This window comes from Plantibacter sp. ME-Dv--P-122b (genome assembly GCF_030209375.1).
GTDB lineage: Bacteria > Actinomycetota > Actinomycetes > Actinomycetales > Microbacteriaceae > Plantibacter.
The window spans coordinates 57,672-114,014 of sequence record NZ_JARVSC010000011.1 but is presented as its reverse complement, the minus strand read 5'-3'; the positions used below and the strand labels follow the sequence as shown (position 1 = coordinate 114,014).

The window sequence follows — 56,343 nt, the reverse complement described above, 5'->3', positions numbered from 1 at the left end:
ATCACCGGTCAATGCGTCGATCTCGGCGACGTCGCCGCGCCCTACGCACCGGTCCTCGGCCTCATGAAGGACCTCATCGCGCAGCGCGGGCGCGACGCGGTGCTGGAGGCCGCCGGCCCGGGCAAGGCATCCCTCGCGACGCTGCTGCCGGCGCTCGGTCCCGACGCGGAGGATCAGCGGGAGGGCGGCGTCGGGCGGCTCCACGAGACCGTCGCCGTGCTGTTCGAGGCGCTCTCCCGCGACCGGCCGGTCGTCGTCGCGATCGAGGACGTCCACTGGGCCGACGGTGCGACGCTCAGCCTGCTCGCCTTCCTCGTGCGCGTCCTCACCGATGCCCGCGTGATGATCGTGCTCACCTTCCGAAGCGAGGACGTCTCCCGCGGGCACCCCCTGCGCGGGTTCCTCGCCGAGCTCGATCGCACGAGGCGCGTCGAGCGGCACAGCCTCGAACGGTTGAGCCGCAGCGACGTGCTCCGCCAGGCGATCGCCATCCGTGGCACGTCGCTCGACACGGTCTCGATCGACAGCGTGTTCGCGCGGAGCGAGGGCGTCCCGTTCTTCGTCGAGGAGTTGCTCGGTCTCGACCAGGACCGCGACGGCGAGGGCGACGAGCTCCCGGACACCCTCCGCGAACTCCTGCTCGCGCGCTACGAGCGCCTCGCGCCCGCAACCCAACAGCTGCTGCGCGTGATCTCGGCCGGCGGGGTCTGCGTCGAGCACGCCCTCCTGGAACGGGTGTTCACCGGGAACCCCGATTCCCTCGACACCGGTGTGCGGGAGGCGATCGGGTCGAACGTCCTCGTCGCGGACGCGACCACGTACGAGTTCCGTCATGCACTGGTGCGGGAGGCGATCCACGACGACCTGCTGCCCGGCGAACGGAGCCGGTTCCATGCGGGGTTCGCCGAGGCGCTGGAGGCAGGCTTCGGTGGCGAGCCGGTCGCTGCCGCAGTGTCGCACCACTGGATGCTCGCCCGCGACTTCGGACGCGCCTTCCCCGCGACCGTCCGCGCCATGGAGCAGGCGCACGCTGCCTTCGCGTACAGCACGGAGGCGCAGCTCGGCGAGCGTCTCCTGGAGATCTGGGATCAGGTCCCCCATGCCGCGGCGCTCGTCGGGCGCTCGCGTTCGGAACTCATGCGACGGACGGCGAGCGCGTTGCGGAATGCCGGCTGGACGGACCGTGCGATCGCCATGGTCGACGAGGTGCTCGCGACGCCGGAGGACCGCGACGACCTCGATCAGGCCAAGCTCCTCCGCGACAAGGCGTTCTACCTCGCCAACCTCGGCCGGCCGGGTGCGGTGGACCTCCTCGAGCAGGCACTCGACCGGGTTCCGCCAGGTACCCCCGGCGACCTGCGCGGGGTGCTGTTGACGAGTCTCGGCGCGCGGCACATGATCATCGGACGGCTGGAGCGGGCGATCGAGTACGCCGACGAGGCCGCCCGTGAAGCCGTCCGCACCGGTTCCGCGCGGAACGCTTCGGTCGCCGCGAACATCGGTGGGATCGCGCGCATCCACCACGGCGACCTGGAGAGCGGCAGACGGATGCTCGCGACCGCTGAGACGTTGGCTGACGGCGACGGCAGCGCCCTCCTCCGGTACCGGGTGAACGCGTCCGACATGGCGAACCTGCTCGGCTCGTACGAGGAGGCGCTCGCGTCGGCATTGGAAGGTGTCGCGCGGGCGAAGGAGCTGGGCGTCGAGCGCAGCTCGGGCCTCATCCTGTCGTCGAACGCGGTCGATCCGCTGGTGGCGCTCGGACGCTGGGACGAGGCGGAGGAACGGGTCCACCGGGCCCTGGCACTGCAGCCACCACTCGCGTTCTCGGTGTACCTGCGCCAGTCGCTGATCCTGCTCACCCTCTGGCGGGGAGACGCCGAGAGCGCGGCGACCATGTACCGCCGGTGGCGGAAGGGGATGCTCTCCCTGTCCGGCCTGGAGGTGCAGACGCGGTTCGGCGTCGCACGCGTCGTGATGCAGGTCGGGCTGGCGGCCGGCGACCTCGGCGGGGCATGGTCGTCGGCCGGCGTCGGCGTGTTCGATGCACCGGACCACCGACCGATGCCGGCGTACGACCTCCCGGCGCTGGCGGACGCGGCTCGCGTCCTGGCGCGGGTCCGTGTCGCGCTGGCCGCCGGCGCCCTCGACGTGGCGTCCGGCCCCTTCGCCGGCGTCGACGAGGATCAACTCCGGCAGCTGGAGGAGCGCTGGCGGGCGCTGCTCGCCGAAGAACGGTTCTGGCCGACCGCGCCGCTGTGGAGCGCACTGGTCGACGCCGAACTCGGCGGACCGGACGGCACCGGTGACGACGTCGGTGCGTGGGAGGCAGCCCGCGCGATGGCCGAGCGGCCGTTCGCACCGGCCGTACTCGCGCCCTACGCAGCCCTTCGACTGGCGGAGGCACGCGTGGCCGTCGGTGATCGTCCCGGCGCACAGGACACGCTCGTCGTCGCGGTCGCGGAGGCGACCAGGCTCGGTGCCGGCCTCGTACTCGATGGCGCGCGGGCGTTGGCGGAGCGAGCGTCGCTGAACCTCGACGGCCGCCCCCGAGCGCGCGGCACGAGCGGCTCCGTCGAGTTGACCGCCCGAGAGCGCCAGGTGCTGCAGCTCATCGCGGCAGGCTTGAGCAACCGACAGATCGGCGAGCGCCTGTTCATCAGCGCGAAGACCGCGAGCGTCCACGTCTCGGCCATCCTGCGGAAGCTCGGTGTGGCGACGCGGACCGAGGCCGCCATGGTCGCCGGAGCGAGCGGGTTGCTCGCGGCGAGCGCCGGACACGCCGACCGACCCTGACGTCCGCCTGGCGGTGAAGCGGGTCCCGGCCGGAATCGAAGGGAAGCCGGCCGGGAACCCCGACAGGGCGAACGGGTCCTCTCGGGCATCAGCGTCATCACGAGGGCGGACGCCGCGTAGCCCGTTGCGTTCTGTGGACAGCAGCATCCCTGTACACTCAATAAACCGACACTTGTGTCGGATTATTGGCACGCGACAGCAAGGGAGAGCACATGCGCATCGTCATCGTGGGTCGGGGCGTCATCGGGGTGACCTACGGGTGCGTCCTGCGCGAGGCCGGCCACGAGGTCCAACACCTCCTCCGCGACGCCGACCCGCAGGCCCGGACGGCGACCACCACGGTCGATCTCCTCGACGGACGCGAGCAGCCGCCCGTCGACCGCTCGTTCCACTATCCGCTCACCCCCGTGACGTTCGATCCGGAGACGGTCGACCTCGTCCTCGTCTCCGTTCCGGCCGAGGCGCTCCCCGGGGCGATCAAGTCACTCCGTCGCCGCGGACTCGATCGACGCCTCCTGCTCATGGGCGGATTCTGGGGGTCCCGCGATGAGCTGCAGGCGCTCGTGGGCCACGACGACCATCTCCTCGGCTACCCGATCGCCGGCGGACGACGTGACGCGGAACTCGTCGAGAGCGTCCTCTTCGACAGCGTCCGACTGGCGCCGGCGTCCGCTCGAACCACCGCACTCCATGCAGCGGCCTCGCGGGCGTTCCATGACGCCGGGCTGACGGTGGAGCGGACGCCCCGCATGCTCGAGTGGCTCTGGGTGCACCAGGCGGTCAACGCCGGGATCATCTCCGCGATCGCCTCCGGGTTCCGCCCGGGGGACGGGATCGGCGACGTCGTCTCACGAGCGTTGGCGAGCCCGCGAACCCTCGCTCGGGGCATCGGCAACATCCGTGAATGCCTCCGGGTCGTGCAGGCCCGCGGGGTCCGGCTCCGCCACCACCTGCGGGACATCGCGCCGTTCACGCTCCTGCCGAAGGCGCTCGCCGCGCGCGTCATGGTCCTCATGTTCCGGAAGGACGTCCTCAGTCGGCGCATCATGGAGCTGCATCACAACACGGACGATATCCTGGCGCTCATGTCGGAAGTCCACGTGTCAGCCGCCGAGTCGGCTGTCCCTGTCCCCCGGTTCACCCGCGACCTCGGTCGCGCGCGGGACGCCCTCGCCTCGTGAACGCGCTCAGCCCGACGTCGTCACGCGCCCGCGAACACCTGCGGCAGTCCGCTGTCGCCGAGTTCCGGGAACGCGGCTTCTGGCGGACGACGATGGATCACGTCCGACTGGCCGCGGACGTCTCACGCGGGGGCCTGTACTACCAGTACGCCAACACCGAGGAGATCCTCCTCGACGCGCTCGAGCACGAGCGCTCAGGGGACGACGTCAACGATCTCGAGGGCTTCCTCGCCGAACAGGCGACAGCGCTCCACGACATCGACGCGACCCTCCGCCCGATCGTCTATGAATACGTCCTCGGTCTGCCAGCCGACCATCGACGAGCACTCCTCGTGGAGCAGTTCAGGCAGGCCGAAGGAGTGGTGGTCGGGATGCTCGGCGACGTCTCCGACGCCGACGATCGGGCCTTCCTCGCCCGGCACATCGTCAGGCGCCTCGAAGGACTGTCGATCGCAGCCATGGCAGGAGCACTCGACGACGAGGACCTGGAACGCGAGCTCGCCGACCTCCGCGGCCTGACCGCGGGTTGAGCACGCGGCCCCCACATGACGATGCACCCTGTTGCGATACTGGACGGATGCCAGAAGTGACCATCCGACCAGTCGAGCGCCCGCGGGACGACGATGCGTTCGTCGAGTTCCTGAGCGCACACGAGTTCCCGTTCCACATGCAGCCGCGACCGAGCGCGGAGGAGGCTCGCAGACGGCTGACCTCCGGCATCGTCGACGGGCCCGGTGCCTTCGGATGCTGGGTGCTCGCAGACGGTGAGGTGGCGGGAATCGTCACGCTCGAGGACCTCGAGGACGACACGGCGTTGATCGACCTGCGCCTCGCCGAAGACGCACGAGGGCGCGGGATCGGCACGGCGGTCCTGCCGGTCATCGTCACCGAGGTGTTCGGCCGGTTCCCGTCGGTTCGCAAGCTCGAGGGGCAGACCCGCGAGGACAACGTCGCCATGCGTCGTGCCTTCCGCCGGGCCGGCTGGGTGAAGGAGGCCTACTACCGCGAGGGCTGGCCGGTGGCCGGAGGGGATCCGCTCGCCTCGGTCGCCTACGCGATCCTCCGGAGCGACTGGCAGTCGGGCACGACGACGCCGGTCCCCTGGGACGACGAGCCGTGAACCTGGCCTGCATCCATCGCCGGGTACGGGCGCCGAGGACGACCCTGACGCGGACCTTCCGCCGTCAGCCGGGGAGCTCCCACGAGGGATCGCGCAGCAGCGTGGTCGCGTACCCATCGCCGCGCGCTGCCGCGATCTCGTATGCCTGTCTTGCTGCGGCATCGTCGCCGAGTGTGTGGAGCAGGTTGCCGAGGCTGCGCGCCGAGCGGGCATCTCCGACAGCCATCGCACGAAGATAGGCCTCCTGCGCCCGTCCCACATCATCCTCCCACCGATAGATGTCCCCGAGCACGGCCAACGCGTCCGGGTGGTTCGCTCTCACCTGGTCCTGCAGCAGGGCGACCGCATCCTCCACATGACCGAGTTTCGCGAGAGCCAATGCACGCCAACACACCCAGATGTCCTCGCTGTCACCGACACGGTCGAGATAGGTGAGCGCCTCGTCCATGTGCTCCTCGTCGTCGTAATAGTCCGTGATGAGGCCGCCGAGGATGCCGAAAAGCCTCGGGTCCTCCCAGTCGGGGTAGCGGGATACGAAGTCGGGAGTGCTGCTTCGGCACGCGGATCGCCGATCCAATCCAGCGACTGCGCCAGGGCGAACCCGGCGAGGTCGAGCCCCGCGGCCGAGGACGCTTCGAAGGCGAGGACCGCCGCCTGCGGTTCGATGTCGTCCCGGTCCGACCAGGCGAGTTCCCACAGGGCGTAGCCGCAGTCGTACATCGCGTCGGCGAACGACTCCTCCGGGTCGAAGAACATCTCCCAGTTGTCATAAGCGAACGGGTGCCCGTGCGAGGCCAGGGCGGCCCGGACGAGGGCGCAGGCGCGTTCCTGCTCACCCTTCGCCCGGAGGTCGAGCAATGCGGCGATGAGCGCTTCCGGCGAGTCGGATCTCATCATCCTTGCCTGCCCTCCTATTCCGAGCCGTCGGCCACCACTGCACATCATCGCAGCACAGGCGACCGAGCCAGAGGTGAGGCCGGTCCCCGGGATGACCAGCTCCGCGGAGCTGTCTACGAAGACCCGATGGTGAACCGGCAGCTGCTCACCCGCGCCGCTGCTCGGCCTTCACCGGCCGAGATTGGCGATTGCTCGCTGGTAGGCGTCGAGGTTCGCACGCCGCCCGACGGCGACGGCCTCGACGGCGACGGCGTGGATCTCGTCCGGCGTGTAGCGGTAGACGAGTCGGTACCTGGGCTTCCCGGATCCATCCGGGTCGAAGTAGAGCTTGCGACAGTCACCCAGGTCCCCGGTGCCGACCCTCGAGTCGAGCTTCACGCCCGCGATCTTCCCGTCCCGAACGAGGACGAGCATGTCCAGCGCCATCTTCTTCGTGGCGAGGTCCGGGAGCGCGTCGAGGTCGTGCTGAAAGCCCGGAAGAAGAGCCGTCAGCTTGAGGGGCGCCGCCATCAGCGGTAGTCGTCAGGATCGAGGCCGAGACCGAGAGCGACATCAGCAAGGGACCCCGATCCACCGGCGGCAGCGCGCTCGCGCACCAAGTGTGCGATCTCGATGTCTTCGATCACGGGCAGCAACTCCGTGTAGAGCTCGAACGGAATGACGACGCCCTCGGCACGACGATGACCGCCGAACACCATTGGCTGCGCCATCACACCCTCGGAGCGGAACCTACGCAATGCGTTCGGCAACTCGGTGCGCGCTTCAGACGTGGGCAAGACCGGCTGGATGGGCATCGCTGACGAGGTCGACATCGTCCAAGTGTACCAACTTCTCGTTCTGAAAGTCGTACGAGTTTCAGGACGTCTGTCGGCTAGCGCCGGCCGTTCAGCGAGCGCTGGACGGCTCCGAACGCGATCGTCCCGACGATGAGGACGAGGCCGATGATCCCGAGCCAGAACAAGCCCTTCAACACGAACCCGACGATCGAGAGGACCGCCCAGAGGACGAGGAGGACGACGATGACGACGGCGAACTTCTGCACGAGAGTGGGGTTCCTGTTCCGATGGTGATGTCGACTGCCGGGATCGGATGACGATCAGGCAGGACCCTAGCAGGACGGCCTCCGCGCCGGCCGGAGACCGGTCACGGCAGGAGGAGCCGACGCAGTCCGACCCGAGTCGCCTCGTCGAGAGCCAGGGTGCGGAGGTCGACCACGGACCGTAAGCCCCACCGCGTCGCGGCGTCCCACCCGGCAGCGGTGAGCAGCTCGCGTCGGGGACCCCGCGCGACCCGCCCGCGCGCCGTCAGGCCGGTGGACGACCGTGGGGTCGGGAGGCCGCCGAGATCCCTGAGGTTGCGCAGGCCGTCCCAGTCCAGCTCACGCATGTCAGAGCGTTCTCGAACCGGCCCCTCGGCCTCAGCCCTGCAGCTTGCGCTTGCTGGCAGCGCGGCGGATGGCACCGAAGACGATCGTGCCGATGAGGAGGACGATGCCGATGATCCCGAGCCACAGCAGGCCCTTCAGCGCGAAGCCGACGATGGAGAGGATCGCCCAGATGACGAGGAGCACGATGATGATCTGCATGGCTTGGGTTCCTGATTCCGTGGGGTGACGGTGGTCGGTGAGGTGGCTCAGTGGATGCGGAGCTCGGCGACGAGCGGACACGCGAACGGGTCTCGGGCCCCGAGACCGACGCGGTTGAGATAACGGACGACGATCCCGTAGGAGCGTAGCAAGGTGGTCTCCGTATACGGGACGTCGAGTGCGGCGCAGTGGTCGCGGACCAGCCGTCGAGCCGCTTTGAGCGCGGGGCGCGGCATCGAGGGGAACAGGTGGTGCTCCACCTGGTAGTTCAGGCCGCCCATGAGGAACGACACCCACCATCCGCCGGCCACGTTCCGCGACGTCAGGACCTGCCGGGAGAAGAAGTCGACGTTCGCATCGTGGGCGATCGTCGGCATCCCCTTGTGGTTCGGGGCGAACGAGGCGCCCATCATGACGCCGAACACCGCGACCTGGACGCCGAGGAACGCGCACGCCATGCCGAACGGCAGGAACCGGAACACGACCGTGAGGATGATCCCGAAGCGTGCGACGAGCATCACGCCCTCGATCACCCGGTCGCGCACGCCGACCCGCGTCCCGACACCGCTGACGACGGAACGGATCGCGAGCCAATGGAGGTTGAGGCCTTCGAGGGTGAGGAGCGGGAAGAACAACCAGCCCTGATGACGGTAGAAGATCCTCGCCGCCCGGTTCCGCACGGTGTCGACGTCCTCCGGCAGGAAGCGGATCGTGTCGGGTTCGATGTCGGGGTCCTTGCCCACCGTGTTCGGGTTGCCGTGATGGCGGGTGTGCTTGTTCATCCACCACGAGTAGCTCAGTCCGACGAGGAAGGTGCCGAGGAAGCGACCCGCCCAGTCGTTCCACGCACGGGACTCGAACACCTGCCGATGCGCGGCCTCGTGCGACAGGAAGGCGAACTGCGTGAAGAGCACGCCCAGCGCCGCCGCGACCAACAGCTGCAGCCAGGAGTCACCGAGGAACGCGAAGGCGACCCAGCAGCCGGCGGTGGCGAGCACCAGGACGGCGAACAGGGTCCAGTAGAAGCCGCAGCGACGTCGGAGCAGACCGGCCGACTTCACCTCGGCGAGGATCACGGAGTAGCTCGAGGTCCCGCCGGTCCGGGGCCTCCCGCTGGGTCCGGTCTTCCGGAACCCGCTGCTGCGCTCGACCGTCATCGGACCGCACCTGCCTGCGAGGCGAACGGCATCGACGAGCGCGATGGTCTCCGATGGCGCGCGAGAAGGAGACCGAACCGGTGCGTGCGCATGATGCTCCCTGGGCATGGACAGACGAAGAGGACGTTCCGGCAACCAGGGTCTGGGGCAGCGCTCGCTCAGCGTAGAACGGTCTCGCGACCCCGCGCAAATCCGAGTGGGCGAGTGTCGACCACCGGCGGTCAAGGACGACCGTCGGCCTCGGTTTACGGTTGATCCGCCGATCAACAGATGAGGACTGACACCGCCATGGACGACACCCGCGAAGCACGGCTCATCGAGACGTTCGTGACCCTCACCGACAGCCTCGTCGCCGATTACGACGTCGTCGACGTGCTGCAGACGCTGGTCGACCGGGCGGTCGAATTGTTCGACGCCGCCGCCGGGGCCATCCACCTGGCCGACCGCGACGACGTCCTGCAGGTCGTCGCGTCCACGAGCGAGCGGAGCGAGTTCATCGGCCTGCTCCAGCTCAACGCGGGCGAGGGTCCGTGCATCGCGGCGGTGACGACGGGTCGACTGGTGACGGCGGAGAGCGCCGAGGAACTCCAGGAGCACTGGCCGAGGTTCGCGGAGGCCTCGAAGGAACGCGGATACGCGGGCGTCCACGCGATCCCCATGCGGCTCCGCGACACGACCGTCGGGTCACTGAACCTGTTCCGCGAGACCGAGGGCGCTCTCAACGGCGCCGACGCGCGCGCCGCCCAGGCGCTGGCCGATGTCGCGACGATCAGCCTCCTCCAGCAGCGGACGATCGAGAACGCGACGCTCGCCACCGAGCAACTCCAACGCGCACTCGACAGCCGGGTCGCCATCGAACAGGCGAAGGGGTATCTGGCCCGTGCGGCGGGTGTCGACATGGACACGGCCTTCGGGATGATCCGGCAGTACGCACGCACCCGCCAGCGGCGGCTCGGTGACGTCGCCGCTGCGGTCGCCCGTGAGGAGGTGCCGCTCGACGAGGTCACGGCGGCCGGCTCCCCCGGAGTGGACGGCGCCTGACGACCGCTGCCGCCGTGGGGGAGCTGGTCGATCCTCCACAACCCACTCCAAACTCAGCCGGAACAGGGCAGGATGGAGGTTCGAACATCACCGAGCACTCTCGAAGGAACACACCCATGGCAGGCCTCAGCCTCTCCAAAGGCAACAACCTCTCGCTCACGAAGACCAGCCCAGGGCTGACCATCGCCACGGTCGGTCTCGGGTGGGACCCGCGCACCACCGTCGGCGTCGCGTTCGACCTCGACGCCTCCGCCATCCTCGTCGCCGAGAACGGCAAGATCCGCAGCCCTGCGGACTTCATCTTCTACAACCAGATGTCGACGCCCGACGGCTCGGTCGTGCACCAGGGCGACAACCGCACCGGCGAGGGTGACGGCGACGACGAGCAGATCACGATCGACCTCCGCGCGGTGGAGCCGGATGTCTCGCGCATCGTCATCGCCGTTTCGATCCACGACGCCGACAACCGCCGCCAGAACTTCGGCCAGGTCCGCGACGCCTTCTGCCGGGTCATGGACCAGGACCAGCAGGAGATCGTCCGCTACGACCTCACCGAGGACGCCTCGCAGGAGACGGCGATGCTGTTCGCCGAGATCTACCGGTACAACTCGGAGTGGAAGTTCCGTGCCGTCGGCCAGGGCTACACCACTGGTTTGGCCGGCATCGCGGGCGACTTCGGCGTCCCGCTCGACTGAGCCGGACGCAGGCGCCGGCACGACCGGCGGTCAGTGACCGCCGGTCAGCTTGCCGGCCAGCCGGGTGTGGATCCGCGTACTCGCGTCGTTCATCCCCTCGATGACGACCCGCTTCCCGCGACGCTCGTACTTCGTGGTGATCGCGTCGAGGGCGGCGACGGTCGATGCGTCCCAGACGTGCGACTGCGAGAGGTCGATGACGATCCGCTCCGGGTCGTCGGCGTAGGCGAATTGCGTCGTCAGGTCGTTGCTGGAGGCGAAGAACAGCTCGCCGGTCACGGTGTACCGGGCGGTGGGCGTCGCGGCCGACAGGTCGACCGTGCGCTCGACGGAGGCGAGGTGGGCGACCCGCCTCGCGAACACGACCATCGCGGCGATCACACCGATCACGACACCGATCGCGAGGTTGTGCGTCAGGACCACCACGACGACCGTGGCGACCATGACGACGGTCTCGCCGAGGGGCATGGCGCGCAGGGTCCTCGGGTGGATGCTGTGCCAGTCGAAGGTCGCGACGGACACCATGATCATCACCGCGACGAGGGCGGCCATGGGGATGACCGCGACCACGTCGCCCAGCGCGACGACCAGGACCAGCAGGAACACGCCGGCGAGGAAGGTCGAGATCCGCGTCCGCGCGCCGGAGGCCTTCACGTTGATCATCGTCTGGCCGATCATCGCGCAGCCACCCATGCCGCCGAAGCACCCGGAGAGCACGTTCGCGATCCCCTGGCCCAGCGACTCGCGGGTCTTGCCCGACGGGGTGTCGGTGACGTCGTCGACGAGCTTGGCCGTCATGAGCGATTCGAGAAGCCCGACCAATGCCATCGCGGCAGCGTAGGGCGCGATGATCGCGAACGTCTCCAGCGTGAACGGCACGTTCGGGATGAACAGGGCCGGCAGGCTGCGCGGCAGTTCGCCCTGGTCGCCGACGGTCGGCACGTTCAGTCCGGTGACCACGGTCGCCGCGGTGATGAGCACGATCGCCACGAGCGGCGCCGGTACGACGCTCGTGAGGCGGGGCATGACGACCATGACCACGATGCCGACCGCGACGAGTGGGTACACGAGCCACGGCACGCCGATGAGGTTCGGGAGCTGGGCGGTGAAGATCAGGATCGCCAGGGCGTTGACGAATCCGACCATGACGCTGCGCGGGATGAAGCGCATGAGCTTCGCGACGCCGAGGAGACCGAGGATCACCTGGAAGACACCGCCGAGGATGACCGTGGCGATGAAGTAGTCGAGGCCGTGTTCGCGGGCGACCGGGGCGATGACCAGGGCGATCGCTCCCGTGGCCGCCGTGATCATCGCCGGGCGGCCACCGAGGAAGGCGATCGCCACGGCCATGACGAAGGAGGAGAACAGCCCGACCTGCGGGTCGACGCCCGCGATGATCGAGAAGGAGATCGCCTCCGGGATGAGTGCCATCGCGACGACGAGGCCCGCCAGCACCTCTCTGGTGAGGATGCGGGGGCTGCGGAGGGCGGAGAGGACGGTGGCGTCCGGTGCGGCGGATGTGAGGCCGGTGGCCATGAGTGCTCCTGTCGGAGTCGGGGTCCTCAGCGCGAGGACCGGATGGGAATGTCTGGGTCCGGCGCTGCGGTGCGCACGCCACCGACCGCGCGGGGACGTCACGCGCGGGAGAATGGTGGGGAGATGCGGCCCGATCGGCCGCCATCGATAACTCTACCCTAACGTAAGGGTTGATTTGAAGTGAGGCGACCGTGACGAGCGAACAGACCACCATGCACATCGGCGAACTGGCCGAGCGCACCGGACTCTCGCTCCGCACACTGCGGCACTACGACGACGTCGGCCTGGTCTCGGCCTCAGCGCGCACCGAGGGTGGCTTCCGGCTGTACACCCAGGACGACTACGACCGGCTCATCCTCATCCGGCGCATGAAACCCCTCGGCTTCTCGCTCGAGGAGATGGCCGAACTCCTCCGGGTCATCGACGCCATGGACACCGCACCCGACGACGACACCCGCGCGATCCTCGACGGCTTCATCACCGACGCGGCCGAGCGACGCACCAAGCTGCAGCAGCAGCTCGCGATGGCGGACGAGTTCGTGTCACTCCTCGAAGCCCGCCGCTGATCACAGCCGCGATCACGCCTTCCGACGACGTCCTGCCGAGCGTGGCGGAGCAGCCCGGAGGTGCTCGCTGACCCGCCCGAGGATGCGCGCGAGCTCGCCGACGTCGGCGTCGTCGAGCGTCGCGAAGAGCAGGTCCCTGACGGCCTGGATGTGGCCGGGGAAGACTGCGGCGAGCACGTCCCGGCCGGCCGTCGTGATCGCCACGACCGTGCTGCGCTCGTCGTCAGGTGACGGCGAGCGGGTGATGAGCCCACGCTGCTCGAGCAACTGCGCCTGGTAGGTGAGCCCGCTGCGACTGTAGACCACGCCGTCCGCGAGATCCGTCATGCGCTGATGACCGTCCGGCGCATCACCGAGGCGCGCCAGCAACTGGAACTGGACGTAGCTCAACTCGCCGGCCTCGCGGAGCTGCTGCTCGACCGCCGGCCGCAGGAGGCTGCTCACCTCGGTGAACGCGAAGTACGCGCCGAGCTGGGTCGGGGTGAGGGATTCAGGCGTTTCGGACATGCGTCCATTCTAGGTGTTGCTTCGAGTTCGAAGCAGTGTTACGGTCTGATCAGTTGCTTCGAGTTCGAAGCACTATGACCGAAGGAGAGCATCATGCAGGCAGTACAGTTCCACGAGGTCGGCGGGCCCGAGGTCCTCCACTACGGGGACATCGAGCAGCCGACTCCGGCCGCGGGGCAGGTGCGCGTCCGCGTCGCATCCTCGGCGTTCAACGCGGCGGACAACGGGATGCGGGCGGGTTTCCTGCCGATCCCGGTCCAGCTCCCCCATGTCCCCGGGTACGACGTGTCGGGCACGATCGACGCGCTCGGCGACGGCGTCGAGGGGCTCGCGGTCGGCGACGCGGTCATCGGATTCCTCCCGATGGAGCTCGACGGTGGCGCGGCGGAGTACGTCATCGCGCCGGCCGACGCCGTCGTCGCAGCGCCCACGACCATCCCGCTCGCGGACGCCGCAGCACTCCCCTCGGTCGCGCTGACCGCCTGGCAGGCGCTGTTCGACGACGGCGGGCTCGAGTCGGGTCAGCGAGTCCTCATCGTCGGCGCCGGTGGCGTCGTCGGCAAGTACGCGATCCAGCTCGCGAAGCGCGCCGGGGTACACGTCATCGCGACGGCCAGCCCGCGGAGCGAGGCGGCCGTCCGGGCCGCTGGAGCGGACGAGGTGGTGGATCACACGGCGTCCGACCTCCTCGGTGCGGTCTCCGAGCCGGTCGACGTGCTCCTCAACCTCGCTCCGATCGACCCGGCGCAGTTTGAGGCGCTCATCGCGCTCGTTCGCGACGGTGGCGCGGTGGTGAGCACCACCGCATGGATGCCGACGCCTGGCGACGACACACGTCGGGTCCGTTCGGCGACGGTCTTCGTCCTCCGGAACCGCGACCGTCTCGGGGCCCTGGTGTCCCTCGTGGATGACGGAGCGCTCACGGTCGAGGTGACGCGCCGGATCCCGCTCGCCGAGCTGCCCGCGCTCCACGCCGAGGCCGCCGCCGGGCGCATCTCCGGCAAGGTCATCGTCCTGCCCGCGTGATCCTGGGAGGAACCCGAGGTCCGGTGGGAAACCCCGGGGAGTCCGGCCCCGGGCCTGGGCGCGGGGTCACACCGCCCGTACGATGGTCGGAGCAGGGGGAGTACTCCTTCGCGACATGCTCGTCAGTACGGATCCGCCATCGGGTCCCGGGGTGTCGGCTCTCATCGAGAGTGGAGAAGACCGTGTTCCGACCATCGCGTCGGAGTCCCGTCCTCGAGCCCTTGGAGCCACAATGGCCGTCACCCCGCTGATCTGGATCATCACCATCGGTGTCACGATCCTCTTCTTCGTCTACGAGTTCTTCGCGCACGTGCGGAAGCCCCACGAACCGACCATCGCGGAGTCGGCACGCTGGTCGATCTTCTACGTCAGCCTCGCCCTGCTGTTCGGCGTCGGCATCGGCCTCGTCTCCGGCTGGACGTACGGCGGCGAGTACTTCGCCGGGTACCTGACCGAGAAGGCGCTCTCGATCGACAACCTGTTCGTCTTCCTCATCGTGATGGCCGGGTTCGCCGTCCCGAAGGCGTACCAGCAGAAGGTGCTGATGATCGGCATCATCATCGCGCTCATCATGCGCGGTGCGTTCATCGCCGTCGGCGCCGCACTCATCGAGAACTCCTCCTGGATCTTCTACCTGATGGGCGCGCTGCTGCTGTTCCTCGCGTACCGCCAGGCGTTCGGCAGCCACGAGAGCGACCCGGCCAACGGCAAGGTCGTGGGATTCGCCCGACGCATCCTCCCGATCACCGACACCTATCACGGTGACCGACTCTCGGTGAAGATCGACGGCAAGCGCTTCTTCACGCCGATGCTGCTGACGATCGTCGCGATCGGGTTCGTCGACCTCGTGTTCGCGGTCGACTCGATCCCCGCGATCTACGGCCTCACCGAGCAGGCGTACATCGTGTTCACCGCGAACGCCTTCGCGCTCATGGGCCTCCGCCAGCTGTTCTTCCTGATCGGCGGCCTGCTGGAACGTCTCGTCTACCTCGCCCAGGGCCTCGCCGTCATCCTCGCCTTCATCGGCCTGAAGCTCGTGTTCCACGCCCTCCACGTGAACGAGCTGCCGTTCATCAACGGCGGCGAGCACCTCGACTGGATCCCCGACATCCCGATCTGGTTCTCGCTGCTCTTCATCGCCGCGACCATCACCGTGGCGACGCTCGCCTCGCTCGCGAAGACCCGCCGGGACGCGCGGGCCGGCCTCGAGCGGTAGTCCACGACGGTCCTGCTCGCGGCGCCGGTGATCCGTTTTCCGCAAGAACCGCCGGCCTGAGGAGATCCTCTGTCACGATCTCCTCAGGCCGGCCGCCGTGGGGGCGGCCGCCGCGATGAGGAGTGACCATGGGTGTGCTTCGCGGCAGGGTGTCCGGTGCGCTGGCGATCGTCCTCGCCTGCGGTGCCGTCGGAGCCGGCGCGCTCCCGGTAGCGGCTGTCCCCGCCGCGACCGCGGCCGGCTGCCGCTCGCTCCCGGCACCTGCCGTCGAACTCCTGAACGCCGGCGACGCCGAGACGGGGTTCGGCGTCGACGGCACCGGCGTCCGGGTGGGGATCATCTCAGGATCCTTCGGCAACGCCGGAGCGGAGGCCGTCGCGGCCGACATCACCGCGGGGCTCCTCCCCGGGCCGGGGAATCCCTGTGGGTACGTGACGCCGGTCTCCATCCTGAACGACCCACCGGTCGACCAGGACGACGAAGGGCGGGCGATGGCCCAGCTCGTGCACGGGATCGCTCCCGGGGCCGAGATCCTCTTCGCGTCCGACAGCGCCGGGTACCCTGCCGCCGTGGACCTGCTCGTCGCCAACGGAGCCTCGGTCATCGTCGACGACGTGCAGGGTGGCGAGGACCGTCGCTACCGGACCGGCCCCGGCGAGGCTGCCATCCGGCGGGCGGTCGACGCCGGTGTGTTCGCCGTCACCGCGGCCGGCAACTTCGCCGTGCCGGGCGCACCCGGTTTCCCGAGTGCCGGATTCCCCATCGGCTCTTGGGCGACCGACCGCTACCGTCCCACCGATTGCCCGCAGAACGTCGCCGAGCTGTTCGACGCCGGTTCTGTCGACTGCCTCGACTTCGACCCCGGTGATGCGGTCGATGCGGCCATGGGGGTCACGCTGCCGGCCGGTTCGATCATGGTCGGCTCGCTCGATTGGGGCGAGCCCGACGGCGCGCTGTCCACGAGCTTCGAGTACGTGCTGTCGCTCGAGGACCGGACGATCCCCTTCCCAGCGGCAGACCCGCAGCTCGCCACGAGCACCGCGCCGCTGCAGAACCTCTCGGACGCCGAGCAAACAGCGGTGCAGGTCAGTGTCGTTCGGCACCTGACGCCCACCGCGGCGGCTCCGCCCCTGGCCCTCACCTGGACTCCGTTCCCAGGCCGACCGGAGCTGATCGCACAGGAGTACTTCCGCTCGACGGCGACGGACACCGTGGGCGGAGCCCTCTTCGGCCATCAGGCGACCCCGGAGGTGTTCAGCGTCGCCGCCGTCGACGCAGCGGACTCCACCCTGGAGACCTACTCCTCCCTCGGGCCGTCGACCATCCTCTTCGGCGTCCCCACCCCGGTGACGGTCCTCGGCCCGACCGCGGCCGGCATCGACGACCTCCCCGTCTCGACCACCGTCCTCACCGGCTCCGGCAACTTCCGAGGCACGTCGGCCGCCGCCCCCACCGTCGCTGCTGCGGCAGCGCTCGTCCGTCAGCTCCGGCCGGATCTGACTCCGGACCAGGTGCGAGCAGCACTCACCGACCATGCGCGTCTCGACACCATCACCATCCCCTGGGACCCCTCCATCCCGACCGAGCGTTCGGTCGGCGCGGGCCTGATCGACGTCGGCGCGAGCCTCGCCGCGCTCGCGGTGCCGACGCCGCCTGCGCCCACCGCCGACGCCGGGGCCGCGGCGATCGACGTCCTCCCGCCGACCGGCTTCTCGGCGACGACCCTGCTCAGCGCCGTCGTCCTCGCCGTGGCGCTCACCGGGAGCGGGGTCGTGCTGCTTCTCCGACGACGGCCGAGGCGCCCGGCCTGACCCGGTCCCAAGGCCCTGTCCAGGCCTCGACCTCGCGGTTCCCCGCTCCTAAGCTGAGCGCATGTGCGGTCGCTTCGTCGTCACCGATTCCACGTCCACCCTCCTCGCGGACCTCGTGGCCGAGTTCGAGGCGCCCGCGCCCGACTACAACGTCGCCCCCACCACCGAGGTGACCGTGGTCCGCACCCGGCACGAGGAACGGACCGCGACCAGCGCCCGTTGGGGCTTCGTCCCCGGCTGGGCCAAGGACTTCGCGAAGCAACGACCGCAGCCCATCAACGCGCGCATGGAGACGGTCGCTACCGCCTCCATGTTCCGCAAGGCCTTCGCATCAGCACGGTGCATCGTGCCGGCGACCGGTTACTACGAGTGGGTGGTCACCGAGACCGGCAAGCAGCCGCACTTCATCCACGACCCCGAGGCCGAGCTGGCGATGGCGGGCATCATCAGTGCCTGGCCCGACCCGGGCAAAGCCGAGGGCGACCCCGACAAGTGGCGACTGTCGATGGCGATCATCACCCGTGACGCGCACGTCTCCCCGGGCGAGGTCCACGACCGCATGCCGGCGTGCCTCACCCCCGACGGCTATGACGATTGGCTCGGCGACCACCTCGACACCGACCAACTGCTGCACCTGCTCGACCGGGAGTCCTTCGCGGTCGCCCACGATCTCACCCACTACGAGGTCACGCGGGACGTGAACAACGTCCGCAACACGGGGCCGCACCTCATCGAGCCGCTCCCGGCCTGAGTGACGGGCGCGGGTGATCGCGAGCGGGCGGTCGTCGCATCCCTCAGCTTCCTCACAGACGCTCGTCTAAGCTAGACGAGCGTCTGACTCAGACGATCGTCTAGCGGCCCGAGCCCCGGGCCCTCCACCTCGAAGGAGCGCTCGTGAGCGGTCTGCGCCAGTACGCGATGAGCCAGGTCCGCGACGAGATCATCGACGCCGCCGGACTCGAGTTCGGTCGGAACGGTTACGCCGGGACCTCGTTCTCCGGCATCGCGTCCGTCATGGGCAAGCCGAAGTCGGTCATCGGGTACCACCTGTTCCCGTCGAAACGGAGCCTCGCGCACGCGGTCATCGCGGAGCAGGACGAACGATGGCAGGCGGCGGACGCACGGATCGGCGCGCCCTACGGCGCGCTCCGCTGGGTGACGATGATCCTCGCCTCCGCCCAGGAGGCGCAGCGATCCCCCATCGCCATGGGCGCCATCCGGCTCCTGCACGAACTGCCACGGATGGACGACCCGGTCTACACGGTGTTCGACTGGCGGGCCTACACCCGCCTGAACCTCCGCATGGAGGCCGCAGCGCACGATCTCGACCTCCCGGACCTCGACGGCGTCGCAGACGTCCTGCTCGACGCATGCTTCGGACTCGTGACCACGACGGTGGGCGACGACGATGCGGCCGAGCTCAGCGAGCGACTGATCACCCTGATCCGGCCGATCCTCGCGACCGTCGACCCCGCCGGCGCCGCGGCCACGACGACCGCCGCAGCGGCCGCTCATGGGCTCGTCGCCGGACCTGCCGAGCACTGACCCCCCTCCCCCGAACCCCGTCTCCGCAATCGGAAGGACGCCCATGTCCCAGAGCGACCCCGCGCACCTCGACGCCGTGCCGAACGGCACCACCCGCAACACCACGGTCGCGGATCGGGTGCACCTCGTGCAGGGCCCGTCCGTCAACTGGATCATCGTCGAGGGCGACCTCGGGCCGGTCCTCATCGACACCGGCTACCCCGGCGACGGCGCGGCCGTCACCGCGACCCTCGGCGCGCTCGGCTACGCGGTCGAGGACGTGCAGGCGATCCTCCTCACCCACGGACACAGCGACCACATCGGCAATGCGACATTCATCGCCGGGTTGGCGGCGTGTGACATCCTCGCGTCCCGCGACGAGATCCCCAACGTCCGCCGGGAGGTGCTCGAGCAGGTCGGGCTCGCCGACGTCCAACCCCACCTCGAGCGTCCCGGGGTCGCCGCCTGGGTCAGCCATGCCGTCGAGGCCGGCGGACTCGAGGTCGTGCCGCCGACGTCGGTCACCGCGATCGAGGACGTGCCCGAGCTCCGGGCTGCTCTCGGGGTCGCGGTCCGCCCGCTCCCCCTCCCCGGCCACACGCGCGGCCACCTCGGATTCCTCCTCGTCGAGCACGGCGTCCTCGTCGCGGGCGACGCACTCGTCACCGCGCACCCCACCAGCCCCCACGACGGGCCGCAGCTGCTCCCCGAGATGTTCCACGGCGACCTGCAGCGCGCCCGCCAGTCGTTGACCACGCTGGCCGGGCTCCCGGCCTCCGTCGTGCTACCCGGACACGGCCCGGCGTTCTTCGGCTCGCCCGCGCAGGCGGCGGCGGAAGCCCTCGCCTTCGGGAGTGCGTTCTGAGCATCCGACCGCCCGCCGGACCGCTGCGATAGCGTTGGCCACGTCCCCGAACCCGGATCCCGAGCCACGAGGAAGTGACCATGAAGAACCCGTTCCGCCGCGATGACAGCCCGAACGATGACAGCCCGAACGATGAGCACGCCGACGCCCCAGCACAACCGAACCAGGGCCGCACCCTCGAACCCGCTCCCGAGGTCCTGGCCGAACTCGACGCATTGAACGAGGCCTGCCGGGCGGCGCCTGACGACATCGACGCACAGATCCGACTCTGGCGGGCGGTCGCCGCACTCGACCGGTGGGTCTTCATCAACCGTGGTCCGGAGGACAACCCGCGGCCGTACGCGATCGGCGCTGAGCCCGGCAACCTGCTCTGCATCTACAGCAGCGGGACACGAGCGCAGGAGGCCGCGTACGCGAACGGGCTCGTCCCGCCGGACGCCACGGTGTCGCTCCTCGCGATCCCGATGCCCGCGGCGATCGACTGGGTGATCTCCTTCGGCGAGCTCGGCGTCGCCGGCGTGACGATCGACTACCCGCGCCTGGGTGCCTGGTCTCCGCTGCCGAACCTGGCAAGGCTCCGTCCGGCACAGGACCAGAGCTGACGTCGACACCGAGGAGGATCACGATGCACGGCTCGGAGCTGCAGGAGCGGGCGGCACGCCGCGCCGTTGAACTCCCCGGCGCGGAGCTGACGCACCCGTTCGGCGAGGAGTGGGACGTCTACAAGGTTCGCGGCAAGGTCTTCATGCTGCAGACGGGGGCGACGGGCGAACCCATCGTCACCCTGAAGGCGAGGCCTGAGGACAGCCACAGCCTGCGCGAGGCCTTCCCGGACATCATCCCCGGCTACCACATGAACAAACGACACTGGATCTCGCTCAAGCCGGACGGCGAGCTCGAACCGGCGTTCGTGGACGACCTCGTCACGGAGTCGTACCTGCTCGTCGTCGAGGGGCTGCCGAAGCGGCTGCGCCCGGTCGATCCAGCCACGTTCGGACAACGCCGCGACGGCTGAACACCGGGCCGCCGCCACTCAGACCGGGATGCGTCTGGCGCCGGTGCCGGTGTCGCCGAGCTCGTCGTCGGGGTTGAGGAGCGTGCACGCCTTCATCGAGAGGCAGCCGCAGCCGATGCAGCCGGTGAGCTCACGTTCGAGTCGCTCGATCCCGCGGCGGCGCTGTTCGAGGACCTTCTGCCAGCGGCGGGAGGCACGCTGCCAGTCCTCGTGACTCGGGGTGCTGGAGAGCGGCACGTCGGCGAACGCCTCCGCCACGTCCTCGAGCGGGATACCGAGGCGCTTCGCGACCGAGATGAGCGCGACGCGACGCAGCATGTGCCGGGGGTATCGCCGCTGGTTGCCGGCGGTCCGCTCGGACCCGATGAGACCGAGTCGCTCGTAGTAGTGCAGCGCGGACACCGCGACACCGGTACGGCGACTCATCTCGCCGACACTGAGCAACTCGTCCGGGCTGTGCACGGTGTCGCACCTGGCCTTCCGGGATCCGACCTCAAGCTGCATTGAGGTACAACGCTCGTCTCGACGGTACACGAGCGTTGCGCGCAGTCCGATCCCGAGTGTCCCGGTGGCTACGCAGGCTCGACCCTGAACGGGGCATAGCCGGGAGCCAGCTCCGTGACGCGGAGGTGCGAGAACACCAGACTGATGTCGTGGGCGTTCGACCGCATGCGAACCGCATGGAAGGGGATCCCCACCGACGTCGACCAGGACCGTGCGATCTCCGAGTCAGGCAGCAGTTCGAACCCCGGATAGAGGCCCTGCTCTCTGACACCCCAGACGTACCCGTCAACGTCCGTGCCGAGCTCGAGCAGTCGGTCGTCCAACGAACGCGCCCAGAGGTCCGGTGGAAGCACCGTCGACACGTCGGCCTGCACGCAGTTGACGAAGAGGTAGCGCACGGACCTCATCGGGATGCCCGTACTCGGAGCGGAGACGATCTGGACGACCATCTCGTAGTCGCGCATGTACTCCGTGAAGCCGTGGAACACCACCGCCTGGTCGAACGCGTCATCGAAGGCCGCTTGCATCTCCCTGATCTCCACGGCAGGCAGCGTATCGGAGGACACCCTCGAGCCGCGTCCGGAGCGACCCTTCCGCCCTTCGACAAGCTCGGGGACCGAGACACCCCGAGGAGACCTGCTCCGGTCACTGAGCCTGTCGAAGTGCCCACAAGCAACCCGCCCTTCGACCGGCTCAGGGGCCGGAGGTGGTCAGAACGGTGCCGGGTCCGGTTCGGTCCGGTGGTGCTTCCCGTCGGGTGTCGTCCAGTCGAGGACCCCGCCCGGCCCGTGGTCGAGGTTCCAGCCCGGCAGATGCTTCATCCGGTGATGATGTCGGCACAGGCAAGCGAGATTGCCGACACCCGTCGTCCCGCCGTCCTCCCACGCGACCGAGTGATCCAAGTCGCACGCCCGGGCGCGTCTGCCGCAGCCAGGTGCCCGACACGTGCCGTCCCGCAGCCGCACCGCGCGTTGGAGGTCGGCCGGAACGCGGTACTGGTTCCGCCCGACGGACAGGACCGCGCCGGACTCCGGCTGGACGAGGATCCGGGTGAAGCTGGGCGCGTTGACCGCGATGCGTGCGGCGGTCTCCGGGTCGATCGGACCGTAGCCGTCGAGCGTCGCCGGAGCGTCGCTCACGCCGGCCAGGCTCAGGGCGGGGACGGTGATCTGCACAGTGGGCTTGATGTGCTCCTGCACCTCGATCGGGTGCGGAAGGACCGTGCTCGACATGACATCTTGCGGGGTCACACCGGTGAGCGCGAGTGCCGCGAGGGCGTCTGCCTGCAGCTGCGCGCAGGTGCGGGTGTCACCCGCGGCGCGCGACTCCGCAGCGGCGGCCTCGATGCGCTCCGCGATGCCCTGCGCGATCGGTGCCGTGGTGAACAGGTGGACCCACGCCATGCCGTCGGCGGCCGGCTCGAACTCCACCCGACGGTCCGCCTCGGAACGCTTGGAGCGTGCGGTGATGGACTCGGGGTGGAGCCGCTCGCGGAGCACTCGGGCGCGGTGTCGGAGATACGAGGCGGTCGCGTTCTCGGCGACCGGCAGCACCTGTTCGAGGAACACCGCCCGGCCCGCGGTCGGGACGTCGCAGAGCTGGTCCGTGATCACCTGTGCATGCCGCACCGAGATACGGCCTGCCTCCAGCGACTCGAGCACGGCTGGTGCGTCGTTGACGAGACGTTCGGCGTCGTTCGTCGCACGCTGTATCGTCCGTTCCGGCGTGCGGGTCGCCATCGCGAGGGCCGCACAGGTCGACCGGCGGGAGAGCGCCAGGCGCTCGGCCGGCGGGAACATGGCCGGGACCGTGGCGTCTGCAAAGGCGTCCGCATAGGCGGCAGAGCGGGCCAGGAGGCGCGCCTTCCGCGCGTCCAGGACCGCCTGCTGGCGATGGAGCTCGGCCCACTCGTCCGAGAACTCCGCGAGCTGCGCGGCGTATTCGTCGCCGACGAGGGTCGCGGTGAGGGTGGTCTCGGTCATGACACCAGTCCACCATGGACCACTGACATTCCAGATGCTGAGTTCGAGCGGTTGTGAGAGTCTCTTCGTGTGCCCTTCGACAAGCTCAGGGACCGGAAGATGACCACCGGATTCGGGAGGTCCCTCCTCAGGGACAGGAGAGGGTGCGGCGGAATCACGACGTTCCGTAGGCTTGAAAGGTGAAGCTCATCGCCACCGTCCGCGACCGCGCGACCATCACCACCGAAGCCTCCGCACCCGACGTCGCCGCCCTGCGTGCCGCCGTCCTCGCCTCCACCCCGCCCGGGCACGCCCTCGCCGGGCTGCACGGCGGTGGCCGGGTGAACGGCGACCTCGTCGGCACTGCGGTGTTCCGGCCGACGGCCACCCGCACCATCGAGGCCGAGGGCCGCGACTACCCGAGCGCTCGCAAGGCCCTCGAGGCGCTCGTGCCGGAGGAGCAGGTCGTCCTCTCCGTCCACGCGGTGGACCAGTAGGGGCGCCGGCATGAGTGGCCACGCGTTCTCCGTGGGATCGATGGTGCGCGTGCACGAGGTCGTTTCACCGCTCCCGCCGGCCGACACCATGACGGCACTGCTCTCGGCACTGCAGACGGACGGTTTCGCCGTGGCTCCCGAGGAGTACTCCGACGGCCCCTGGGCCATCCGCTACGCCGTCATCGGGGATGACGCGGCCTCGAACTGGAGTGGATTCGCCCTGGAGGTCGTGCCGCTCCTCTCGTTGTTCGGCGTGCGCCGACCGTTCGCACGATGCGCGGTGCCCGTCGCCGTCCGGCCGACCGAGCACGGCTCCATCCTGTACACGACCACGGTGTGGGGCTTTCGGGGGGAAGCCGGGACGGTCGGCATGGTCGCCCAGCGCGTCGCTGCCGCCACCGAGCAAACCACCAAGGTCGTCGGCGGAACCCACCAAGCCTCATTCTCGTTGCCCGACCGCACAGTCCCGATCGACGGCAGACGCTTCCAGCGACTCACCGGCTGGAAGCAACGTTCGCGGACCTGAGCTGCGGCAGCAGTCGATCAGCAGCAGCGCGAGCCGGGCGTCCGGTCCTGCTCCGCGAAGCGCTCGCGCCAGAAGGTGCGCTCGTCCGGGACGGCCGCGTCGGGATGGACGCGACGCTGGTGCTCCACGTAGGTGACGTAGGCGGTGTCGCCCATCAGCGACGTGACGAACCACCGCACCGACGCCCAGCCCCGCCGCAAGCCGGCCATCAGTGCCCCGACCGCGCGGGTCGCTTGTCGGCGTCCACGGTCGACCACTCGCGCTCGAGTGCCTGCTCCGCCTTCGTGGCGACGAGCCCCGCCGGCGCGTACCGGCGCGACGGCAGCGCCGGGTCCTCCGAGCTCGGCCCGCCGCCCGAGCGGAACGACCGCACCGTGTGGAGGATCGCGAAGAAGATGACGATGATCGCGAGGGTCACGAACAGGATCGAGAGCACCCCCTGCACGGTGGTGTTCCGCACGACCGCCTCCATCGCCGCCCGGGTCGGTGCATTGCCGAAGCTGTCCTCGCCCGCCGCGAGGGCCTCACGGAACGCCGCGTTCTGGGCCCAGTAGCCGACGGCAGGCACGGGCGAGAAGATCTTGAACATCGACGCGGTGATCGTCACCACTGCTGTGAAGGCCAACGGGACGGCGACGATCCACAGCCAGCGGAAGTTCCCGCGTTTCGCCACGATCGCCATGCAGACGGCGAGCGCGATGGCGGCGAGCAGCTGGTTCGCGATGCCGAACAGCGGGAACAGGGTGTTGATCCCGCCGAGTGGATCGGTGACACCCATGATGAGGATCGCTCCCCACGCCGCCACCATCACGGCGGTGCAGATCCACGCTCCGACCCGCCAGTCCGGGTCGCGGAACTTCGGGATGATGTTGCCGAAGGTGTCCTGCAGCATGAAGCGCGCCACGCGTGTCCCGGCGTCGACCGCGGTGAGGATGAACAGCGCCTCGAACATGATCGCGAAGTGGTACCAGAACGACATGAGTGACGTGCCGCCGATGAGTTGCTGCATGATGTGCGCGAGGCCGAGGGCGAGCGTCGGCGCACCGCCGGTGCGGGAGACGATCGACTCCTCCCCCACGTTCGCCGCCGTCTGCGTGAGCACGTCGGGCGTGAGGTTCACCCCGGCGAGGCCGAGCGAGTTCACGAAGGCGACCGCTCCCTCGACGGTGCCACCCGTCGCGGCTGCGGAGGAGTTCATCGCGAAGTAGATGCCGCGGTCGATCGACAGTGCCGCGACGAGGGCCATGATCGCGACGAACGATTCCATGAGCATGCCGCCGTACCCGATGAAGCGGGTCTGGCGCTCCTTCTCGATCAGCTTCGGCGTGGTGCCCGAGGCGATGAGCGCGTGGAATCCGGACAGGGCGCCGCACGCGATCGTGACGAAGAGGAACGGGAAGAGCGAGCCGCTCACGACCGGGCCGGCGTCACCACCGGCGAACTCGCTGAACGCCGGGACCGTGATCTCCGGGCGGACGAGGACGATCGCTCCCGCCAGCATGACGATCGTGCCGATTTTCATGAACGTGGAGAGGTAGTCGCGTGGTGCGAGGAGCAGCCACACCGGCAGGATCGCGGCGACGAACCCGTAGACGATGATCCCGACGGCGATGACCGTGCGGTCGAGGGTGAACGCCGCAGCGCCCCACTCGGTCTCGGCGACCCAGCCGCCGGCGACGATCGCGAACATGAGCAGGACGAAGCCGATGATCGAGATCTCGGTGATCTTGCCCGGCCGGATGAATCGCAGGTACACGCCCATGAAGAGCGCGATCGGGATCGTCATCGAGACGCTGAAGACGCCCCACGGACTCTCGCCGAGCGCGTTGACGACGACGAGGGCGAGGATCGCGACGATGATGACCATGATCGCGAGCGTCGCGATGATCGCCGCAGTGCCGCCGATCACGCCGAGTTCGTCGCGCGCCATCTGGCCGAGGGAGCGGCCGCCGCGGCGCATCGAGAAGAAGAGGACGAGGTAGTCCTGCACGGCACCGGCCAGGATCACGCCGATGATGATCCAGATGGTGCCGGGCAGGTAGCCCATCTGCGCCGCGAGCACCGGGCCGACGAGTGGACCGGCTCCGGCGATGGCCGCGAAGTGGTGGCCGTACAGCACCCGGCGGTCGGTGGGGACGAAGTCCTTGCCGTTGGCGAGGTACTCAGCCGGGGTCGCCCGCCGGTCGTCGGGGCGCAGCAGCTTGCGTTCGATGAGCTTCGAGTAGAAGCGGTAGGCGATGAGGTAGGTGCAGACCGCCGCGAAGACGAACCAGATCGCGTTGACCGTCTCACCCCGCACGAGGGCGAGCATCGTCCAGGCGAGCCCACCGAGGAGGGCGATGGCGACCCACAGGATCACCTTCGCCGGGGTCCATCGCGGGGCGAGGTCGGCCTCGTCGACCGCCGTCGGCGGCAGCTCCGGATCCTGCACCAGGACGGGTTCCGCCTCACCGCCCCCTGCGGGCTGCAACGCTCCGTCCCGCTTCGATCCTGCGCGTGCTCGGTCCTGTCGTCCGGCGTCGTTGCCCATGACGATTCCTCCCTCAACGGTGGTGTTCGTGCGTCGAGGCTAACAGCGTCGCGGCGGCGGCCGCTCGCGGGTTACCGGCGGCCCCACGTCAGACCCGTGCGGTAGTTCCTCGGGCGACCAGGTCGGGTGCGAGCTGCACCGATGAGACGCGGGCGTGCTCACCCGAGAGCCGACCGAGTAGGAGGTCGAGCGCGGCGTACCCGGACTCCTCGAACGGCTGGCGGACCGTCGTGAGGTCGAGCGCCGAGGCCAGCGGTCCGTCGTCGTAGCCGACGAGTGAGCGTCCCTCGGGCAGGTGCGCGCCGGGGACGCGGAACGCCCGGTGCGCGGCGGCGGCCAGCTCGTCGTGGTTGGCGACCACGGCGGTCGCCAGCGGGTCGGCCCGGAACGCCCGCTCGAGCGCAGCACCGACGGCTCCGACGAGGTCAGCCGCGGTGACGTCGGCCACGGCTTCGGAGACGGTGAGCGTGTGGCCGAGGCCACGCGCCCGCAGCATGCCGGCCGACACGTACTCCTCGGAGCGCTGCGGTTCGTGCAGGAACACCACGCGTTCGTGACCGAGCTCCGCGAGATGTCGGGCGATGAGTTCACCACCCCGCTCATCGTCGATCAGGACGGAGGGCAGCCCGAGCCGCCGCTGGGCGCCGTCCGGAACGTCGACGAGGACGACGGGCGGGCCGGGGAGCGCCTTCGACTCCAACGCGGCCGGTGACAGCGGCACGCCCATCACGATGATGCCGTCGATCCCCGCACGCATGGGGAGCGCGTCGAGGACGGGACTGTCGCTGCCCGCTGCAGAGGGGAGGTCGTGCACCACGATCTCGACCGAGTCCGTCGCGGCGCGCTCCATGATCCCCGACAGTCGGCGGTAGTAGGAGGCGTAACTCGAGAACGGCGCAGCAACGGCGATCCGCTGAGCACCGCTCGCGGCGGCACCACCTCGGTAGCCGAGCTCCGTCGCGGCGGCGATGACCGATCGCCGCGTCGCTTCGTTCACCCGCTGCGGGTGGTTGATGGCCAGGGAGACGGTGGAGATGCTCACGCCGGCGCGCTTGGCCACCGCGTAGATCGTCGCCTTCTGCGGTCGCTCGTCCATGGCGCACCTCCTCCGTCGATCCTAGCTCGTGAAAAGTTCTTTGATCGAAGTTCTTCGATAGCGGATACTCGAACCGGACACGGCATCGGTGCCGGGATGGGAGGAACACCATGGCTCGGAGCAAACCCACCGTCGACGCGTTCGTCACGGCGGTCACACGGCGTCTGGCAGCGCTGCAGACGCCCGAGCCGAAGGATCCCGCCGGGCGGCGAGCACACGCGGCGGCCTTCGACCGGGTGTCCTGCGAGGCGCTCGGCACCGAGACCCTCGTGGCGGCGACCGAGGACCACACCGTCCCGGTGCCCGGCCACCCGGACGCACGGCTCCGCGTCTACTGGCCCGACCAGCAGCGACTCCCCGCCCTGGCCGACGGCGCATCCGGTGGTCGGCCCGTCCTCGTGTACTTCTTCGGCGGCGGCTTCACGATCGCCGGGATCGACTGGATCGGTTGGGACGCCGGGTTCCGTCGTCGCGCCAGGGAGGCCGGTGTCATCATCGTCGCCGGCGAGTACTCGTTGGCCCCGGAGGTCCGCTACCCCGCACAACCGGAGCAGTGCTGGTCCGTGTTCGAGTGGGCGGCCGAGCACGCGCGTTCACTCGGCGGCGACCCAGGCCGGCTCGCGATCGGCGGCGCGTCCTCCGGCGGCAACCTCGCCGCCGCCGTGACCCTCATGAACCGCGACCGTGCCAAGCGACCGATCCGGTTGCAGCTGCTCGAGGCTCCGTCGCTCGACCTGACCCGTGGACACCTCGACGCCCGGGGGATCACGCAGGTCCCGGGCGCCATCCTGCGTCGCCTCGCGCGCCAGCTCGTGCGGCAGTATGTGGGGCCGGACCGGGCGACGCAGCGCGAACCGTACGCGTCGCCACTCCTCGCGACCGACCACCGGGATCTGCCGCCGGCCGTCATCTACACGGCGGAGATGGACCCGCTCCGCGGCGACGGCGAGGCCTACGCCCGCGTGCTGAGCGAGGCCGGCGTGCCGGTGAGCTGCGTCCGGTACATCGGGCAGACGCACACCTCCGGCGGGCTGACCGGGCACGTCCCGGCGGCGGACCACCTGCACCGCGACGTCATCACGACCCTGCGGACGCTGCACGAGGAACCGGCGACGTACGGTGCGCCGCTCCGCGAGCCGACGGAGGCCTCGCGGTGACCTCCGTGGAGGAGCTCCGACTGGATCCCGCGATCCTCGCTTGGGCGGCGCGGATCGAGGAACACGTGGAACACCTGCCGACACTCCGCTCCTCGGATCTGGCCCTCCGTCGGCAGGCGGCGCGGCGGCTCTCCGACCTCCTGGCGGAGGAGTTCACCGCACCCGCGCCACCGTCGGTCGACATCACCACGAGCTGGATCGACGGACCGGCCGGCCCACTCGAGCTCCGCCGGTACCGCCCGGACGGTCTCCCCGCTCCGGCGCCGACCCAACTCGCGCTGCACGGCGGCGGCTTCACGTCCGGCACGATCCACGAGCTCCTGAACGACCGTCTCCTCGCCGCCCGTGCCCTCGCCGCCGAGATCCAGATCATCGCGCTCGGGTACCGGCTCGCACCCGAGCACCCGTACCCGGCAGCCGTTGAGGACACCATCCACGCGCTGCGGGTCCTGACGAGCGAAGCGGGCCCGAGCCGTTTCGACGTCGACCCCGGCCGCCTGGGCATCGCCGGCAACTCTGCCGGTGGCGGGATCGCGGCGAGCGCCGTCCTCCGCCTGCGTGACTCGGGTGACCTCCTGCTCGTCCATCAGGCACTCGAGGTCCCCGCGGTGTCGCTGACCCCGTCAGGCGACTCCGCCACCCGGTACGCGCGCGGATTCGGGCTGGACGACGCGGAGGCGCTCGTGCCGCTCTACCTCGGCGGTGCGCGGGCGGCGGACGCCTATGCCTCCCCGCTCGAGGCCGACGACCTCTCGGGCCTACCACCCACGCTGATCCAGGTCGCCGAGCACGACCCGCTCCGCGACGCGGGTTTGGCGTACGGACGCCGACTCGTGGAGGCGGGGGTCCCGACGATGACGTGGATCGGGCGCGGCCACGTCCATGCGTCGGGTGGTCTCACGGCCGTCATGGCGGGGGCGAGGGAGTGGCAGGCGGTCCAGGCCACCGCGCTCCGTGAGGCCTACGGGACGAACCTGCTCGTGCCCGAACCGATCCAGCCGAGGAGACGATGATGTCAGCTCACACCCCACCCTCCGGTCCGTCCACAGGGCCCGCCGAGCCGGAGCCGCGCATCGGTGACGCCGTCCCCGTCGCGGCGGTCGATCCGGACGCCGTCCCCGGGTCACCGCAGGCGCGCGGCTTCTTGCCGCTGTTCGTCCTGGCCTGGTTCGGGGTCACGCTGGCGCTCGGCACCATCAGCGGGGCGTCGATCCCCAAGGCCCTCGCGTTCCTCGACGACGCGACGAAAGGGACGAACCTCTCGATCGTCGCGGCGGTCGGCGGCGTCGTCATCATGATCATCACGCCGCTGTTCGGCCGGCTGTCCGACCGTTCGCGTTCGCGCTTCGGGATGCGGCGGCCGTGGATGCTCGGCGGAGCGGTCGTGGCGCTCGGCGGGGTCGCGATCCTGGCGACGGGTGACAGCCTCGCGGTGACGATCCTGGGGTGGAGCATCGTGCAGCTCGGCTTCGGTGCGACGAACATGGCGGTGCACGCGCTGCTCGCCGATCAGATCCCGGCGCGGATCCGGGCGCGTGTCGCGGCCGCCGCCAGCGTCTCGGGCGGGCTCGCCCTGATCGTCGGCGCGCAGATCGTCGCCGCTCTCCCCAATGACGCTCGGTGGACCTGGTTCGTCGTCCCGGGCCTGATCGGCGGCGTCCTGAGCACCGCGCTCGTGTTCGGACTCCGGGACATCGTGCGGACGGTCCCTGCACCGCCGCTGCGCCTCGCCGACGTCCTGTCCACCTACTGGCTGAACCCCGTGCGCTATCGCGACTTCTTCTGGGCGTGGGCCTGCCGCCTGCTCGTGACGATGTCGATCGTCTCGGTATCGATCTACCTGTTGTTCTTCATCATCGACCAGTTGGGCATCCCGAAGGAGCAGGCCTCGGGCGTCCAGGCGAACGCGCTCATCATCTTCACGGTCGGGAACATCGTCATGACGGTCCTGTTCGGCTGGATCTCCGACCGGACCGGGCGACGGAAACCGATCGTGCTCGTCTCCAGCCTCCTGAGCGCCGCCGGGCTCGGGGTCGCGATCATCTCCCCCGACGTCACCGTGTTCCTCATCGGCATCTTCATCGTCGGAGCGGCGCAAGGGGCCTACGTGTCCGTCGACATCGCCCTCATGACGGAGGTGTTGCCGTCGTTCGACGAAGCCGGCAAGGACCTCGGCATCGTCTCCCTCTCCTATCAGCTCCCACAGCTGCTCGTACCGATCGTCGCCGTCCCCCTGCTCGCGCTCGGTGGCGGGGAGAACTACCACGCCCTGTATCTCGCGGCGATCGTGTTCGCCGTCCTGGGCGGACTCGCCGTGCTGCCGATCAGGTCCGTGCGATGAGAACGACATCGGCACGGTCAACGGCTTGCAGGGGTTGGTTCCGGGGTGGTTTCGAGGTGAAGTCCACCCGGGGCGCAGGACCCGGAGCGACACTGGAACCCACCCGACCTCTGACCACCGGATCTCCATGACGCTGCCGTTCCCGAACGCTCACGACGAAGCCCTGATGCGGCACCCGCTCCGCGAGGTGCTCGCCGAGGCCGTGCTGCAGGACTTCATCGACGACCTCCCGGTCCCCCTGCGACCGTCCGATCTCGCGACCCGGCTGCTCTACCCGCGCTGGCAGGTGTACTCCGACATCCACGAGGGCAGACTCGTCGCCGAACGGGTCCGGAACAACAAACGGTTGTTGAAGATCGACGTCGAGCGGAACCGGGCGTGGATCGCGCACGGACTCGCCACCCGTCGGGCTCGAGCCGGGTCCGCCGTGGGCGAGGCGGGGCCCGAGTCGCCCGTCTCGGTCGTCATCGTCGACCCGGAGGCCATCGAGCAGTTGAACGCCCTCACTGCGAGCGGCTTGAGCGTACGGGAGGCGGTCGAGTACGCGCTCGCGGCCCTCGGCTCACGGGAAGCGGGCACCGCCGCCACCGTGCCCGACATCGACTCGCGCGGCCGACAGGTGCGGGCGGGCTGACCGGTCGCAGCGGGCTGACCCGGCGGACGCGCGTCAGATCGACGTGCGCATCGCCCGCTCGAACTGCGCCACGAACTGCGTGCCGGGGTCGGACCAGTCTGCGGCGGTGATCGACGCCGAGATCCGTTTCGCGTGCTCGACCGCATCGGGCCGCTCGACGATGTCGACGAGGCGACGGGCGATGGCCGCGGGCGACAACGGGACGTATTCGATGTGCTCGCTGTCGAGGACGCCGGTCGTGTTCGGGCTGTCGTTGACGACGGGCACGACGCCGGAGGACATGATCTCGAGCGGCAACAGGGACATGTCGGTCAGCGAGAGGACGAGGCCTGCGGCGCAGCGGTTGTAGACCGCGTTGAGCTCCGAGATGTCCATCGCCGACCGGTTGACGAACGGGAACTCGGTCTCGTATCCCGACATGTCCCAGCCGACGAGGTTGATCGTGATGTCGGGGCGCAGGCGGTGGAACTCGGTCAGCGCGAGCTCGCCGATCTCCCAGCCGCGACGGGGCGTCGGCGGGCGGGCGTAGAACAGGATCTCCGTGCGGGGCGCGTCGTTCACGTGCGAATAGTGCTGCTTGTCGACCGAGTAGTCGAAGTGGTCGCAGCTCATCCCGTACTCGTCCGCGACCTTCTGCGCGAGCCACGGCCCGGCGGAGAAGCCGTGGAACCCGAACCGGTAGGTGTTCTCCGCGAGGACGTACTCGCTGCTCGCCGGGTAGAACCACGGCTCGAAGTCCTGCACGAAGGAGAACCGCTTGGCCGGCCCCTCGTAGCGGAACGCGGGGTAGGCCGTCTGCCAGTCCGAGGAGACGATGACGTCCGCACCCGGCGCGATGCCGGTCGTGGGGTCGTATCGGACGATGTCGGCCTGCAGCTCCGGGTACGCACTGCTCGCAGCCATCATCGCCCGGATCCCGGGGATGTCGACCGCGGGCTGCGCCGAGGCCTGGTACAGGTGGATCGTGAGCCGGTGACCGGCCCGCTCGAGGAACTCCATGAACCGGAAGGCGTTCTGGTGGCCGCCCGAGGTCCGACTCGGCGGTGAGATCAACCACGCCACGTCGTAGGGACGCTCCGGGAACTCGGCGGCGTTGAAGTTCCGCGGAACCGTCCAGTCGGCGGCGATGGCGTCGCTCGGGTACAGGTCCGTCGGCTTGCGCCGCATCGGGTTGAACCGTCCGTCGGCGAAGTGCGCGGCGCGCCAGAGCGTCGATCGGACGCCCTCGCCGCGGATGGCCCGGAGCCCCTGTCCGATCATGCCCATGTGGAGTCCCGTCCCGTCGATGCCGTCACCGCAGGCGCGGTGGGTGTTGCTGGTGTCACTGGTGTCACCGGTCCGAATGAGCGGACCGCTGTGATGACGCGGTCCACCTCGTCGTCCGTCATGGCGGGCCACAACGGGAGCCGGACGAGACGCTCGGCGAACCGGACCGCGTGCTGCGGCTCGGTGACCACTCTGCCGTAGCGCCGGCCTGCCGCGCTCGAGTGCAGCGGCACGTAGTGGAAGGCGGCTCCGACACCGTGCGCCTGGAGGTGCCGCAGGAACTCCTGTTGCACCTGCGCGTCCGGCAGCTGGAGGAAGAACAGGTGTGCGGCGTGCACACCACCGGGCGGGTCCATGAGCGTCACGCCGCGATCGTGCGCCCACTCGGCGAGTTCGGCCGCGTAGCGGTCCCAGATGCGATGCCGATGCGTCTGGATGACGTCGAAGTCGCGGAGCTGGGCGTCGAGGACGGCGGCGTTGAGCTCGCTCGGCAGGTAGCTCGACCCGAGGTCCGCCCAGCTGTACTTGTCGACCTGCCCGCGGAGGAACTGTGCGCGATCGGTCCCCTTCTCCCGCATGATCTCGGCTCGGAGCAGGACGGTCTCGTCGGAGATGAGCAGGGCGCCGCCCTCGCCGCAGTGCACGTTCTTCGTGTCGTGGAAGCTCTGGGCGGCCATCGCTCCGACCGTGCCGAGGCGGACACCGTCGCCCGCGACCCCGAGGCCGTGCGCGTTGTCCTCGAGCAGGTGCAGCCCGTGCTCGGCCGTGAGCTGTTGGAACGCCGGCACGTCCACCGGGACGCCGCCGTAGTGCATGATCGAGATCGCCCGCGTGCGGGGTCCGATGGCGTCGGCGACGTGCTGCGGGTCCAGGTTGCCCGTCACCGGGTCGCTGTCGACGAAGACGGGCGTCGCACCGGCGAGGACGACCGCGTTCGCGGCCGACGGGAAGGTGAAGGTCGGCAGGATGACCTCGTCGCCGGGACCGACGCCGATCAGGCGGGTCATCATCTCGAGCGCATGGGTGCCCGAGGTGGTCAGGAGCGCGTGCGGCGCGCCCGTGAGGTGTCGAAGGCGTTCGGACGCCGACGCGGTGAAGACACCGTCGCCGTGGACGTGGTCGGAGGCGAGGACGCGTTCGAGCTGTTCGAGCTCACCGGCCGCGCGGAACGGCTTCGACAGCGGGATCCGCTGCTCCACGCGCACTCGTGTCATGACTGTTCCCGCATCGTGTTTCCCCCGGACGTTCGATCGACACCCTCGATGTCGATGCTCCGAGTGACACTCACGTCACCGGGGCGATTCAGTCTCCGCCTCGGCGGGCACGATCCGCATCCTGCTGCGGGCTATTCCACCCCCGCCACCTGGCGGGTTCCAGCGGTCGTGCGTCATGGCCGCCTGCCGGGACTCGTAGGGTGAGAGTCGAGCTGAGGAGGACACCGTGATCGGAGTGGCCATCGTCGACGACGAGGCGTTGGTACGGTCCGGATTCGAACTCATCCTGGGTGCCGTCGAGGACATCGAGGTCGTCGCCTCGGTCGACGGGATCGACGCCGTGGAGGCGATCCGCTCGAGCCGTCCCGACGTCGTCCTCCTGGACGTCCGCATGCCCGGGCGCAACGGGCTCGACATCCTCGATGAACTGCAGACCTGGGACGACCCGCCCGTCGTCGCGATCCTGACCACCTTCGACTCCGACGACTACATCGCTCGCGCCCTCCGCAGCGGCGCCGCGGGATTCCTCGTGAAGGACACGGACCCGGAGCAGCTCCCCATGCTGCTGCGATCCCTCTCCGCGGGCGGCATCGTGCTCTCCCCGCAGGTGTCCCGGACGCTCGTCGGCGGGTTCGCCCGCACCGCCGACCGCGAGGCGGCGAAGCGATTGTCGGGGCTGACGGGCCGCGAACAGGACGTGCTCGCGGCGCTCCGAACCGGTGCGTCCAACACCGAGATCGGCGAGGCGCTGCACCTCAGCCGCGCGACCGTGAAAGACCACGTGAGCGCGATCCTCGGCAAACTCGAGGTGACGACGCGACTCGAAGCCGCCATCATCGCCGAGCGCGCCGGAGTCCACGGCGACGAGGCGGCCCCGCGATGAAGCGGCGCTCCCGACTCTGGTCGGTCCTCCTCGAACTCGCCCTCATCGCGGCGGCGACCGTCGAGAGCCTGACGACGCTCGGGTGGGCGACGCCCTGGGAGTCCGGCCTGGCGATCGCCGCTGCCGTCGGCCTCGTCTTCCGACGACGCTGGCCGTGGCTGTCGCTCCTCCTCGCCGTGCCTGCCTTCACCCTCAACCTCGCCACCCTGGCCGGGTTGGCGTCGCTGTTCTCCGTCTCGGTGCGGGAGCGACGACGCTGGCGGCTCGTCACGACCGGCGCCGTGGTCTTCGTCCTCGCCGCGGTGCCGTGGTGGGGGTGGACGTCACCCGACTACACGATCCTCTCCATCGTGTACGCCGCGCTCTACGCGGCGGCGCCGATCGCCTTCGGCCTGCTCGTCCGCACCCGCCGCGAACTGTTCGACCGTGTCCGCGACCTCGAACAGATCCGACGCAGCGAGCGGGCGCGCATCGCCTCCGACGTCCTCGTCGAGGAGCGCTCGCGCATCGCCCGGGAGATGCACGACGTCGTCTCCCACCAGGTCAGTCTGATCGCCGTCCAGGCGGGCGCGATCCAGATGCAGACCGAGGAACCCGGGACGAAGCGGATGGCCGTGACGATCCGGTCGCTCGCGTCGCGCACGCTCGACGAGCTGCGGGACATGGTGACGCTGCTGCGCGCGGAGACCGGACATGCGCCACTGGCCCCACAACCGACGGTCGACGACCTCGACCGGTTGATCGCGGACAGCGGGATCGCCGTCACCTCCGCCATCGAGTTGCCGGACGGTCTCCCCGCACCCGTGCAGCGGGCGATCTACCGGACGGTGCAGGAGGGGCTGACGAACGCGCGCAAGCATGCGCCGGGGGCCGCGGTCGATGTGCGCGCCGAAGCCTCCGCCGACGAGGTCACCGTGACCATCCGTAACGACCGCCCCGCGCGGTCGTCCGACAGCTCGTGGTCGTCCGCGGGCCACGGCCTCGTCGGCCTGAGCGAACGCGCCGAACTCCTGAACGGGTCCCTCCTCACCGAGGACGCGCCGACCCGGTTCACCCTGACGTTCCGCGCGCCCTACTGAGGGTCGCTGAGGTTCAGCCGTCCGTGCCGGACCGGCGGTCGTCGGTCGAGAGCACCGACATCAGGATCGAGTCGACCCATGCGCCGTCCCAGCGGAGTGTGTGACGCTGACGCCCTTCGACGACGAACCCGGCCTTGACGTAGGACCGTTCGGCCCTCGGATTGAACGAGTAGACGTCGAGGACGACCCGGTGCAGGCCGATGAGGGCGAACGCGTGGTCGAGGACCGCCGTCGTGGCCTCGGTCCCGAACCCCTGTCCGGTCCGCCCGGGAGCCAACGCGATCCTGAAGTTCATCGACGCGTTGTCCTCGTCGAGCTCGTTGAGCACCACCTCGCCGAGATACGCACCGGAGTCGATCGCGGTGACGGCCCAGTCGGCCCGGTCGTCCTGCCCGCCGATGGTCGCGAGGTGACGCTCGACCGCCTCACGCGGAATCGGGCCACGCGTGCCCGTGAGGCGGAGCGTCTCCGGGTCGGCCAGGCCGCGCAGGGTCGGTTCGAGGTGCGCCGGGCCGAGAGGCACCAGCCGGAGCCTCGGCGTCACGAGGGTGTCGAGCTCCGCGAGCTTCGAGGTGTCGACGGTCGGGACGGTCACGCCTGCCCCTCCCCGTCCATCTCATCGCCGAAGAGCGGCGTCTGGAAGCGCCGCTCGAAGCGGACGATGCAACCGGTGCCCCGAACGAGCTCGTACGCCTCGATGCACTCCGGGTCCGTCGCCGCGGCGATGCGGTACTGCTCGTAGGCGGCGAGTGAGGGGAAGCTGAACAGCGCGAACGCCTCGTCGTTGTCGCCCTCCGCGGGGAGGAAGTAGCCGTGGTGGTCGCCACCGAGCCGGTTCACGAGACGGATCCATCGCCGCCCGTACTCGGTGAACGTGTCGAGCTGCTCGGGGTCGATCTGGTAGCGGAGGTGGATGGTGATCATGGGTCCAGTCTGGCGGTGACCCGGCAGCGGGTGGTATCCCGCCGCCGGGTCGACGGTCAGTGCGCCCGCCGCCGGGCGCGGATCAGCAGCAGACCACCCGTCGCGGCCAGCGCGAGCGCGACGACGATCCACGGCGCGGCTTCCAGTCCGGTGCGGGCGAGGTCGCTTGCCGGCGCGCCGGTTCCGGTGTCGCCCGCCGTGCCGGGCTGCCCTGCCCCCGGCTGTCCCGTCCCCGGTTGCCCCGTCCCCGGTTCCGGCTCCACCGCGGCGACCGTCGTGGCGACGTCGTCGACGAGCAGCGTGCCTGCCCCTTCGCCGCCGAGGTAGAACCCGAGCTGGGTGACGGACGTGGGGTCGAACGCGGCCTCGCCGGCCCAAGCGGGCGAGGCGAAGTCCGAGAACGGGATCGCGACGCGTTGCCACCCCTCGCGCTCGATCGGCGCGACCGTCTCCCAGTAGGTCCCGTGCGTCACGAACTGGACGGTGACGTCGTCGCCCGGCGTCCCCTGCACCCAGAATACGAGCCCCGTGTGGCCCCACCAGTCCTGCGGTGTCTGGAAGGTGCGGACGATCCCGGCGTACCCGGGACCGGCGAGGTCGTACGCCGCCGTCATCGCTTGCGAGCCGGTGTCGGGGTTCGTCGCGAGCGTCGGGGTGATCGCCCCACCGCCGGTGTTCCGCACGTAGGCGGCCTGCAGCGCGGCGTCGTCGGCGTACGACTCGAAGTCGTCGACGACGATCGACTCACTCGGGAGGGTCTTCATGAGGAAGTACGCCGCCCCCGTGCTCGAGGCGGTCGTCCCGGCGCCGTTGACCGCGGCGACCGACCACCAGTACCGCTGGCCCGGCGTGAGGGAGACCGTCGGGGTGATGGAGGTGGTGCCGATGCCGTCGACGACCACGACCGGGTTCCCGAGGTCCGCTTGCTGCGCGAGCGTCAAGCGGTAGTACGCCGCTCCGACCGACGGCTCCCAGGTGAAGGTCGGGGTCGCGGTCACGTCGACGGTGCCGGCCGCGGGCGAGATCGACGCGAACGCCGCCGGTGGTCCGCTCGGGGCGTCGACCGCCGACCAGATGGTGGCCCGCGACAACTCCGCACCGGCCGCGAGGGTCACCCGCAGGTACGGGCCGACCAGATCGCGTGCGACCACCGCGCCGCCGACGCCGACCTCGGTCGCTGCGGTCTCCCACGTCGAACCGTCGGGGCTGGACTCGACCACGGTCGACCCGGAGACGAGGAACGACGCCGCTGAGAGTCGGTCCTGCTTCCAGGTGACGCTGGCTCCGTCGTCCGCGGCGACCACACGGGTCCCGTCCGCTCGTGGGGTGATGTTCGCCCCGTCGTGCGCCTCGGTGAGGAGCCAGGACTCGAGCGGGTCCACGAGCACGCGGGTGTCCGCCTCGGTCGCGACCTGGTCGGAGACCGAGGCCACCGCGCCGGCCGCGTCGAGCGCGACGACTCGGTAGACGGCACCGACCGGGGAGGCGAAGTCCGTGGCGGATCCGGCGTCGGCTGCCAGTGCTCCGGTCTCGACCGGCGTCCAGCTCGTCCCGTCGATCGTCCGCTCGATGCGGTAGGACACCGCACCGCCGGCCCCACGCCACCGGACGGTGTTGATGCCGTCCGCGCGGTCGACCGCCGTGATGAGCGGTGTCCCGACGGCGGGAGCAGCCGGCACGGCACCGATCGCGGCGGCATAGGCGGCGATCGCGGAGACCCGGGCGCGCTCGGCGTCGGTCGCACCGGGTGCATGGATCGTGAACCCGTCGTCGTGCGGGACGAGTCCACCACGATCGTTGTTGCCGAACAGTGACCAGAACAGCATGCCGGTCACGTTCGGGTCGGCGACGAGCGGTTCGAGCAGCGCCGGGCTCGCAGCTGTGGAGGCGTACTCGCCGGCCAGGTAGACCTTGCCCGCGGCGGTGACCGTGGCGGCGTCCGCGGAGACGCGGGCGACGGTCGGCGGGTAGTAGTGCACGTCGACGATGTCGAGTCCGGGCGCCGAGAGGGTGTCCGAGTCGATGTCGAAGCGCCGACCGGCCGCGACGAGCTGCTGCGGAGCGCGTTCCTTGATGAACGCGACCTGCCGCTCGATCCACGGCGCGGTCATGCCCTCCAACTCGTTCCCGAGTTCCCACGCCATGACCGTCGGGTCCTCGGTGTACCGGACGCCGGTCAGCGCGTTCGTCCGCCGCAGGATCGCGTCGACGTAGGCCTGATAGGCGGCGATCGGCCGCTCGTCGGTGTAAAAGTCGGCCGACGTCAGCCCGTAGGGGGTCGTGAAGTCGCGGTGCCCGCCGTGGTAGTACTCCCACTCGTCGGTGAGCGGGAGGACGAGCCGGATACCGAGCTTCCCGGCGTACGCGATGGCGAAGTCGATCGTCGCGAACGCCTCCTCGTTCATCTGCCCGAGGCTCGGCATGATCGCCAACGGGTTCGCCCCGTCCTGGCCCGTCGAGGTCATCATGTGGGTCCGGACGACGGTCGAACCCATCCGCGCCGCCGCGTCGAGGGTGTCGGCGATACGGAAGGCCGTCGGATAGTCGACCCCGCCCACGTTCTCGTCGAGACCGAGCCAGTAGATGTTCGGGCCGCTGAACCGGAAGGTCTCGCCGTCGAGCACGAGACGCGCACCGTCACGCTCGACGAACGAGGTGTTGAGCGAGGTCCAGTCGGTCGGGGCGGCGGCGGCCGGTGCGGCGAGCGCCGGTGACAGCGCGGCGGTGAGGGCCGCGGCGAGCAGACCGGCTGCCAGGCGGCGGCCCGGGTCACGTCGTGGTGGGCGGGGGTCGGGGGTGCGGTTCATCGTGCCAGGCTCCTTCGTCTGGGATGGTGCATCGGATCGAGCGGTGGGAGGCCGAGCGCCTCCGGTCGGTGGATCAGGGCCGCGGCGCCGAGGATCGGACCCGCGCCGTCGAGGGCGGAACCGGTGACGACCACACCGGCCGCGTAGTCGAGGACGATGGCGTCCTGCACCGCGGCACGGACGAGGTCGAGGTAGTCGGTGCTGACGGCGGTGAACCCCCCGCCGACGGCGACCGCTTCGAGGTCGAGGAGGGTCGCGGCACTCGCGATCGCCTGTCCGACCGCGGTGGCCGAACGGACGACGGCGGACCGCGCGACGGGGTCACCGGCCGCGGCGTCGACGGCGAGTTCCTCGCCGGTGTGCCCGTCCCAGCCGTGGGTCCGCGCCCAGGCGACACTCCGCGGTCCGGAGGCGATGCGCTCGAGCGTCGCGTCGTCGGCCGACTCCCCCGGCGGACGCGAGGCGATCTGCACCTGACCGATGTGACCGGCGTTGCCGCTCCGGCCGGCGATCAGCCGTCCGTGCAGGATGATCCCACCGCCGACACCGGTCGAGACGATCATCGCCATCGAATTGGCGGTGCCTCGAGTGGCTCCGAGCCAGTGTTCCGCGAGGGCGATGCAGGTGCCGTCGAGGCGGACGACGACGGGGACCAGCGGCAGTAACCGGGAGACGTGCGCTCGGAGGTCGAAGCCGTGCAGTTGCGGGAGGTTCTTCGGGCTGACCGTCCCGAGTTCGAGGTCGACCGGTCCTGCCGAGCCGATGCCGACGCCGACGAGCGCGGACCCGTCCGGCAGGTGCGCGATGGAGGCGAGCACGACCCGGTCGACGGCCTCCTCCAGCGCGCGGCGCCCCGCACCGGACCCCGTCGGCGCCCGGTGCACGCTGCCGTCGACCACGACGCCTTCCTCGGTGACGAGTGCCGCCTCCACCTTGGTGCCGCCGAGGTCGACCGCGAGCGCGATCGACCCCGGCGAGTCGCGTTCCCCGGTCAGGTCCGCCAGGGTCACCGTGCCCAGTCCTCGACGAGCTGGTTCGCGGTGCGCACCACCCGGGTCGAGAGGAGCTCGTCCTCGCCGAGCTCCATCGCAGTCCGCACGTGGAACGTGACGCGCTCACCGGGCAGCAGGGTCACGAGCTGGTCGTCGACGACTGCGGCCGGATCCACCTTGTCGACGAGCAGCGTCAGGTCGCGCAGGAACGATTCGGCCGTGACGGTCACGGCGTAGCCGTCGTCCACCCGGGCGACGTCGGCGCGGTACCGGGGAGCGGGGATCGCGGAGTCGCGCGCCTCGGCGAAGGACCAGAACCCGCGCTCCGCCCCGAGTGTGGCGACGAGGAGTTCCTCGGTCGCGGTGCCTGCGACGGCGACCGATTGGGGGATCTCGACGAGCGTCGACGAGCGTCGGTCGAGGTCGACCGGGACGCGCGCGGACGCGAGTTCGGTCCCGTCGAACCGCAGCCGCCGGATGACGAGGTCGTCGGCCCAGGCGTCGGGCCCGTCGTTGAGGACGGCGACCACGAGGGATTCCCCACGCGGCTGGACGGTCACGAGTCGGTCGGCATAAACGTGCTTGAGCGCGTACAGCAACGGCTTCGCACGCTCGTCGCCGTCGACGGCCGCCCACGAGGTGACGGGCCAGCAGTCGTTCAGTTGCCACACGATCGATCCCATGCAGCGCGGGCTCCACGAGCGGAAGTGCTCGATCGCGACGGTCACCGCGTTGGCCTGGTTGAGCGACATCGCCCAGTGCCAGTCCTCGGTGTCGTCAGGCAGGGGCAGGTGCGCGACGAGTCCGTCCGTCAGCTTGTCGTTGCCGTCGGTCGCCTTCTGGTGGTGGATCATCCCGGGCGACTCGGGCGTGAGCGGCGAGTCCGAGATGGCCCGTTCGATCGTCGACCACGTCGCCGGCCCCTGCCAGCCGAACTCGGCGACGAAGCGCGGCGAGACGTCGCGGTATGCGGGGTAGTCGACGCGGTTCCACAGCTCCCACAGGTGTACGGAGCCGTGGTCGGGGTCGTTGGCCGGGATGTCCGGCGTGCCCGACCAGGGGCTGCCCGCGGTGTAGTTGCCGGCCGGGTCGAGCTCGGCGACGAGCCGCGGCAGCAGGTCGAGGTAGTAGCCCATCCCCCAGGTGCGACCCTGGACCCGCTTCTCCCAGCCCCACTCCTCGAAGCCCCAGATGTTCTCGTTGTTGCCGTTCCACAGCACGAGGCTCGCGTGCGGCATGATGCGCGTGATGTTGTCGCGCGCCTCCGCCTCGACCTCGCTCCACAGCGGCTCCTCCTCGGCATAGGCCGCGCAGGCGAAGAGGAAGTCCTGCCAGACCATGATCCCGCGCTCGTCGCAGAGCTCGTAGAAGTCGTCGGACTCGTAGTAGCCGCCACCCCAGATGCGGAGCAGGTTGAGGTTCGCGAACTCGGCCTGGTCCATGCGGCGCGCGAGCCGTGCCCGGTCGACGCGGGTCACGAAGGCATCATCGGGGATCCAGTTGGCGCCACGGACCCAGACGGCCTCGCCGTTGACGACGAAACGGAACGAGGTGCCCTCCGCGTCGGGTTCGAGTTCGACGGCGACGGTCCGGAACCCGATCCGCTTCGACCACTCGCCGAGGCGGGCCTCGTCCTGGTGCAGCACGACGTCGAGGTCGTACAGCGGCTGCTCGCCGTACCCACGCGGCCACCAGAGTTCGGCATCCGCGACGGAGAGCTCGACCACGGCGGTGTCTGCACCGGCCGCGAGAACGACGTCGGCGTTCGCACCGGCGACCGTGGCGGTGAGCGCGAGTGCCGTGTCACCGTCGCCGGCGCGTTCCACGTCGACGTGTACGGCCACCCGACCCTCGTCGCCGTCGACGGTCACGACCGGACGCACCGAGGCGAGCCGGGCCGTCGACCACGACTGCAGGCTCACGGGCTTCCACAGTCCGGAGGAGGCTGCGTCGAGCCCCCAGTCCCAACCGAAGTTGCAGGCGGCCTTGCGGATGGCGTTGAACGGGTGGGAGTAGGTGTGCGGGCGGTAGCCGATCTCGAGGCTGGCCAGGTCGGCCGCGGCGACGGGCGAGGCGAAGTGCACGACGAGTTCGTTCTCGCCCTCGAGCAGGACGGCGCCGACGTCGATGCGGTAGGTGCGGTGCTGGTTCCGGGTGGTCGCGACGACCGAACCGTTCAACGTCACCCTCGCGACGGTGTCGAGCCCCTCGAAGACGAGGTCGTGGCGGTCGTGTCCGTCGGGCGCCCACTCGAAGGCGCTGCGGTACTCCCAGTCCGTCGACCCGATCCACGTCACGAGGTGCTCGTTGCGGTCGAGGAACGGGTCGGGGATGAGCCCCGCGTCAATGAGGTCGGTGTGCACGAGGCCGGGAACCGTGGCCGGCACGCTGGTCCCGACGAAGGCATCCGGGACGGCTCCGCCGACCGCTCGCAGACTCCACCCCTCGTGCAGGAGGCGGGAGGTCAGAGGACGGACGGTGGTGGTGTCGATGATGCTCACTTGGTTGCTCCAGAGGTCAGGCCGTTGTAGATGTATCGCTGCAGGAAGAGGAAGGCGACGAGCGTCGGGATGATCACGAGGATCGTCCCGGCCGCGATGATCTGCCACTGCGCGCCGAACGGTCCCATGAACCGGAACAGCGAGGTGGAGATCACCCCCAGATCCTGCGACGGCATGTACAGGAAGGGGATGTAGAACTCGTTGTAGATGGCGATGCCCTTGATGATCACGACCGTCGCGACGGCGGGCTTCAGCAGCGGCAGGATGATGCGCCAGTAGATCGTGAACCGGTTCGCGCCGTCGAGCATCGCCGCCTCGTCGAGGGAGACGGGGATCGACTGCATGAACTGCAGGAAGATGTAGATCGCGACGATGTCGGTCCCCATGAAGAGCAGGATCGCGGCGCCGCGGGTGTTGAACAGCTCGAGCGCGGACACGACCTGGAACGTGGCGACCTGGGTCGTCACCGAGGGTACGAGCGTCGCCAGGAGGAACAGGCCCATGACGAGCTTCCGCCCGCGGAAGCGGAACCGGTCGAGCGCGTAGGCCGACATGGTGCCGATCAGGATCGTCCCGGCGACGGACACGAGCAGGATGATCGCGGTGTTGAGGAAGCCGGTGACCATGCCACCCTGATCGAACGCGACGACGAAGTTGTCGAGGTTGAACCAGTTCGACGGCGGCGTGAGCGGGCCGGTCGTCCGCTGCTCGCGGTCGGTCTTGAACGCGAGCATGAAGATCGTGGCGAGGGGGACGACGGCGAAGAGGCTCGCGATGATGAGCGAGGCGTACTTGATCGTCGTCGCGGTGAGGGCGGCGGCGCCCTGTGGACGCTTCGGCCCGCGCCTCGTCCGCCGCAACGGGGTACGGGGCTCGGGAGCGGACGCGGAGACCGGTCGGTCGGTGGTGGCGGTCACGACTCGCCTCCCTTCTCGTCGGGGAAGACCCGGCGTTGGACGAAGGTGATGATCAGGACGATCAGCAGCAGGACGACGGCCATCGCCGACGCCAGACCGACCTTCGAGAACTTGAACGCCGTGTTCACGGTCTGGATCACGAAGGTCTCGGAGCCGTTCGCGCCGCCGGTCATGATGTACGGCATCTCGAAGGCGGACAGGGCTCCGGCGATCGCCAGGATGAACGAGAGGCCGAGGATCCGACGGATGCTCGGCAGGATGATGAACCGGAACTTGTGCCACGAGTTGGCACCGTCGAGGTCGGCGGCCTCGTACTGCTCCGACGGCACCGACTGGATGGCGCCGAGGAAGAGCACGAAGTTGAGGCCCATGTACCGCCAGACGGACGTCGCTGCCAGCGATGCGTTCACGAATGACGGGTCGCCGAGCCACTGCGGGGTGTCCTGGACGCCGACCGCCGCGAGGAGGGCGTCGAGCGTGCCGCCGGGGCGGAGGAAGTAGAGGAAGACCAGCCCGATCGCGACCCCGTTGATGAGGTAGGGGAAGAAGATGACACCCTTGAAGAGGTTCTTGAAGCGGGTCCGGAAGCTCAGCAGCGTGGCGAGGTACAGCGCCAGGACGAGCTGGGCGACGGCTCCGACGAGGTAGTACAGGCTGACGAAGAAGACCTGGAAGATCTCGGGCTTCGTGAAGATCTGGACGAAGTTGTCGATGCCGACGAACTCCTGCTCGGGCTCGAGTCCGTCCCACGAGGTGAGGCTGTACCAGAACATGTTCGCGACCGGCACGTAGGTGAGCACGATCAGGAAGGCGAGCGGCACCACGAGGAAGAGCCAGGGGGTGACGCGTGACCCCGTCGACTTCGGCGGTCTCCCCGGTCGCAGCATGCGCGCCCGGCGTGGATGGTTCGTCACCACCGCTCGGGTGGCGGGTGACGCTCCCTGGACTGTGACCATGTTCGTTGCCTTCGCTTCGCTGGGTGGGGTGGAGGACACCCGGGCCCGCCGTGGGGCCGGGCCCGGGTGTCGGTCGGGTGGGTGCTACTCGGCGACGTCGGCGCGGGCGGCAGCCCAGCGCTTGTTGAGGTCGGCGAATGCGCTCTCCTTGTCGCCGTCGGCTGCGCCGCGGGCGACGTCGATGAGCTTCTGGCGGTAGGTGTTGCCGAAGAGGTCGATCTCAGCGGCGTTCGCGATGTCGTTGATCACGGCCTCCTTGCCCACCGGGTCCGGAGCAAGCTCCAGGTAGGTGACGCCCAGGTCGGCGAAGTCGGCCAGCGTGTCGGGTGCCGGGTCGCTGATGACGGGGCTGATGGCACCCTGGCTGGCGGCGAAGCCGGACTTGTTCGTGAACCAGTCGATCCACGCCTTCGCGGTGGCCTTGTTCTTGGAGTACTTGCTGACCGCCAGGAACTTGTCGGAGGCGGTGACGGAGGTGAAGCCCTCGTCGGTCTTCCATGGCATGGGCCAGAAGCCGATCACGTCGCGGGATTCGCCGGCCTTCTCGGCGGCGTCCTGCATCTGCGAGACGGCCCAGGAACCGAGGACCATCGAGCTGATCTCACCGGAGGCGAGGAGGTTCTTCGACTCCTCCCAGTTGGTGGTGGTGGGGTCGGGCTCGCTCAAGCCGGCGGCGACGGTGTCGAAGAGGAGACCGTCGATGTCGTACTGGTCGTTTCCCTCGGTCCAGGGACTGTCGGTGGCGATCATCTCCGTGCGGACCTTCGGGCCCTGCGTGGCGCCGAGGTTGCCCTCGAGCGTCGCGAGCGGCCAGCCGTCCTTGTAGTTCGTGTAGTACGGGATCGAACCGGTGGCCTTGATCTTCTCGAGTGCGGCGAGGTACTCCTCCTCGGTGGCGGGCGGCTCGGTGATGCCGGCCTTCGTCCACACGTCGCGGTTGAAGACGTAGCCCATGGCCGACCCGAAGGTCGAGACGCCGTAGGCCGTGCCGTCGAACGAGGCCTCGTTCGCGAAGCGGTAGGTCTTGGACTGCTCCTCGGTGCTGCCGAGCGGCTCGAAGAAGTTCGCGTACTGGTCCTTCGTGACGTTCGACGAGGGGATGAGCAGGACGTCGCCGTAGTCCTTCGAGTTGAGGCGGATCTTGGCGTCGCCCTCGTAGTCCGTCAGCGCTTCGAACTTCACGGTGGTGCCGGGGTACTGCTTCTCGAACTCGGCAGCGTAGTCCTTGAACGTGGTGTCGACGAGGTCGGTGCGGTTGGTGAGGACGGTGATCTCGCCGCTGGGGTCGCCGTCGTCGTTGGCGGCTCCGCCGGAGCAGCCGCTGAGGACGAGTGCCGCGGCCGCAGCCGTTGCGGCGAGGCCGATGATCGGTCTCCGGGACATGGGAACTCCTTCGTTCGGGGGCGAAGGGCCGGGTCGCCTCGTCGCTCGCTGTCCAGCATCGTCGGCCGTCCAACACCCGTCAAGAGTAAACATTATTAATTTATATAACAAATCGATCACGGGAAACCGTGCCCGGAGCCGCCCCCGACCGTCAGACGGCCGGGGCCGAGCCCGAGGTGGAGCGCTCGATGACCACGGCGTGTGGAGCCTCCCGCGTGGTGCCCGCGCGACCCGCCAACAGCTCGAGCAACTCCTCGCCCGCCATCTCTCCGATGCGCTGCACATCGTGACTGAGCGCCGACATCGGCGGATCGGACAGCTGGCACTGCGCCGAATCGTCCCACGCGACGATCGAGAGGTCGTCGGGCACGCGCAGCCCCGCCTCCTGCACGGCCTGCAGGCCACCGAGCGCCATCACGTCGCTGTCGAAGACGACCGCCGTCGGCCTCGGATCCCGGGCGAGGAGTGCCTGCATGGCCTGCAGGCCGGACGCTCGGGAGTAGTCGCCGCCGATCGAGACCGTGTCCACGTCCGGGAGGTCGGACGCGAGGGTGAACGCCTCCATCCGGGAGAGCGTGTGGGTCAGTTCGCGCGGACCCGTGACATGCGCGAGCCGTCGGTGCCCGAGCGAGACGAAGTGGTCGACGGCCTCGTGCATCGTGACCGCGTCGTTGGTCCAGACCGCCGGAAGTCCCTGCGCCGTCGTCGGCGCACCGATCACGATCGCCGGGATCCCGGACCGCTCGACGAAGGCGACCCGCTCGTCGTCGTCGATGAGGTCCACGAGGATGACGGCACTCACCGTGCCGTCCTGCTGCCAGCGCCCGAGCTGCAGCAGCTCTTCCTCCCGCGTCGGCAGGACGCGGAGCAACACCGACAGGCCGTGCGGACGGACGACGCGATCGATGCCCGCAATGAGCTCGTGGTAGAACGGCTCCGCCCCATAGATCTCCGAGGCCCGGAACAGCGTGAGGCCGATCGGCCGGGGCTGCGCGATAGTCTGTTCGGCATCGAGACCCATCGGGACGCGGCCTTTCGTGAGGAGTGGTCGTGTGGCCCTCACACTACGCGCTCGACCATCGGCGGGAGGGACAGTTGGCCAGACGTGAGTCCGTACAGTCGGGCCCCGGCAGCCAGGCGCTCATCGTCGACCTCATCCGCTCCGCCGGCACGATCAGCCGCACGGAGCTCACCGAGGCGACCGGCCTGACCCAGCCGTCGATCTCCAACATCGTCCGTCGCCTCATCGAGGACGGACTCGTCCGCGAGACCGGCCGGGCCGCTCCCCGAGGCGGCAAACCGCGGACCCTCCTCGAGATCAACGCGAGCGCCAAGTACGGCGTCGGGATCCAGCTCGGGTTCGAGTCGATCACGCTCGTCGCCACCGACGTCCGTGGCGGTGTCGTCGGTCGTCAGCTCGTCGACGGGGCGGGTGCGGCCACGCCGGAGCAGGTGACCGACCGGCTCGTCACGCTCTACCGCGACTTCGTCGCCGGTGTCGGGCTCGCGCCACCGGCGATCGCGGGCGTCGCCGTCGTCGCCCCGGGTCCGATCGCCCAGCTCGGAGGCGTGCTGCTCGGGCCACCGACACTCGTTCGCTGGGACGACTTCCCACTCCAGCAGGCGTTGCAGGAGCGTCTCGACGTCCCGGTGGTCGTCGACAACGACGCCGCTGCGGCGGCCATCGGGGAGTTCTGGAGCCGTCAGGTGTCGCGCACGGAGGCCTTCGCCTGCGTCTACATGGGTACGGGGATCGGCGCGGGCATGGTGCTGGGCGGCGCGCTGTACCGTGGGTCGAGCTCGAACGCCGGCGAGCTCGGCCACATCAGCATCGAGGTCGACGGTGTCCCCTGCCACTGCGGCAACCGCGGATGCCTGGAGCGCTACGCTGCCCCTGCGGCCGTGATGGCGGCGGCCGAGGCGATGCGGGACCGCCTCGACGACCTCGGTCTCGGTTTCGTGCCGGAGACGCTCAGCCGCGACTTCGACCAGCTCGCCCGAGCCGCCGTCAGCGGTCACGAGGTGGCACTCGACCTCATCCGGTTCTCGGCCGACCGGGTCGCCGTGGCCACCGTGACCCTCGCGAACCTGCTCGACCTCGATCGACTCGTCCTCGCCGGCCCCGGCATGGCGGTCGCCGGTTCGCTCTACGCACGAGCGATCCGCGAACGCCTCGAACAGCGATTCTTCGCCCGGCGAGCCCACCAGATCGTCGTCGAACTCTCCGCCAACCCGCGTGATGCGGCGGCGATCGGCGCTGCGTCACTCGTGCTGCAGGGCACGATCGCCCCGGGTCACGGGCCGGCGCTCACCCGCTGAGTCATCGGTCGTCGGCGTCGAGGGCGTAGACGACGACCCCGAACGGCGGAAGGTCCACCGGGCCGGTGACGGTTCCGCCTCCCAGTTCCGACAGGACACCGTCCGTGACGGGGGTGCAGGTGGTCGCCTGGTCGGTCTGGCTCAGGAACCACACGAAGCGACGACCGTCCCGATGCTCCATGACGCCCGTCATCACCGCAGGGTCCGAAACCCGGACTTCGGGCGACGCACCGGCTTCGACCGCGAGCGCGGCGTAGAGTTCCCACGTCGGTTCCGGATTCACCCGCGGGACCGCGGACGCGAAGTACTCGACCGGATAGGTCGAGAGGATCATCGAGCCCGCGCCGACCCGGCGCCGCAGCAGCGCCGGCCGGCCGGCCCGGTCCGTCGCGACGACCTCGGCGTCGACCGGTTCGACCGGCAGGTGGGAACGACCGTCGACGGTGCCGCCGACGGCGAAGGTGAGGATCGCACCGCTGGGGATGTCGCCGAAGTCCACCTGGAACTCGAGGGTGACGGTGTCGTCGACGACAGGCTCGATGAGGCCGTACCGCAGGCGTTTGCGGACCCCGAAGAGGTCGTCGAGCTTCGGCCACCACGAGCCGCGCTGATTCGCATGCACCCCGTTGAAGTAGGACGCGTAGACGGTCGCTCCGGCCGAGGCTCGCCGTTCCAGCTCCGCCCAGGTCGGGGCGAGCAGCGCTTTGGTCGACGGGACGATGATCAGATCGAGGTCGTCGGGGAGTCCGTCGAGTTCGCGGACGACACCGACGGGCAGATCGGCCGTTCGTGCCGCGACGTAGGCCTGTCGCGCGACCTGGAACACGGTCGGGCCATCCTCCCGTGCAGTGAACGCGTAGGGCGATTCGAGGAAGGACGACACGAGCAATCCAACGCGCGTGTCCGGCCGTCCGAGTCCGGCGAAGTCGAGTTCGCCGAGCATGGCGGCGAAGTCGCGGACCTCGAGCAGCTGCGCCTTCGGGACCCCCTGGTCGGTGATGAGTCCGAAGTGCATCTCGAAGGGGTGATGGTTGTACGGCTCACGGTCCGAGAACGCGTCGTAGTCGACGTTGTTCCAGGGGATCCACGCCGTCGCCCCGGCGAGCAGCGTGGAGTGCAGGACCTGACGGTAGTAGTGCGCGGCGTTCTCGTCGTCGACGTAGTCCGAGGTCACCCCGAACTCCTCCATCACGACCGGTTTGCCGCCGAGGTCCAACAGCTCGCAGATGAAGGCCGCACCGAGGTGCTGCCGCACGGGGTCGTCCTCCATGCGGTAGACGTGCGGGCCGAAGAAGTCGATGAGCGGTTCGAGTTCGCGGACTCGGAAGCCGTTGTCGTTCCCGGTGATCTCGACGCCCCAGGCCCCCTCGCCGACGGAGACCGGCTGCGTCCCTCCCCCGGCCCGCACCGCATCGATGAGGAGCTGCGCCCAGGCGGTGACCGCCTCGGCGTCGATGGTGTCGATGCCCCGCGATCGCCAGTCCGCGTAGATCGGGACCTCGTTCGTCAGGAGCCAGCCGTCGATCGCCGGGCTACCGGCGAAGCGGGAGACGACCTCGCGGATGTACCACGCCTGACGACCGACGAACCACACGTCGGAGAAGACGTCCCGCCCGTCGCGCCAGACCGGATCCCAGTTCTGCGCGGACATGTGCCCGACCAGGAACGTCGGGATCGTCCACATCCCCGCGTCGACATGCCGCTGGAGGAAGTCGGCCAAGTGGGCGAGCATCTCCTCGGACAGACGATCGGGCTCCGGGTGGAAGTCCGGCCAGTAGAGGAAACTGCGAGTGTGGGTGATGCCGTGGGCGCGGAGCTGTTCGAGCTCCTGCGCGACGACATCGCCGTCGTAGTCCCGCCACATGAGGGGCCCGCCGGTGCGCGACCAGAAGTTCACCCCGATCAGGGCGTCGACGCCGTCCGGAGTCGGGAGGTGTGCGGCGTGTCGTTTCATGGATGTCCTCGATGTCGTTTCGCGTCGGCTCGGAAGCGTCGTCGTTCCGCCGGATGTGGAGTCGGTCAGCGCCGTGCGGCGTCCTGCCAGGTCGACCGGTCGAGTTCGACCGCTTCGATCGCGGCCCACAGCGCGTCGTCGATGGGCAGCGCGGCCAGATCGAGTGTGCGCGTGTAGTCCTCCAGCCGTTCCATACCGACGATCGTCCCGGTGATGCGGGGATCGCGCAGGGACCACTGCAGCGCGGCGGCGGCCAGCGGGACACCGGCCTCGTCGCACAGCCGACCGATGCGGTCGACCGCCTCGAGCATCGACGCCGGGGCGGTGCTGTAGGCGTACCTCGTGGTCCGAACGGGCCACGAGGTGAGCAGCCCGCCGCCGTAGGGAGCGGCGTTCAGAACGCCGAGACCCGCCGCCGCGGCCTGGGTGAGCAGTGCATCGGACGATCGGTCGACGAGCGTGAAGCGGTTGTGCGTGATGAGCGCTTGGAACCATCCCGTGTCGACGAATCGGGACAGCAGCTCGGCGGGGCCACCCGAGATGCCGAGCCCTCCGATGAGGCCCTCGTCCCGGGCTGCGACGAGGGCTGCCACCGGACCGTCGTGAGCCATCGCACGCTCCCACGTCGTGTTCTCCGGGTCGTGCAGGTAGACCATCGGGAGGCGGTCGACGCCGAGTCGTTCCATGCTCTGCTCGAGTGATCGGCGCATCTGCGGTGCGGAGAAGTCGTCGGTCCCCGGCTCGCGGTCGGCCTTCGTCTGCACGGAGAGCCGTCCCGCCGACTGGCCGAGCTGCCCGAGCGCCCAGGCGACACGTCGCTCGCTGTCACCGAACCCGTAGTTGTTGGCGGTGTCGATCGTGGTGACCACGCCGTCGCTCGCCATGGACGCGGCGAGTTCCAGGCTCTCCTCCGGCGAAGAGCCCGAGCCGTCCTCCCGACGGCGCCATCCGGCGGCGCCGGCGATGATCGGGCTCACCGTCAGCCCGGTGTCGCCGAGGGGGCGTGGTTCGACGAGGGTCGAGATCCGATCGGTCATGGTCATCCTTTCAATCCACCGCTGATGAGGTCCAACTTCCAGAACCGCTGCAGGAACAGCATGAGCGCGACGAGTGGGATGAGCGACACGAACGCACCGACGATGGCCGTCGTGTACAGCAACTCCTTCCCGTCTCCGGTGCTCAGGAGCGTGAACAGACCGAGGGTCAGCGGATACAGCCGTTCGTTCGACAGCATCAGGTAGGGCAGCAGGAAGTTGTTCCACGTGCCGATGAAGTGGAGGAGGAACACGGTCACGAGACCCGGCACCATGATCGGGAGTGCGATCCTCCGGAAGATCGAGAACTCCCCCGCCCCGTCGATCCGGGCCGCCTCGAGGAGGTCCGACGACACCGAGGAGGTGGCGTAGACCCGGCAGAGGAAGATGCTGAACGGGCTGATCACCATCGGCAGGAGTACCGCCCAGTACGTGTTCGTGAGGCCGAGCCCCGCCATCACGAAGTACTGCGGGATCGCGAGTGCGATCCCGGGGATGAGCACCCCGCCGAGGAGGATCCGGAACATCGTGTCTCGACCGGGGAACCGGAACTTCGCCAGCGCGTACCCGGCGAGCGCCGACACGAGGACGCACAGCACGGAACCGCCGAGCGAGTACACGATCGTGTTCCCGATCCAGGAGAGGAAGACGCCGTCCTGCATCGTGAACAGCTTCTCGAGGTTCGAGAGGAAGCCGGTCCCCGGTGCGAGCGTGAAGGTGGAGAACAGTTCCTGCGGTGACTTCGTCGAGGCCATGACGACCCAGACGAGCGGTGCGAGGCAGTACGCCGCCCCCACGAGGAGGATGACGGTCGGGATGAGCGATCCGCGGTGGGGCCGTCGTGGCACGGCGGCGCCCGAAGCCGGGGCTCCAGCACGGAGGGTGGTGGAGGTCATGAGGCGTCGCTCCGATCCCGGGTCACGCGCAGCAGGATGGCCGAGGCCACGAGCGTGAACGCGGCGATGATGACCGCTGTCGCGGCTGCGCCGTTGATGTTGTCGTTGGTGAACGCATCCGTGTTGACCTTCATCAGCGGGAAGAACGTCGAGCTGATGGTGTCGGTGAGTGGCCGGAGGGCGGTCGGCTCCGCATAGGCCTGCAGCGTCCCGATGAGGGCGAACAAGGAGGTGAGGACGAGCGACGGCGCGATGAGGGGGATCTTGATCCGCACCGCGATGTCGAACTCGGAGCAACCGTCGATGCGGGCCGCCTCGTACACCTCGGCTGGGACGGCCCGCAACGCCGTGAACATGATGACCATGTTGAAACCGAGCGAACCCCAGATGCTGATGTTTGCGAGCGCGGCGATGACCGACCCGGAGGCGAGCGGTTCGACCGCGGGCAATCCGATGGTGGTGAGCACCGCGTTGAGCGGGCTGGTCGACGGCAGATACAGGAAGCCCCACATCATCGCCGCGATGACGCCGGGGATCGCGTACGGCAGGAGGATGCCGGTCCGCCAGATCCGTGCGCCCCGGATGCTCGGGAGATCGAGGAGGAGCGCGAAGAGCAGGGCGATGCCGAGCGTGCAGGGGATCACGATGACGGCGTACAGGCCGAGACGGCCGACGCTGGCGACGAACTCCGGGTCGGTGAGCGAGGTGACGTAGTTGTCGAGGCCGACGAAGGTCTGTTCGCGGGCTCCGTACCCGCCCGAACCGGCCGGGACGCGTTGACCGAACAGGCTCAGCACCACGGCGTAGCCGATCGGCGCCACGAGGAACAGGAGGAAGAGCACGATGGCCGGGAGGAGGAACAGGTAGGGCACGATCGGCACCCGGGCCCGGTGACGAGGCGTTCTGATCCGGCCATGGTCCGGAACCGGAGGCGAAGCGCTCGTGGGCGTCATGAGCGGCGTGGCGTTCATTCGACGTCGAATCCCGACTTCTCGAGGTCCGCACGGACCGTCTTCTGGACGGCCCGGAGCGCGTCCGCGAAGGATCGACCGGCCCCGAGGGCCTTGCCGACCTGATCCGTGTAAGCGCTGAAGGCGACGGTCGTGTTCGGTCCCCACGTCACGTCGGTGGTGTCGGCGGCGACGTCGAGCAGGATGTCGTGGAAGTCCTCCTGACCGGCGGCGGCCTTGTCGGCGGGCTGCGGGATGCTCGCGTAGACGTCGAGGCCGGGCGCGGAGGCCGGGAAGTTGCCTCCCTGCTCGATCATGACGCCCTGCCCCTCGGCGGTGGAGCCGAGCCAGGTGAGGAATTTGGCCGCCTGCTTCGGGTGCTTCGAGGTGGTCGTGACGAGACTCGACGAGCCGCCTTGGAACCCGACACCGGGGTCGTCGTCGGTCCAACTCGGCAGCGGGGCGATCCGCCACTTCCCGATGGTGTCCGGAGCGCCCGTCTTCACCGAGGAGCCGGTCGCGCCCCAGGACCCGATGACCTGGGTGAGGATCTTCCCTGAGTTCAGCTGCGCGTTGAATTCGGGGGTGCCGCTCGCCCCGGCGGAGACGACGCCCTCACCGACGAGTCCGTCCCAGTACTCGGCCACCTTCGTCGGTGCAGCACCGTCGATGTCGACCGACCAGGTGTCGTCGTCGAGCGACCACCAGTCCCCACCGGCCTGGGCGGTGAGACCGGCGAGCCACCCGGCATCGCTGGTCGGGAAGTTCGCGAGGACCGAGTCCGGAGCGGCCTGCTTCGACTGGCGAGCGGTGTCTGCGAACGCGTCCCACGTGGTCGGCACGGACAGCCCGTACTGCTCGAAGAGGTCGGCACGGTACATGAGCAACATCGGCGCCTGGTCGAGCGGGACGCCGTAGACCCCGTCGTCACCGAGATGGACGAGGTTCCAGACGGCAGGACTGTACTGGTCCTCGATGCCGTCCACGTATTCGCTGATGTCTGCGGCGACGCCGCTCGAGATGTACGAGGGGAGCCACTGGTACTCGGCGAGCGCGAGGTCCGGGCCCTCCCCGGCCCGAACGGCGGCGTTGAGTTTGGTGAACTGGTCGGTGCCACCCCCGACGTTCGTGACCTTGACCTGGATGTCCGGATGTTCCGCGTTCCAGGCGTCCGCGATACCGGGGGCACCGGCCCACCAGGTCCACCAGGTGAGCGTCACCGGGCCGCTCTCGGCGGGTGCCTCGCTGTCGCTCCCAGCGGAGCATCCGCCGAGGGCCAGTGCCCCGACGACAGTTGCGGTGATCCAGACGGCTGATCGCTTCATGGAATTACCTCCTCGTAATCCTTCGGTGGCGCATCGGTCGTCAGGAAGGCCGATGCTGCTTTCAGGAACAGTAGCTTATGTTCAAGACTTGGACAAATCTACGGGGCGAACCCGATCGCGTCGCCGTCCAGCAGCCACCCGAGGCTGCGTCGCAGGATGAGCTGCCGCTTCGGCGAGTCGAACGAGCGCACGTCGTGACCGAGCGCGTCGTACACGACGCGGGCGGGACCCGACCGGTGCGTCCACAACACGGGATGACGCACCCCCTCGTGCTCGTGGAACGCGAGCGGGTGGATCGCGTCGGAGACCCGGAGGTGCGTGTAGCGCTCATCCCAGACGGTGAAGTCGCCGAGACCCCGCGTGATCGGATGCCCGGCGTCAGGCACCTCGATGAGCGCCTCGCCGATCTCGGGGTGCATCGAGACGCCGCCGACCCAGCGACCCCCGATCACCCGCTCCCAAGCCGGCATGTGGGGGAACGAGGTGGCTGAGACGTGATGCGACCAGATCGACCCGCCGTCGCGCGCATAGGCCTCGAACCCCTCCTGCGCCGCCGCGAAGGTCGACGACTCCAGTCCGTGCCGCGTGGGATTGCCGACCATGAGGACGAGGAGGTCGACGTTGTCGAGTGACGCCAGCTCCTCCTCCACCGCGCCACTCACCCGGACCTCGAGCCCCTCCTCGCGGGCGAGATCGGCCACGCGGCCCGACGTCGCTGCGAAGTCATGCCAGGGATCGGCGTAGCGCCCCTCGCCACGAAGAATGAGTACGTTGTGCATGCCGGTCTCCTCGATCATCTGGTATTTGTGCAAGACTAGAACTTATCAGCTCGCGCCGCACCGGTCGCGGAGGAACCTGTCGAGAGGACGCCATGAGCATCGGAACCGCCTCCGGGCACACCCTTGAGGACATCCGCCGGCGGAACGTCTCCGCCGTCCTCGCTCTCGTCCACGGTGACGGAGGGCTCTCCCGGGCGGAGATCACCAGGCGCACCGGTCTCTCCCGCTCGTCGGTGGCGACGGTGATCACTGACCTCGAGCTCGCCGGTGTCGTCAGCCAGGAGGCCGCTCCGCCGGCGACCCGGGTCGGGCGCCCCTCCCCCGTCGTCATCCCCACGGATCGGTTCCTCGCGGTGTCCGTGAACCCCGACGTCGACGGG

General features: G+C 69.5%; 57 protein-coding genes (2 of these 57 running past the window's edge). 25 read left to right on the top strand and 32 right to left on the bottom strand.

Translation table 11 applies throughout. The features are described 5' to 3' along the window. The 4 genes from QRN19_RS17710 to QRN19_RS17695 form a co-directional block, all read left to right on the top strand. A protein-coding gene (locus QRN19_RS17710; RefSeq protein ID WP_285028542.1) for a helix-turn-helix transcriptional regulator crosses the window boundary here: on the top strand, nt 1–2,796 show its 3' portion. Its footprint begins 186 nt before the window's first position; the window shows 2,796 of its 2,982 coding nt (coding positions 187–2,982); the start codon falls outside the window, past its left edge; the stop codon is at nt 2,794–2,796. Nucleotides 2,797–3,008: 212 nt separating this feature from the next. Further along, on the top strand, nt 3,009–3,977 hold the full coding sequence (locus QRN19_RS17705; RefSeq protein ID WP_285028541.1) for a ketopantoate reductase family protein: 969 nt from the start codon (nt 3,009–3,011) through the stop codon (nt 3,975–3,977). After that, complete coding sequence (locus QRN19_RS17700; protein ID WP_285028540.1) at nt 3,974–4,507, top strand: TetR/AcrR family transcriptional regulator; 534 nt, start codon at nt 3,974–3,976, stop codon at nt 4,505–4,507. Before QRN19_RS17705 ends, QRN19_RS17700 begins: the two co-directional genes overlap by 4 nt. A 47-nt stretch (nt 4,508–4,554) precedes the next feature. Further along, the gene (locus QRN19_RS17695; RefSeq protein WP_285028539.1) at nt 4,555–5,097 is read left to right on the top strand and encodes a GNAT family N-acetyltransferase; all 543 of its coding nucleotides are present in this window, start codon (nt 4,555–4,557) and stop codon (nt 5,095–5,097) included. A 64-nt stretch (nt 5,098–5,161) separates the two neighbouring features. Here the strand turns inward: QRN19_RS17695 and QRN19_RS17690 are convergent, their stop codons facing one another. From QRN19_RS17690 to QRN19_RS17660, 7 genes are all read right to left on the bottom strand, one after another. Then, nucleotides 5,162–5,545, bottom strand: coding sequence for a hypothetical protein (locus QRN19_RS17690; RefSeq protein ID WP_285028538.1), 384 nt, complete (start codon nt 5,543–5,545; stop codon nt 5,162–5,164). Between the two features lie 617 nt (nt 5,546–6,162). Next, nucleotides 6,163–6,504, bottom strand: a complete 342-nt coding sequence (locus QRN19_RS17685) for a hypothetical protein (protein ID WP_285028537.1) — start codon at nt 6,502–6,504, stop codon at nt 6,163–6,165. Next, on the bottom strand, nt 6,504–6,806 hold the full coding sequence (locus QRN19_RS17680; RefSeq protein WP_285028536.1) for a hypothetical protein: 303 nt from the start codon (nt 6,804–6,806) through the stop codon (nt 6,504–6,506). Before QRN19_RS17680 ends, QRN19_RS17685 begins: the two co-directional genes overlap by 1 nt. Before the next feature lie 59 nt (nt 6,807–6,865). Continuing rightward, nucleotides 6,866–7,036, bottom strand: a complete 171-nt coding sequence (locus QRN19_RS17675; RefSeq protein WP_285028535.1) for a hypothetical protein — start codon at nt 7,034–7,036, stop codon at nt 6,866–6,868. Between the two features lie 101 nt (nt 7,037–7,137). Then, nucleotides 7,138–7,380, bottom strand: a complete 243-nt coding sequence (locus tag QRN19_RS17670) for a tyrosine-protein phosphatase (protein ID WP_285028534.1) — start codon at nt 7,378–7,380, stop codon at nt 7,138–7,140. Between the two features lie 31 nt (nt 7,381–7,411). After that, nucleotides 7,412–7,579, bottom strand: a complete 168-nt coding sequence (locus QRN19_RS17665) for a hypothetical protein (protein WP_285028532.1) — start codon at nt 7,577–7,579, stop codon at nt 7,412–7,414. 47 nt (nt 7,580–7,626) lie between these two features. Further along, nucleotides 7,627–8,736, bottom strand: a complete 1,110-nt coding sequence (locus QRN19_RS17660; RefSeq protein WP_285028531.1) for a fatty acid desaturase family protein — start codon at nt 8,734–8,736, stop codon at nt 7,627–7,629. Between the two features lie 270 nt (nt 8,737–9,006). On the opposite strand from QRN19_RS17660, the gene QRN19_RS17655 reads away from it, so the two are divergent. Next, the gene (locus tag QRN19_RS17655) at nt 9,007–9,777 is read left to right on the top strand and encodes a GAF and ANTAR domain-containing protein (RefSeq protein WP_285028530.1); all 771 of its coding nucleotides are present in this window, start codon (nt 9,007–9,009) and stop codon (nt 9,775–9,777) included. Between the two features lie 116 nt (nt 9,778–9,893). Continuing rightward, nucleotides 9,894–10,472 carry a TerD family protein gene (locus QRN19_RS17650; protein ID WP_085512164.1) on the top strand — a complete coding sequence of 193 codons (579 nt, stop codon included), beginning with the start codon at nt 9,894–9,896 and terminating at the stop codon, nt 10,470–10,472. Between the two features lie 30 nt (nt 10,473–10,502). Here QRN19_RS17650 and QRN19_RS17645 read toward each other — a convergent pair whose 3' ends face one another. Then, a complete protein-coding gene (locus tag QRN19_RS17645; protein ID WP_285028529.1) occupies nt 10,503–12,008 on the bottom strand; it encodes a SulP family inorganic anion transporter in 1,506 nt (501 codons plus the stop codon). Nucleotides 12,009–12,220: 212 nt separating this feature from the next. On the opposite strand from QRN19_RS17645, the gene QRN19_RS17640 reads away from it, so the two are divergent. Further along, complete coding sequence (locus tag QRN19_RS17640) at nt 12,221–12,574, top strand: MerR family transcriptional regulator (RefSeq protein WP_064295101.1); 354 nt, start codon at nt 12,221–12,223, stop codon at nt 12,572–12,574. A gap of 12 nt (nt 12,575–12,586) precedes the next feature. Here QRN19_RS17640 and QRN19_RS17635 read toward each other — a convergent pair whose 3' ends face one another. Continuing rightward, a complete protein-coding gene (locus tag QRN19_RS17635) occupies nt 12,587–13,081 on the bottom strand; it encodes a MarR family winged helix-turn-helix transcriptional regulator (protein WP_285028528.1) in 495 nt (164 codons plus the stop codon). Nucleotides 13,082–13,174: 93 nt separating this feature from the next. Between QRN19_RS17635 and QRN19_RS17630 the strand changes: the two genes are divergently transcribed. The 8 genes from QRN19_RS17630 to QRN19_RS17595 all read left to right on the top strand — a co-directional run bounded on the left by QRN19_RS17630 (nt 13,175) and on the right by QRN19_RS17595 (nt 20,538). Next, nucleotides 13,175–14,107, top strand: coding sequence for an NADP-dependent oxidoreductase (locus QRN19_RS17630; protein WP_285028527.1), 933 nt, complete (start codon nt 13,175–13,177; stop codon nt 14,105–14,107). Between the two features lie 232 nt (nt 14,108–14,339). Then, complete coding sequence (locus QRN19_RS17625; protein ID WP_285028526.1) at nt 14,340–15,323, top strand: TerC family protein; 984 nt, start codon at nt 14,340–14,342, stop codon at nt 15,321–15,323. A 128-nt stretch (nt 15,324–15,451) separates the two neighbouring features. After that, the gene (locus tag QRN19_RS17620) at nt 15,452–17,134 is read left to right on the top strand and encodes a S8 family serine peptidase (RefSeq protein WP_285028525.1); all 1,683 of its coding nucleotides are present in this window, start codon (nt 15,452–15,454) and stop codon (nt 17,132–17,134) included. Between the two features lie 61 nt (nt 17,135–17,195). Continuing rightward, entirely contained in the window at nt 17,196–17,885 is a 690-nt protein-coding gene (locus QRN19_RS17615) for an SOS response-associated peptidase (RefSeq protein ID WP_285028524.1), read from the top strand. 143 nt (nt 17,886–18,028) lie between these two features. Then, nucleotides 18,029–18,679 carry a TetR/AcrR family transcriptional regulator gene (locus QRN19_RS17610; protein WP_285028523.1) on the top strand — a complete coding sequence of 217 codons (651 nt, stop codon included), beginning with the start codon at nt 18,029–18,031 and terminating at the stop codon, nt 18,677–18,679. A 43-nt stretch (nt 18,680–18,722) separates the two neighbouring features. Next, on the top strand, nt 18,723–19,523 hold the full coding sequence (locus tag QRN19_RS17605) for an MBL fold metallo-hydrolase (protein WP_285028521.1): 801 nt from the start codon (nt 18,723–18,725) through the stop codon (nt 19,521–19,523). An 80-nt stretch (nt 19,524–19,603) separates the two neighbouring features. Continuing rightward, nucleotides 19,604–20,125 (top strand): hypothetical protein, encoded by a 522-nt coding sequence (locus tag QRN19_RS17600; RefSeq protein WP_285028520.1) that lies wholly within the window; start codon nt 19,604–19,606, stop codon nt 20,123–20,125. Between the two features lie 23 nt (nt 20,126–20,148). Further along, nucleotides 20,149–20,538, top strand: a complete 390-nt coding sequence (locus tag QRN19_RS17595; RefSeq protein ID WP_285028519.1) for an MmcQ/YjbR family DNA-binding protein — start codon at nt 20,149–20,151, stop codon at nt 20,536–20,538. A gap of 18 nt (nt 20,539–20,556) precedes the next feature. Here the strand turns inward: QRN19_RS17595 and soxR are convergent, their stop codons facing one another. From soxR to QRN19_RS17580, 3 genes are all read right to left on the bottom strand, one after another. Continuing rightward, the gene (gene soxR, locus QRN19_RS17590; RefSeq protein ID WP_502928331.1) at nt 20,557–21,000 is read right to left on the bottom strand and encodes a redox-sensitive transcriptional activator SoxR; all 444 of its coding nucleotides are present in this window, start codon (nt 20,998–21,000) and stop codon (nt 20,557–20,559) included. A gap of 110 nt (nt 21,001–21,110) precedes the next feature. Beyond that, nucleotides 21,111–21,584: a YxiG-like protein gene (locus tag QRN19_RS17585; RefSeq protein ID WP_285028517.1), complete on the bottom strand. Its 474-nt coding sequence runs from the start codon at nt 21,582–21,584 to the stop codon at nt 21,111–21,113. 168 nt (nt 21,585–21,752) lie between these two features. Next, on the bottom strand, nt 21,753–23,024 hold the full coding sequence (locus QRN19_RS17580) for an HNH endonuclease signature motif containing protein (protein WP_285028516.1): 1,272 nt from the start codon (nt 23,022–23,024) through the stop codon (nt 21,753–21,755). Nucleotides 23,025–23,203: 179 nt separating this feature from the next. Here QRN19_RS17580 and QRN19_RS17575 point away from each other — a divergent pair, with 179 nt between their 5' ends. Together QRN19_RS17575 and QRN19_RS17570 are read left to right on the top strand one after the other, a co-directional pair. Then, entirely contained in the window at nt 23,204–23,500 is a 297-nt protein-coding gene (locus QRN19_RS17575; protein ID WP_079704698.1) for a hypothetical protein, read from the top strand. Nucleotides 23,501–23,510: 10 nt separating this feature from the next. Then, nucleotides 23,511–24,026, top strand: a complete 516-nt coding sequence (locus QRN19_RS17570; RefSeq protein WP_285028515.1) for a hypothetical protein — start codon at nt 23,511–23,513, stop codon at nt 24,024–24,026. 17 nt (nt 24,027–24,043) lie between these two features. On the opposite strand, the gene QRN19_RS17565 is transcribed toward QRN19_RS17570, so the two are convergent. From QRN19_RS17565 to QRN19_RS17555, 3 genes are all read right to left on the bottom strand, one after another. Next, on the bottom strand, nt 24,044–24,235 hold the full coding sequence (locus tag QRN19_RS17565) for a YbdD/YjiX family protein (protein WP_285028514.1): 192 nt from the start codon (nt 24,233–24,235) through the stop codon (nt 24,044–24,046). Then, nucleotides 24,235–26,556, bottom strand: coding sequence for a carbon starvation CstA family protein (locus tag QRN19_RS17560; RefSeq protein WP_285028513.1), 2,322 nt, complete (start codon nt 26,554–26,556; stop codon nt 24,235–24,237). Before QRN19_RS17560 ends, QRN19_RS17565 begins: the two co-directional genes overlap by 1 nt. A gap of 88 nt (nt 26,557–26,644) precedes the next feature. Continuing rightward, nucleotides 26,645–27,652 (bottom strand): LacI family DNA-binding transcriptional regulator, encoded by a 1,008-nt coding sequence (locus QRN19_RS17555; RefSeq protein WP_285028512.1) that lies wholly within the window; start codon nt 27,650–27,652, stop codon nt 26,645–26,647. 110 nt (nt 27,653–27,762) lie between these two features. On the opposite strand from QRN19_RS17555, the gene QRN19_RS17550 reads away from it, so the two are divergent. The 4 genes from QRN19_RS17550 (at nt 27,763) to QRN19_RS17535 (ending at nt 31,784) form a co-directional block, all read left to right on the top strand. Then, nucleotides 27,763–28,809: an alpha/beta hydrolase gene (locus QRN19_RS17550; protein WP_285028511.1), complete on the top strand. Its 1,047-nt coding sequence runs from the start codon at nt 27,763–27,765 to the stop codon at nt 28,807–28,809. Continuing rightward, the gene (locus QRN19_RS17545; protein WP_285028510.1) at nt 28,806–29,822 is read left to right on the top strand and encodes an alpha/beta hydrolase; all 1,017 of its coding nucleotides are present in this window, start codon (nt 28,806–28,808) and stop codon (nt 29,820–29,822) included. Before QRN19_RS17550 ends, QRN19_RS17545 begins: the two co-directional genes overlap by 4 nt. Continuing rightward, the gene (locus QRN19_RS17540; protein WP_285028509.1) at nt 29,822–31,150 is read left to right on the top strand and encodes an MFS transporter; all 1,329 of its coding nucleotides are present in this window, start codon (nt 29,822–29,824) and stop codon (nt 31,148–31,150) included. Before QRN19_RS17545 ends, QRN19_RS17540 begins: the two co-directional genes overlap by 1 nt. A gap of 127 nt (nt 31,151–31,277) precedes the next feature. Continuing rightward, nucleotides 31,278–31,784, top strand: a complete 507-nt coding sequence (locus tag QRN19_RS17535; RefSeq protein WP_285028508.1) for a hypothetical protein — start codon at nt 31,278–31,280, stop codon at nt 31,782–31,784. A 33-nt stretch (nt 31,785–31,817) separates the two neighbouring features. On the opposite strand, the gene QRN19_RS17530 is transcribed toward QRN19_RS17535, so the two are convergent. Then, a complete protein-coding gene (locus QRN19_RS17530) occupies nt 31,818–33,050 on the bottom strand; it encodes a rhamnosyltransferase WsaF family glycosyltransferase (protein ID WP_285028507.1) in 1,233 nt (410 codons plus the stop codon). Next, complete coding sequence (gene rffA, locus QRN19_RS17525) at nt 33,041–34,264, bottom strand: dTDP-4-amino-4,6-dideoxygalactose transaminase (RefSeq protein ID WP_285028506.1); 1,224 nt, start codon at nt 34,262–34,264, stop codon at nt 33,041–33,043. Before rffA ends, QRN19_RS17530 begins: the two co-directional genes overlap by 10 nt. A 226-nt stretch (nt 34,265–34,490) precedes the next feature. On the opposite strand from rffA, the gene QRN19_RS17520 reads away from it, so the two are divergent. Continuing rightward, nucleotides 34,491–35,147 carry a response regulator gene (locus QRN19_RS17520; protein ID WP_285028505.1) on the top strand — a complete coding sequence of 219 codons (657 nt, stop codon included), beginning with the start codon at nt 34,491–34,493 and terminating at the stop codon, nt 35,145–35,147. Next, on the top strand, nt 35,144–36,226 hold the full coding sequence (locus QRN19_RS17515; RefSeq protein WP_285028504.1) for a sensor histidine kinase: 1,083 nt from the start codon (nt 35,144–35,146) through the stop codon (nt 36,224–36,226). The genes QRN19_RS17520 and QRN19_RS17515 overlap by 4 nt, the downstream gene beginning before the upstream one ends. 13 nt (nt 36,227–36,239) lie before the next feature. On the opposite strand, the gene QRN19_RS17510 is transcribed toward QRN19_RS17515, so the two are convergent. The 9 genes from QRN19_RS17510 to QRN19_RS17470 all read right to left on the bottom strand — a co-directional run bounded on the left by QRN19_RS17510 (nt 36,240) and on the right by QRN19_RS17470 (nt 47,727). Beyond that, a complete protein-coding gene (locus tag QRN19_RS17510) occupies nt 36,240–36,821 on the bottom strand; it encodes a GNAT family N-acetyltransferase (protein ID WP_285028503.1) in 582 nt (193 codons plus the stop codon). Continuing rightward, the gene (locus tag QRN19_RS17505; RefSeq protein WP_285028502.1) at nt 36,818–37,150 is read right to left on the bottom strand and encodes an NIPSNAP family protein; all 333 of its coding nucleotides are present in this window, start codon (nt 37,148–37,150) and stop codon (nt 36,818–36,820) included. The genes QRN19_RS17510 and QRN19_RS17505 overlap by 4 nt, the downstream gene beginning before the upstream one ends. A gap of 56 nt (nt 37,151–37,206) precedes the next feature. Then, on the bottom strand, nt 37,207–39,957 hold the full coding sequence (locus QRN19_RS17500; protein WP_285028501.1) for a carbohydrate binding domain-containing protein: 2,751 nt from the start codon (nt 39,955–39,957) through the stop codon (nt 37,207–37,209). Next, nucleotides 39,954–40,967 carry an ROK family protein gene (locus QRN19_RS17495; protein ID WP_285028500.1) on the bottom strand — a complete coding sequence of 338 codons (1,014 nt, stop codon included), beginning with the start codon at nt 40,965–40,967 and terminating at the stop codon, nt 39,954–39,956. The genes QRN19_RS17500 and QRN19_RS17495 overlap by 4 nt, the downstream gene beginning before the upstream one ends. Then, nucleotides 40,964–43,450: a glycoside hydrolase family 2 protein gene (locus QRN19_RS17490; protein WP_285028499.1), complete on the bottom strand. Its 2,487-nt coding sequence runs from the start codon at nt 43,448–43,450 to the stop codon at nt 40,964–40,966. The genes QRN19_RS17495 and QRN19_RS17490 overlap by 4 nt, the downstream gene beginning before the upstream one ends. Beyond that, nucleotides 43,447–44,367: a carbohydrate ABC transporter permease gene (locus QRN19_RS17485; RefSeq protein ID WP_502928328.1), complete on the bottom strand. Its 921-nt coding sequence runs from the start codon at nt 44,365–44,367 to the stop codon at nt 43,447–43,449. Before QRN19_RS17485 ends, QRN19_RS17490 begins: the two co-directional genes overlap by 4 nt. Further along, nucleotides 44,364–45,323, bottom strand: a complete 960-nt coding sequence (locus QRN19_RS17480; RefSeq protein WP_350224048.1) for a carbohydrate ABC transporter permease — start codon at nt 45,321–45,323, stop codon at nt 44,364–44,366. Before QRN19_RS17480 ends, QRN19_RS17485 begins: the two co-directional genes overlap by 4 nt. An 84-nt stretch (nt 45,324–45,407) precedes the next feature. Next, a complete protein-coding gene (locus QRN19_RS17475; protein ID WP_285028498.1) occupies nt 45,408–46,706 on the bottom strand; it encodes an ABC transporter substrate-binding protein in 1,299 nt (432 codons plus the stop codon). Between the two features lie 151 nt (nt 46,707–46,857). Next, nucleotides 46,858–47,727, bottom strand: coding sequence for a LacI family DNA-binding transcriptional regulator (locus QRN19_RS17470; RefSeq protein WP_285028497.1), 870 nt, complete (start codon nt 47,725–47,727; stop codon nt 46,858–46,860). 29 nt (nt 47,728–47,756) lie between these two features. Here QRN19_RS17470 and QRN19_RS17465 point away from each other — a divergent pair, with 29 nt between their 5' ends. Further along, nucleotides 47,757–49,025 (top strand): ROK family transcriptional regulator, encoded by a 1,269-nt coding sequence (locus tag QRN19_RS17465; RefSeq protein WP_285028496.1) that lies wholly within the window; start codon nt 47,757–47,759, stop codon nt 49,023–49,025. Between the two features lies 1 nt (nt 49,026). On the opposite strand, the gene QRN19_RS17460 is transcribed toward QRN19_RS17465, so the two are convergent. The 6 genes from QRN19_RS17460 to QRN19_RS17435 all read right to left on the bottom strand — a co-directional run bounded on the left by QRN19_RS17460 (nt 49,027) and on the right by QRN19_RS17435 (nt 55,963). Further along, nucleotides 49,027–50,979 carry a cellulase family glycosylhydrolase gene (locus tag QRN19_RS17460; protein ID WP_285028495.1) on the bottom strand — a complete coding sequence of 651 codons (1,953 nt, stop codon included), beginning with the start codon at nt 50,977–50,979 and terminating at the stop codon, nt 49,027–49,029. A gap of 65 nt (nt 50,980–51,044) precedes the next feature. Further along, the gene (locus QRN19_RS17455) at nt 51,045–52,016 is read right to left on the bottom strand and encodes an aldo/keto reductase (protein WP_285028494.1); all 972 of its coding nucleotides are present in this window, start codon (nt 52,014–52,016) and stop codon (nt 51,045–51,047) included. 2 nt (nt 52,017–52,018) lie between these two features. After that, nucleotides 52,019–52,909: a carbohydrate ABC transporter permease gene (locus QRN19_RS17450; protein WP_285028493.1), complete on the bottom strand. Its 891-nt coding sequence runs from the start codon at nt 52,907–52,909 to the stop codon at nt 52,019–52,021. After that, nucleotides 52,906–53,790, bottom strand: a complete 885-nt coding sequence (locus QRN19_RS17445) for a carbohydrate ABC transporter permease (RefSeq protein WP_350224047.1) — start codon at nt 53,788–53,790, stop codon at nt 52,906–52,908. The genes QRN19_RS17450 and QRN19_RS17445 overlap by 4 nt, the downstream gene beginning before the upstream one ends. Before the next feature lie 86 nt (nt 53,791–53,876). Then, nucleotides 53,877–55,184, bottom strand: a complete 1,308-nt coding sequence (locus QRN19_RS17440) for an ABC transporter substrate-binding protein (protein ID WP_285028492.1) — start codon at nt 55,182–55,184, stop codon at nt 53,877–53,879. Between the two features lie 98 nt (nt 55,185–55,282). Further along, complete coding sequence (locus QRN19_RS17435) at nt 55,283–55,963, bottom strand: ThuA domain-containing protein (RefSeq protein ID WP_285028491.1); 681 nt, start codon at nt 55,961–55,963, stop codon at nt 55,283–55,285. Between the two features lie 92 nt (nt 55,964–56,055). On the opposite strand from QRN19_RS17435, the gene QRN19_RS17430 reads away from it, so the two are divergent. Beyond that, nucleotides 56,056–56,343, top strand: partial view of an ROK family transcriptional regulator gene (locus QRN19_RS17430; protein WP_285028490.1) — the 5' end (the start) only. The gene runs 906 nt beyond the window's last position; the window shows 288 of its 1,194 coding nt (coding positions 1–288); its start codon is at nt 56,056–56,058; its stop codon lies beyond the right edge, outside the window.

Coding starts and splice junctions, on each gene's coding strand:
- QRN19_RS17480 (WP_350224048.1), bottom strand. CDS start 45,323: ATGGTCACAGTCCAGGGAGCGTCACCCGCCACCCGAGCGGTGGTGACG.
- QRN19_RS17605 (WP_285028521.1), top strand. CDS start 18,723: ATGTCCCAGAGCGACCCCGCGCACCTCGACGCCGTGCCGAACGGCACC.
- QRN19_RS17665 (WP_285028532.1), bottom strand. CDS start 7,579: ATGCAGATCATCATCGTGCTCCTCGTCATCTGGGCGATCCTCTCCATC.
- QRN19_RS17580 (WP_285028516.1), bottom strand. CDS start 23,024: ATGACCGAGACCACCCTCACCGCGACCCTCGTCGGCGACGAATACGCC.
- QRN19_RS17600 (WP_285028520.1), top strand. CDS start 19,604: ATGAAGAACCCGTTCCGCCGCGATGACAGCCCGAACGATGACAGCCCG.
- QRN19_RS17505 (WP_285028502.1), bottom strand. CDS start 37,150: ATGATCACCATCCACCTCCGCTACCAGATCGACCCCGAGCAGCTCGAC.
- QRN19_RS17555 (WP_285028512.1), bottom strand. CDS start 27,652: ATGGACGAGCGACCGCAGAAGGCGACGATCTACGCGGTGGCCAAGCGC.
- QRN19_RS17690 (WP_285028538.1), bottom strand. CDS start 5,545: ATGGACGAGGCGCTCACCTATCTCGACCGTGTCGGTGACAGCGAGGAC.
- QRN19_RS17570 (WP_285028515.1), top strand. CDS start 23,511: ATGAGTGGCCACGCGTTCTCCGTGGGATCGATGGTGCGCGTGCACGAG.
- QRN19_RS17640 (WP_064295101.1), top strand. CDS start 12,221: ATGCACATCGGCGAACTGGCCGAGCGCACCGGACTCTCGCTCCGCACA.
- QRN19_RS17565 (WP_285028514.1), bottom strand. CDS start 24,235: ATGGCCGGCTTGCGGCGGGGCTGGGCGTCGGTGCGGTGGTTCGTCACG.
- QRN19_RS17460 (WP_285028495.1), bottom strand. CDS start 50,979: ATGAAACGACACGCCGCACACCTCCCGACTCCGGACGGCGTCGACGCC.
- QRN19_RS17540 (WP_285028509.1), top strand. CDS start 29,822: ATGTCAGCTCACACCCCACCCTCCGGTCCGTCCACAGGGCCCGCCGAG.
- QRN19_RS17455 (WP_285028494.1), bottom strand. CDS start 52,016: ATGACCGATCGGATCTCGACCCTCGTCGAACCACGCCCCCTCGGCGAC.
- QRN19_RS17560 (WP_285028513.1), bottom strand. CDS start 26,556: ATGGGCAACGACGCCGGACGACAGGACCGAGCACGCGCAGGATCGAAG.
- QRN19_RS17705 (WP_285028541.1), top strand. CDS start 3,009: ATGCGCATCGTCATCGTGGGTCGGGGCGTCATCGGGGTGACCTACGGG.
- QRN19_RS17475 (WP_285028498.1), bottom strand. CDS start 46,706: ATGTCCCGGAGACCGATCATCGGCCTCGCCGCAACGGCTGCGGCCGCG.
- QRN19_RS17655 (WP_285028530.1), top strand. CDS start 9,007: ATGAGGACTGACACCGCCATGGACGACACCCGCGAAGCACGGCTCATC.
- QRN19_RS17695 (WP_285028539.1), top strand. CDS start 4,555: ATGCCAGAAGTGACCATCCGACCAGTCGAGCGCCCGCGGGACGACGAT.
- QRN19_RS17440 (WP_285028492.1), bottom strand. CDS start 55,184: ATGAAGCGATCAGCCGTCTGGATCACCGCAACTGTCGTCGGGGCACTG.
- QRN19_RS17500 (WP_285028501.1), bottom strand. CDS start 39,957: ATGAACCGCACCCCCGACCCCCGCCCACCACGACGTGACCCGGGCCGC.
- QRN19_RS17470 (WP_285028497.1), bottom strand. CDS start 47,727: ATGGGTCTCGATGCCGAACAGACTATCGCGCAGCCCCGGCCGATCGGC.
- QRN19_RS17550 (WP_285028511.1), top strand. CDS start 27,763: ATGGCTCGGAGCAAACCCACCGTCGACGCGTTCGTCACGGCGGTCACA.
- QRN19_RS17630 (WP_285028527.1), top strand. CDS start 13,175: ATGCAGGCAGTACAGTTCCACGAGGTCGGCGGGCCCGAGGTCCTCCAC.
- QRN19_RS17530 (WP_285028507.1), bottom strand. CDS start 33,050: ATGGGCATGATCGGACAGGGGCTCCGGGCCATCCGCGGCGAGGGCGTC.
- QRN19_RS17650 (WP_085512164.1), top strand. CDS start 9,894: ATGGCAGGCCTCAGCCTCTCCAAAGGCAACAACCTCTCGCTCACGAAG.
- QRN19_RS17635 (WP_285028528.1), bottom strand. CDS start 13,081: ATGTCCGAAACGCCTGAATCCCTCACCCCGACCCAGCTCGGCGCGTAC.
- QRN19_RS17595 (WP_285028519.1), top strand. CDS start 20,149: ATGCACGGCTCGGAGCTGCAGGAGCGGGCGGCACGCCGCGCCGTTGAA.
- QRN19_RS17450 (WP_285028493.1), bottom strand. CDS start 52,909: ATGACCTCCACCACCCTCCGTGCTGGAGCCCCGGCTTCGGGCGCCGCC.
- rffA (WP_285028506.1), bottom strand. CDS start 34,264: ATGACACGAGTGCGCGTGGAGCAGCGGATCCCGCTGTCGAAGCCGTTC.
- QRN19_RS17685 (WP_285028537.1), bottom strand. CDS start 6,504: ATGGCGGCGCCCCTCAAGCTGACGGCTCTTCTTCCGGGCTTTCAGCAC.
- QRN19_RS17660 (WP_285028531.1), bottom strand. CDS start 8,736: ATGACGGTCGAGCGCAGCAGCGGGTTCCGGAAGACCGGACCCAGCGGG.
- QRN19_RS17535 (WP_285028508.1), top strand. CDS start 31,278: ATGACGCTGCCGTTCCCGAACGCTCACGACGAAGCCCTGATGCGGCAC.
- QRN19_RS17680 (WP_285028536.1), bottom strand. CDS start 6,806: ATGTCGACCTCGTCAGCGATGCCCATCCAGCCGGTCTTGCCCACGTCT.
- QRN19_RS17625 (WP_285028526.1), top strand. CDS start 14,340: ATGGCCGTCACCCCGCTGATCTGGATCATCACCATCGGTGTCACGATC.
- QRN19_RS17645 (WP_285028529.1), bottom strand. CDS start 12,008: ATGGCCACCGGCCTCACATCCGCCGCACCGGACGCCACCGTCCTCTCC.
- QRN19_RS17435 (WP_285028491.1), bottom strand. CDS start 55,963: ATGCACAACGTACTCATTCTTCGTGGCGAGGGGCGCTACGCCGATCCC.
- QRN19_RS17515 (WP_285028504.1), top strand. CDS start 35,144: ATGAAGCGGCGCTCCCGACTCTGGTCGGTCCTCCTCGAACTCGCCCTC.
- QRN19_RS17615 (WP_285028524.1), top strand. CDS start 17,196: ATGTGCGGTCGCTTCGTCGTCACCGATTCCACGTCCACCCTCCTCGCG.
- QRN19_RS17620 (WP_285028525.1), top strand. CDS start 15,452: ATGGGTGTGCTTCGCGGCAGGGTGTCCGGTGCGCTGGCGATCGTCCTC.
- QRN19_RS17670 (WP_285028534.1), bottom strand. CDS start 7,380: ATGCGTGAGCTGGACTGGGACGGCCTGCGCAACCTCAGGGATCTCGGC.